The organism is Sulfurimonas gotlandica GD1 (genome assembly GCF_000242915.1).
Lineage (GTDB): Bacteria > Campylobacterota > Campylobacteria > Campylobacterales > Sulfurimonadaceae > Sulfurimonas > Sulfurimonas gotlandica.
In genome coordinates, this window is record NZ_AFRZ01000001.1 from 2,130,951 (window position 1) to 2,188,621 (window position 57,671).

A 57,671-nucleotide genomic window follows, 5' to 3' on the forward strand; every position below is an offset into this window, starting at 1 on the left:
AGTTCTTACTCTCCATCAAACGGTGAAGCAACTATGTTTATGAGTGTGCCGATGCTTAAACAGGGAAGTACTTTTGGTGTGATTATTGTTCAGATATCACCTAAGATGATTAATAAAATAATGCAAGAGCGCATTGGTATGGGTGGCACTGGAGAGACTTACTTAGTTGGACAAGACTACCTAATGCGTAGTGATAGTTTCATAAATGCAGATACTCACTCATTAAAAGCTTCATTTGCAAATAAAGATAAAGGCTCAGTTAAAACTGTAGCATCTAGCGGTGCAATAGCTGGTCAAATGGATACTGAGTTTATAACTGATTATAGAGGAATAAGAGTTCTCTCTTCTTATGCACCATTTGTTTATGATAATCTTCATTGGGCAATTATTGCTGAAATAGATGAAGATGAAATATTAGCTACTGTCTATGAGCTAAGAAACAATATTCTTATAATGGCTGCAGTGTTTTTAGTATTGATCCTTATTGCTGCATTAACTCTTGGTAGTTATATAAGCAAGCCAATTATTAAAGCAGTTAAGTCAATTATGGAGTCTAACAATCAGGTTGTTAGTGCATCTACCGAGATTACTGACTCATCTACAGCTCTTGCTCAAGGAGCAAGTGAGCAAGCGAGTGGAGTTGAAGAGGTTAGTGCAACAATAGAAGAGTCAACTGCTATTAACACGCAAAACAGTGCTAACCTGAATGAAGCAGACATTTTAGCTAAGAAATCAAAAGACTCAGCTCAAAATGGAAGTCACAAAGGTAAAGAGTTGATTAGTGCAATGATTGCCATCAATAGCTCTAGTGAGCGCATTTCTAAAATTATTAAAACAATTGATGAAATCGCAGCACAAACAAAACTTCTTGCTCTAAATGCAGCCGTTGAAGCAGCACGTGCAGGTGAACACGGTTTAGGTTTTGCAGTTGTTGCTGATGAGGTTAAGAGTCTCGCACAGCGTTCTTCAGAAGCGTCAAATGAAATCTCTACAATAATAGAAGAGTCTATATCTCAAACAAAAAATGGTACAGAGATAGCAAAAACAACATCTCAAGCTTTTGAAGAGATTTTAGAACGTATCGAGGGAACATCTGCCCTTATTACAGAGATAGCATTATCATCAAAAGAACAGAGTGATGGGATGAATCAAATTGCAATGGCAATGGGTGAGATAGATAATGTTACTCAACAAAATGCAGCAACGAGTGAAGAGGCAGCAGCATCTGCTGAAGAGTTAAATGCACAAGCCATTTCCATGAATGAGATGGTAAAAGTTATAGCTAAAATGGTTGGTGAAGTTGTTGCTGAGACAAGAACAACTTCATATAAACCAGTGTATCAGAGCCAAACGCCTAGAGAAAATAGAAAAAGAGGCTTTGTATCAAATGAGCCAAAGGACATTTTCCCTCTAGATGAAGAGGACCTCAAGGAATTTTAGATGACTATTGATGGTGACATACTCGAAATAGAACTTAGCACTGATATAAAAGGTGTTATAGAGCTGAAAAACTTTATAGCACCAAGGCTCGAATATATCGAGGAGATAAAGGTGATTCAAGATACATCAATTTTTGCATCTTCAGCTTTGTTTGGTCTGCTTCATAGTGTTAAAAAAACAAAACCTAGTATTGTTATAGAAATGATAGATAATGATGTGGAGTGTGATCAATACGGATTAATCCATTGGGTGAGACATGACTAAAGATAAAATACGCGAAATATTTATTGAAGAAGCTACCGAGATAATCGAGAAGCTTGATATAGATATCGTAGATTTTGAAGATACACCAGAAGATAAGAACTTAATAAATGAGTTGTTCCGTGGTGTTCACACTCTAAAGGGAAGTGCTAACTCTTTTGGATTTAACAGACTTGGTCAGTTTGTTCATAGTTTTGAAGATGTCCTTGATCATTATCGTAGTAGTGATGAAATAGTTACACATGAGAATATAGATATCTTTTTACAAGCTGTTTGCATTATTAAAGATGTTTTGTCCTTAGAGGTAAATGGTGAGGGTGGACTACCTGAGAACTTCGATGAAACTATAGATGCTATGAAAGAGATGATATCAAAAAAAGTTACAAAATCATCTCCTTCTAAAGTATCCGCTAAACCATTGGCAGATTTGTCGGTTGAATTTTCAGAACTTAATTTATCTAAATCTGTAAATGGCATCAAGTTTAGTGCTGATGAGATTATAAACTACAGTTCTAAGCTTGAAGATGGTGAAGAACTCTACCACATATCATTTAGCCTTGATGAAGATATATATTTTCGTGGGTTCGACCATGCGAAACTCTTTAAGCTGCTTAGCGAAGAGGGACATATATTAGAATCATGGTGGGATATGAGTGATATACCAGATCTTACTACTTTCGATCCACAAAAGAGCACTATAGGTAGAGTTGATCTTATCTTAGCCAGCAGAAGTCCATCTTCAGATATTCACGAACTTTTTGAGTATATTGAAGAACACGAATTTACTATGGAGTACATCAATAAAATCTTCGATAAAACTTTACAAGAAGAGATGCCATCTGTTGAGGATGATATAGAAGAAATAGTTGAAGAGAAAAATGAAGAAAGTGTAGGCAGAAGTATAAACAATAGGGAAGTACGTTCTTTTGTTAAAGTAAACACGAGTAAGTTAGATGAACTTTTCGCATCTATAGGTGAACTTGTTGTTGCGCAAAACTTTATAGCAGAAAATGAAGATATTAAGCGCATTAAGAGTGAACGTGTTACTCAGACAATGAGTCTGCTCTCAAAAATCACAAAGTTGATTCAGAGTAAGGTAATGTCTCTTAGAATGGTTGCTATTGGTGATACTTTTGACAAGATGAAACTCGTTGCAAGAGATGCGTCCAGAAAGATAAATAAAGAGATATCTCTTGAACTTCACGGTGTTGAAACTGAGATAGATAAGATAATGATTGATGAATTGTCAAATCCTCTTATCCATCTAATACGTAATGCTATAGATCATGGACTTGAAAGTAACCCTGAAGATAGAGCAAAACTTGGTAAACCGGCTGTTGGAAGAATATCTCTTAGAGCCTTTCACAAAGGCGGAAGTATAGCTATAGAAGTCTCTGATGATGGTAGAGGTATAAATAGAGATAAAATTTTTGCTAAAGCACTTGAAAAAGGTTTAGTAAAAAAAGATGACGAACTTAGTGATTCTCAAATATATGCCCTAATAATGGAACCAGGATTCTCTACTTTAGAGACTGTAACAGATCTATCAGGACGAGGAGTTGGATTAGATGTAGTAGTAGCATCTATAAATAAATTACACGGAAAAGTAGAGATTAAATCTCAGCTAGGTAAGGGAACAACTTTTACTATTATTCTTCCTTTAACGCTGGCTATTATAGACGGGATGTTAGTTAGTAGTGCAGGTAATACATTTATTATTCCTACGCTCTCAGTTATTGAATCATTTTTCCCAAGTAAAAATATGGTTCATACCATTAAACATAAGGGAGAATTTGTTGATCTAAGAGGGGAGATGCTTCCAGTAGTGAGGTTAAATCAGACATTAGAGTTGGATGATAAAGCACCGAATATATGGGAATCTACACTGATATGTGTAGATAGTGCTCATGGCAAGTATACTATTTTAATAGATGACCTCATAGGTAGACAGCAGGTCGTTATTAAATCTTTAGGACCTGTTCTCTCAAGACTAAAAGAGTTCTCAGGTAGCGCAATTATGGGTAGTGGAGAGATAGCACTTATTCTAAATGTAGAAGAGTTGATAAATTACGGAGAGTATAATTAGTGCCTTACGAAAAAGAACTTAGCCATGAGGTATTTGAAAAATTTCAAGAACTGATATATCATGAAATAGGCATCAATCTTTCAGAACACAAACGTACACTTGTACAAACACGTCTTAGAAAATGGCTTATAAAGTTTGAGCTCAATAGTTATAGTGAGCTATATGAGAAGATAGCTGATGACAAGAGCGATCAGATGCTAATAATGCTGGTAAATGCAATCACAACAAATGTTACTTCTTTTTTTCGTGAAGATAGTCAGTGGATATATCTTTTACAAAATATAGATACAATGTTTGACAGAGAGAATAAGCGTATTCGCATCTGGTCGGCGGCTTGTTCTAGCGGTGAAGAGCCATACAGTATTCTTATGTTTTTAAAAGAGCATTTGAATGATTTTCATAAGTGGGATATTAAGATCTTGGCAACAGATATTTCTGAGAATATGCTGCAACATGCACAAAATGGAATCTATGAAGAGAAAAATATGCAAAGTATTCCTAAACATATGAAATACAAGTATTTTATTCCGGCAATAGGCAAAAATGGCGGTAAGGCATTTGCTATAAAAGATGAGTTGAAAAAGTACATTATTTTTCGCTCTTTTAACCTTGTAACAGGTGATTACACGATATTTAAAAATAAGTTTGATGTGATTTTTTGCAGAAACGTTATGATCTATTTTGACCGTAAAACTCAAGACCAGTTATTATTTGAGTTCACAAACTTGCTTAGGAAAGGCTCTAGAGTCTTTGTTGGACACTCAGAGTCTATTCAAAATAAAAAACTAAACTATAAATTGGTCTCGCCATCAATTTATCAACTAAAATAAAGGGGACAGATATGGATATTTCAACAATTACAGACGACAAGTTACTTCAAGAGATTGGACGCAGGTTTCATGAGAAAAAATCTTCTATAGATGAGATGGAAGAGATGACAAAAAAGCTTCTTGTTTTAAATGAAAAAAACAAAAAATCTCAAGAGATAAAAAGTAAGTTCTTATCACTGGTGAAAAATGAGTTTAATAATCCTATGTCTTCTCTTTTAAACCTGGTAAATATGATGGTGAAAAAATCACAAGATCCGAAATTGGCAGAGTTGTCTTCTTTAATGAAGATGGAACTGTTAAAACTAGATTTTAGTCTAAAAAATATCTTTTGTGCATCTGAGATAGAAGCCGGTGAGATAGCAAACGACTACTCTATGGTGAAAATAAAAGATATTTATGATGAGGTGACAAACTATTTTAGTTTTCTTATAGAGGAGAAATCTTTAGAGATAAACTACAGTTCAGATGGTTCTGATGAGATCATAAGTGACTCTCAAAAAGTAAATATCATCCTTTTAAATTTAGTGTCAAATGCCTGTGAGTACTCTTACTCAAACTCTAAAATAGATGTATCATTTTCCAGTGATGATGATAACTATATCATAAGAGTTGAAGATATGGGTGAGGGAATCTTAGAAGGCAAAGAGCAAGATATCTACAGTAGTTTTTATCACTATGAATCAGGTAATACTCGCAGAACAGCAGGATTGGGTCTAGGGCTTAGTGTTGCTAGCGGACTCGTAGAGTCACTTGATGGAAGCATAGAAAATTTCAGACAAGAGAACAAGACAGTATTTACTGTGAAGATATCAAAAGTTGATGAGAAAGATGTAAGTCTCTCAAGAGGAATCGGTTCTAATGAGTTTATATTTGATGACTCAGAGGAAATGGTAGAGTTTTAAACAATGTATATACGAAAATTTATTCACGTTGGTGAGATTAATATTGGTGCCAGACCTACAGAAATAAGCACAATATTAGGCTCATGTATTGCTGTATGTTTGTATGATAGTGTTCATTGCATAGGTGGTATGAACCATTACCTTGTCCCACTTTGGAATGAACACGGTCTTCAAACTCCAAAATATGGAAATATTTCAATACCTAGGCTTATAGAGAGTATGTTAAATATTGGCTGTGAGATAGAAAATATGCAGGCAAAGATATTCGGCGGTGCTCATGTACTTGATATAACTGGTGAAGATATGATGGTTGGGCGTAAAAATATACTGATTGCTAAAGAGATTTTAAAAGAATATGGCATACCAATAACTGCCAGCGATGTTGGCGGGGATAAAGGTAGAAGAATTATGATGCGCAGTGATACTGGGAAAGTTCTTTTAAAGTACATCCAAAAAAGTGAGGTGTAGATCGTGAGATTTAAAGTTTTAGTTGTTGATGATAGTGCCACAGCAAGAGAAATTATTACTAGTATACTGAGCAGTGATCCAGATATAAAAGAGATAGTTACAGCTAACGATGCTTATGAAGCTCGAGATATAATTGTTGATTTTAAACCTGATGTTATATGTCTGGATATAGAGATGCCAAAAATGGACGGTATAACTTTTTTAAGAAAAATTATGAAGTACATGCCTACCCCGGTTGTAATGGTTTCAAAAATGACAAAAGCGGGAGCTAGTAAAACACTGGAATCTTTAGAGGCTGGAGCTGTTGATGTTGTCGAGAAGCCAACTATGAAAATGTTAAACGATTCAGACAAACACGCTCTGGAATTAATAGAAAAAGTTAAAAGTGCAGCCGGTGCAAATATCTTAAATAAAGCAAATCCCGCTTCTATTGTACATCTTACTTTTACTAAGCCATCTTCTCAAACAAGACAAAAAGTGATAGCCATTGGAGTATCTACAGGTGGTGTAGAAGCTTTGAAAAACTTTCTGCCGCAGTTTCCAAAAAGTTCACCAGGGATGCTTATAGTCCAGCACATGCCTGAGAACTTTACTAAACAGCTTGCAGATAGGTTAAATACATTTTGCGATATAGAAGTCAGAGAAGCTAAAAATGGAGACATTTTAACCGATGGAATCGCCTTGATAGCCCCAGGAGATCTGCATATGGTGCTGAGATATTCAAATAAACAGTATCACGTTGAACTTGGGACTGGTGAAAAAGTTTCAGGTCACCGTCCTTCTGTCGATGTACTATTTAACTCTGTAGCTAAAACAGCATCTAATGATGCAGTGGGTATCATTCTGACCGGAATGGGATCAGATGGAGCAAAAGGTCTGTTAAATATGCGCAAAAGTGGTGCTATGACTTTTGGTCAGGATAGTGTAAGTTCTGTTGTTTATGGAATGCCTAAAGTTGCTAATGATCTTGGTGCGGTTGTTAAACAAAATTCTCTTAAAGCGCTTCCAAGAGATATCTTAAAATATTTAGAAAAGGTTTAAATTTATGAAAAATATATTGATTGTAGATGATAGTAAATTTATCCGAACAGTTGTTAAAGAAGAAATCTCAAAAATAGTACAAGCCAATATGTTTATGGCTCAATCTTATGAGCAAGCGAAGCGTTTTATGGAAGAAAATGTCTTTGATATAGCAGTCTTAGATGTGCACCTTCCAGATGCAGACAATGGTGAAGTTATTGATCTTGCACTTAAATATGATATTCCAATAATTGTTTTAAGCAGCGGAATAAATGAGACTATTAAAAACATAGTTTTAGAAAAAAATATCGTAGAGTATGTTTCTAAAAGTGATCCTCAAAGTATAAGTTATATAGCTACATCTGTAAATAGAATACTTAAAAATTGTGATGAAACTGTTCTTATTGTTGATGATTCAGAAAGTACAAGAGAGTTACTAAAGACTTATTTACAAAAACTTCAAATTAATGTTTTAGAAGCTCATGATGCTGAAGAAGCAGTAGAAATATTAAAAGCAAATCACATATCTTTGGTCTTGATAGATTATAAACTCCCTACTATGAATGGTATGGATTTGACAATGCTATTGCGTCAAACTTATTCTAAAGATAGACTTGCAATAATCGCTATAAGTGCGCATAACAGCAAAGCAATAGCTACAAATTTTTTACGTCAAGGTGCGAATGATTTTCTTGCTAAACCGTTTACATATGAAGAGTTTAGTACAAGGGTAAATGTAAACATAGAACTCATAGACTTGTTTACAGAAAATAAAAACAAATCAAAAGAGGTAGAGGCTGCCTATAAGCTTTTCAACAATGGTAATATTATCGTTTTTAAATGGAAAAATACGACTGACTGGCCTGTTGAATATGTTTCTGAGAGTTTGGAAAATATCTTAGGATATAAACCAGAAGCATTTCTAAACTCCCATATCAAGTATAGTAAAATTATTCATGAAGATGATTTAGAGAGAGTTTTTATTGAAGTTCAAGAGAACTCGCAAAAGAGAGTTGCTTCATTTCAGCATGAAGACTACAGAATAAAACGTCATGATGGAAGTTATGCCTGGATACATGACACAACACAGATAGTTTATGACAGTAATAAAGACATAAGTCACTATATCGGATACATTGTTGACATAACAGAACAAAGAGAAAAAGAAGAAGAACTTCACGATTATATTGAGCGCTTTAACTTGGCAATTGAGAGTAGTCGTGATGGACTCTGGGACTGGAGCATCAAAAAAAATACAATGTTCTGTTCAACTGCACTTTTAACAATGCTTGGATATGAGAATGATGATGTTGAGTGTAGTTTTGAGTTCTTAAAAAGACTTGTTCATCCGGATGATGTAGGAGATGCTGAGAAAAAACTTCATGAGCATCTAAATGCCAACACGGAGTATTATGAAACTGAGTATAGAGTAATGACTAAGTCTGGTGAATATAAGTGGATTTTAAATCGTGCAAAAGTTCTTTTTGATAAAGAGTGGGCTCCAGATAGAGTTATCGGTTTTTACACTGATATAGACAGTAGAAAAGAGCTTGAACTTAGGTTAGAGCATCTAAGTATGACTGATAAATTAACTGGCCTGCTAAATCGTAATGGGTTAATTGAAAATTTTGAAATCTTCCAAAAAAGTGCTCAAAGATTTGACCGTAAAATGGGTTTGATGTTTATAGACCTTGATGGCTTTAAAAAAGTTAATGATACTCTTGGACATGCCGCAGGTGATGAAGTCCTTATTATCATAAGTGATAGACTTCAAAGTATGAGCAGAAGTAATGAGATTGCTGTTCGTATTGGTGGAGATGAGTTTGTAATTTTCATCCCTGAGTACGAAGATATTGATGAACTATCATCACTCTCTCAACGTATTTTAGATAGCTTTAGCATACCACTTAGCATAAAAGATGGTGAAGTCTCTATCGGCATGAGTATCGGTATAGCAACCGCAGATAATAGAGAAACTTTAGATGAGATCTTGTCTAGAGCTGATGAGGCGATGTATAAGGTTAAAAAAAGCGGTAAAGATGGCTACGCCTTTGCTGATATTTCTACTAAAGAGTAAAATTATTATATAAATATTTCACCCAAGTTCAAAATGCTATAATGAGGACATGAGTAAAACAACACTAATGGCCATTTTAGTAATTATGTTTGTTGCAGTGATAGTTGTTATAAAAGAGAGTAGAGAAGACTTGTCAAAAAATATTTTAGATAAAGATGCTGTAATACTGGCATTTGGAGATAGTTTAACACACGGTTTTGGTGCATCTATTAAGGATAGTTATCCTGCACAGCTAGAGAAAAAAACTGGACTAAAAGTCATTAATGCTGGGATAAACGGTGAGACTACTTCTGAGGGATTGCTTCGCCTTCCTAAGTTCTTAGAACAAAAACCAGACTTAGTTATTCTTTGTCATGGTGGTAATGACATCCTTCAAAAGCTATCACAAGAAAATCTAAAAAGTAATCTGCAAAAGATGGTAAGACTTATAAAGCAAAGTGGAGCGGAAGTTATTTTGGTCGCTGTACCTGATTTTCATATGTTTGGTTTTGGTACACTTTCACTATATGCTGAAGTTGCTGATGAAGTAGGAATATTACTAGAAGATGATGTACTGACTCATATAGAGCTAAATAGAGCTCTAAAGAGTGACTATGTACACCCAAATGAAAAAGGGTACGAGATGATGGCGAATGCCTTTGTGAAAATTCTTAAAGATTATAAATTTATTGCACCTTAACTGCAAATTTAGTTCCCCTAATAGCAACAGTTCCATCTGGAGTTTTTAAAATAAAATCTTCCGGTGAGAGTTCACCAATTTTTCCAGACTCAAAAGCGATAGAACCTTTTTCCAAAAATAGTTCAAACTCATACTCTTTTTCTGTTGGTTTAAAAAGAAACTTCTCTAGTTTAATCAGGCTGTTTGAACCTAAAACCAAGCTTGAACCATCTTTAAATATAATAGTTACAGAACTCTTCTCTTTAGTTATTAGAATCATTCCGCTATCTAGAGTGCTTCCACTCTTAATGTTAGAAGTATTGTCTCCACTCTTTACTGTTACATCACCTTTTACACTCTTAGCAAATGCTATCTCAACAGCATTGAGACTTGTAAGTAGTAATAGTATTGAAAGTATATATTTCATGTTAACTCCATTTAAAAATTTAATTTAACTATTGTCTGAATATGTTTCAGCAATATCTCTAAATCGTCCCTGTATTTCAAGAAACGCATCTACAAGAACAGGATCAAAATGTTTTCCTCTTCCATCTATAATAATCTCAATAGTTTTTGTATAAGCAAAAGGCTCTTTATATACACGTCTGCTGACTAGAGCATCATATACATCTGCTATAGCCATTAAACGGGCTTCTATTGGGATATTACTTCCTTTAAGACCCTCTGGATAACCACTGCCATCCCATTTTTCATGATGATACTGTGCAATATTCTTAGCCATAACAAAAAAGTCATTTTCTTTGTAGCTTAGTATAGCATTGTTTATGATCTGCCCACCAAGTCTTGAGTGTGTTTTCATAACTTCATATTCTGATGAAGTCAATTTACCTTTCTTTTTCAGTATAGAATCTGCAATTCCAACCTTGCCTAAATCATGCAAAGGAGCTGTTCTATACATCATCTCAATGGAATTTGGTGAGAGTAATTTAGTGTATATACCTTTTGAATATAGATGCTCAGCTAAAAGTTTTATATATTTTTTAGTTCTAATGATATGTGCTCCAGTTTCAATATCATGAACTTCAGCCACATGAACCATACTATCTAGTAGAGCTACATGAGAGCGATTTAACTCTTCACTGAATATGCGTCGCTCATAAGTGTCAATAATTATATATAAAACACTGATTACAAAAAAGTGAATAAGAAAAGGTGCCAGTAGATAACCAATAGATATATAAACACCATGATTAAAATTTACCATTGTTACGACTACTGAAGAAACTAATGTAATTACAAACAGAAATAAAATCAGGTTATTATGCTTTGTAACAAGTAGATAAAATAGTAAAATATTTATCAAAAGAGAGATAAAGGAGTTGATCTGCTGAAAGTATATAGGTTGTACTAAAAGCTCATCATGTAAAATGTTATCAATAGCTGTAACATGTACCTTGACACCAACTGTTTTATCTCCGCCGGTTACTACAACTTGGTCATGAAGTGCAGCTGCTGAAGAACCGATAAGAATAATTTTTCCGGTTAACATATCTTTTGGTAAATTGTCATTCAATACAGCAAGAGCAGATATTTTTTTATACCAAATACTATCATAAAAATTTAGCAGTACATTTGTATGTTTATCTGTTTTAATCTTATGACTTAATAGTTCAAAGTTATTATCATCAACTCTTTTAAAATCAGCATCTATATTTAGTAGTGTTGCTAGAGACAGAGCAGGGATTATAGTCTCATTATAGTTTCTAAGAAGCGGCATTCTGCGCAGTATTCCATCAGAGTCAATAGTAGTATTTATAAACCCGTAGTACTCAGAAGTAGTTTTTAGTTTTGACGTATTACATAAAAGATGTTGAGAGTTCTCTAGCTCCAATTGATTTACATCGGCATCTAGAGAGTGTATGTTTTCGCACTTATTGTTTGATATGTTATTTTTACTTAGATAAACACTCATTACGCTTTTACTCTTTTTCAAAATATCTGAGAGTATGATGTCGTTATCTTGAAGTTTTGTTGGTATTTCACTAAGTGATGTGTCTATATTAAAGAAGCTCTTATAAAAAGTTGATATCTCTATTGGTGATGTTCTGTCTTTTTCCGGAAAGATAATATCAATAGCTATTGTACTGGGATTCATATTATTTATTTTATCTATGAGTTTGGCTACAACGATTCTAGGCCATGGCCATTGACCCAGTGTATTTAAGCTTTTTTCATCTATATCAACAACTACTACATTAGACTCTCTATCTTTATAGTCATGCTTCTTTAGCAAGTTTGTAGTTATATCATAAACTATGTAGTCAAAACTTTTCGTTATATCACTCTTATAAGCGGCATAGTGATTGACAATTATAAATATACCTAAGAGAAGGTATAAAAAAACGATTCTTTTTTTTAATGTACGAATATTTCTACTCTCCTATTTAGTTGCTCAACAGTTTCATCTTCTGTTTTAATAGCTAAATTGGATTCAGAATAAGAGTCTACGTCTATTTTTGAGTAAGATATATCAGAGTTTTTTATCATTTCATAAACTGCTTTTGCTCTTTTTAGACCTAGTATTTTGTTTTTTTCTGAAGGACCGGCTGTGTCAGTATGTCCTATGATCTGCATATATGGCTTATCTCTTTGTGAAACTTCATCTATCATAGTTTGTAGAGAGATTTTTGATTCATCTGTGAGTTTAATCCCATTGAAGTAGAGTGTGTATGATAGTTGTTTCTCTGGTATTTCAGATATTACATCTGAAAAAAGTGCGTTTAAATCATCTTTACTCATATCTTTTGGCTCTGTTGGTGTATCATCCTTTGAAGTTATAGATACAAACTGATTTGGTTTGTCAACAACTACATTACCAGCCCCAGTCGCAACTACAATAGATGAGTTTTCTTTTTGGCCTTTAAGTAATACAATAAAGCTTTTTATTTTACAGCCATCAGCTCCGACCTTGACCCCTTTTGGTGTGTTTTGACACTTGTCAATATTAGAGAGAACGCCATCACCATCAATATCAGGTATGATGACTATCGGCGGTGCTTCTTCTACGGCTATCGGCTGTATGAGATAAAATTCGTCTTGTACCTTTATCTGTGTTTCTGAGGCGTTGAGTGTGAGGAGCAGAATTGTTGAGAATGTAAGTATTATATATTTCATAATTAATCCAAATAGAAAATTCACATATTATATATTAACATAATATGCAAAATTAATATCTGAATTGTAAAGTATTTTAAGCTTTAGCTAGCTTTTAGAGTTTGCTCTAGTATCTTGTACTCTTCTGTGTTTATAGCGCCTCTGTCAAGCTTACGAGTAAGCTCTTGAAGTGTTGCATCTTTTCCTAGTATCTTTATAGTTGAGACGTTTAAAAAAGTACTTACAAGTTTTTCTTTTTTTGCTGCGGCTTTTCTTATTTCTAAAGGGTTTTCATGTTCAAATTTATTTGCACTTTTTCTAGTTATAAAGAAAGCTACAATAAACATAGTTCCAAAAAGGGCAAAAAATAAAATAGCTTGATTATATACAGCGTCCATAGCATTTGCGTCCATAGTGTTTCCTTGATTTTGAATATAGTCGAATTTTGCCTAAATTCATTTAAATCAATAAAGTGATAAAAAGTTGATATTAAAATTTAAAGTTTATAAAAGAAATGTGAGAATTTAAATTGATGTTAAAATGTCGTTATGTTTTGCTATAATCACATCATAAATAACAAAATAAAGAGATACTATGCAAGAACTTGTATTAAAGAGTGATGATTTTCTGGTTTCGCAAACGGATGACAAGGGTATTATATTGTTTGCAAATGATGACTTTTGTAAGATAGCAGGATATACGATTGATGAGTTAGTTGGAAAGCCTCATAATATTGTAAGACACAGAGATATGCCAAAAGCTGCTTTTAAAGATCTGTGGGACACTGTAAAGAGTGGAAAAGTATGGGACGGTTATGTTAAAAATAAGACTAAAGACGGTGGTTATTACTGGGTTTATGCAACTGTTTATCCTATGAAAGACACCATTACTAACCAAACTCGCTATATGTCATGCAGAAGAAAACCTTCAAAACAAGAAATTGAAGCGGCTGAAACGCTATACAAAACATTAAGATAGGGAAATAGATGAATAATTTACAAAAAACAATAGTAGTTTCAACAGCCTTCGTAATTTTAATAGCTTCTTTGTTCTTAACTAGCTCAAGTGTCATCCAATCAGTTTTAGCAGTAGTTGTATTCGCAATTGTAGTAGGAGTAAACTCTATCAATAGTTCAGGAAATACCGGTGATTTAAACAAAAAAAGATTAGATCTTATTGAGATGATGGAGTTTAAAAGAAATAAAGTTGATATTGATCTTAACACAACAAATGAAGCAGAAATAAATTTTAATAAAATAGTGACTAGTTATCAAGAAGCAACATTGGACGATACCCGTGTTGCAGGCGAGATGGTACTTTTAGCAGATAAAGTCTCAAAAGGTCACTTTTCATGTAGAGTTAACGCAGACTCTAAAACACCATATGTTCACGTTCTTAGAAACAGTATGAACAATATGTTGACATCTTCTGAAAAAACTCTAGACAATGCTATAAGAACTTTACAGAGTTATGCTGATGGAAACTTCACTTCAAGAAGTGAAGTTAAAGTTGAAGCAAAAATGGCTGATTTATTAAAAAATATTAATCATTTAGGTCAATCTTTGCAAAATATGGAGCAGGAAAACAAAGATACACAAAGCCATATTTTAGAATCATCAAGTAAACTAAATAAGACAATCAGCGAAATAACTGATACTACTATTATAGAGCTAAAAGATATGATTCATACTACTGTTAAACGTATACATAGTGTATCTGAAAAAGAAAATGAGATGGTTCATAACCTCCAAAATTTGGTTGCTAATGCAAATGAAACCAAAGAAATTTTATCTACTATTGGTGATATTGCTGAACAGACTAACTTATTAGCACTAAATGCTGCAATAGAAGCGGCTCGTGCGGGTGAACATGGTCGTGGTTTTGCCGTAGTTGCTGATGAAGTAAGAAAACTTGCAGAGCGTACTCAAAAATCTTTAGCCGAGACATCAGCAACTACGAACGTACTTATTCAGTCTATTTCAGATAGTTCAGATGCACTTAATATAAATGCGAATGAAGTAAACAATATCTCAGATGAAGTAAGTCTTATCAGTGATAAGATGGATGATATCATAAGTATTTTACAAAAGCTTACTCACAAGTAAGAATCTTTACAACCTCTTCAAAATGACCCTCTTTTGCATAGTCTAATGCAGTTTTACCTTGAGGGTCTTTTATATTTACATCCGCACCATTTTCAATCAACAGTTGTACCAGTTCTTTAGAATTATGTTTAGAAGCTAATATGAGTGCAGTAGAACCTACCTTACTTTGAAAATTGATATTTGCACCATAATCTAGAAGCATTCTAACAAGCTTATAGTCCCCACAACAGCTACTTGGAAGAAGTAGGGTGTAACGATTTTCAAATATTTCATTTGGATCCATTCCATTTTCTAAAAAGTGCTTAACAGTCTGGTATTGCTCAGTTGTTGTTTTCCTGCAAGAGGTGGACTTTTTGTTGGCGAGTTTCATACCTATAGTAGCTAGTAGATGATTTTTGTCTTGTTCATCAAGTTCTTTTAGCGTAGATGCTATCCTTTGTTTATCTACAAATATAAAGTAATCTCCAAGAGCTAATAGATGAATGCTAATAGGCAGAAATATGATGATATACCAAAAAGATTTAATAGGATCAGCTATGATAAATATACAGACTAATGTTGTAATAAATAGTATGCCTAAACTTATGGGGATGTATTTAAAAGCAGACTCAACAGCAAATGGGATTTTTGGTAGATAGTTTCTTGATGATTCTTCATTTGAACGTCTATAGACTGTATACTCTGCATTTATAGAGAGTGCAGATGCTACTACCTCACCGATAATAAGTAGAATTACTACAGAGAGTTTAGTTAAATCCAAAGTCAGTGTGATGTTTGAGAGTTCATAAATAACGTAGACTATAGCAACAAATCCCATCATAAATGGAATAAATGCCTGCAGATAAGAGTTTTTAGAATTACGCACTTCTATGGCAAGTCGGATTGCAAAGTAAGTGTTTAAAAGAAGTAAAGCAAGCAGGGTATTTTCATAATTAAGAAGATAAGCATCAAAACTGATACTAAAGAAAATAGTAGTAGCTATAAATAGACTACAGATTACTAGCAGACTTCTCTCTTTATAAAATCCGTTTACAAGTTTTTTCAAGCTCAATTCCTTTTGAATTTATTATATCTAATCTTATAAGATAATGACTAATTGGTGTATAATATTCCATAATAATCAATAAGGGGTGGATATGTTTAATTTTATTCGAAAGCTTTTTAAGGCACTTAACTCTTCAGGTAAGTCATGGCAATTATCAGGAGCTATTGTTCTTGCAATGTTTGCAGGTTTTTTACCTACAAGTTCACTCATATTATTAGATATACTTTTTTTAGCACTTATATTTAATGTAAACTTTGGACTCTTTCTTCTCTTTACTGTTATATTTAGCGGAGTTGGTTATCTTTTTGACCCACTCTTTGAGTCTATAGGTTACTCAGTTTTAACTAATGATAGTCTAAATGGATTTTTCACAACTCTATATAATTCTGCACTCTTTAGATGGAGTTCGTTTAACTACACTCTTGTAACAGGTTCACTTATAGTATCTTCTGTTCTTGCAGTTCCGATGCTGCTTGTTTTAAATAGAGTTATTACTCTTTATAGAGATCAGATAGGAGCTAAGTTAAACGAGTGGAAAGTTACTCGTTGGATGAAACTTTTTAATGAAGAAGCAAAAACAAACTCACTGTTTCGTTGGTGGGGAGTAGGTGTATTTGGTGGTTTGGCTGCAGCAATCATCGTAATCTTTGTTTTTATGTTTGACCCACTGGCTCGTGTTGCTATAGAAAAATCACTTGCATACTCTCTGCAAACTCATGTAGATGTAAAAGATTTCAGTTCTAGTTTTTCAGACTTGCGTATGAAAATATCCGGAATCCAGATAGCAGACAAAGACAAACTAACTCATAACCTTGTTCAAGTAGCAGATGTTGAGTTTGACCTTGGTTTTTCTGCTCTTATCGAGAAAAAAGCGATGATAGAAAAGCTAAATGTAAATGCTTTGGCATTTAACGAAAAAAGAGCAACTGAGGCAAAGGCTTATGATGACTCTTATGTCCCACAAACTCAAGCTTCTAAAACAGCAGATGCAGGTGAAAAATCAGCATCTAGTGAGAGTAGTCCCTTCGCTCTACCAAACGTAGATGATATCTTGGCAAAAGAGGAACTAAAGTCAGTAAAAGAAGCTCAGAAACTAAAAGTAGATATAGAAAAGACTAAAGAGAAGTGGATGAAAATATCTTCTGAACTAAAGAGTAAAAATGAAGTAGATGAGATAAAAACAGATGCAGAAAAACTTCAAAAAAGCCTCCAAGGCGGAGATATAACAAAGCTGGCATCTGCTAAAGATGATATAGATAAATTAAAGTCTAAAATCAACTCTCTAAAAGGTAAGTATGCATCATTACAAAAAGATTTCAATGCAGATCAAGAACGTCTTAAAAAGCAGATATATGCTCTAAAAAACCTTCCTCAACAAGATATAGACCGTCTTAAAAAGAAGTACTCTCTAAGTGCTGGAGGTGGGGCTAACCTCATTGGAACACTAATGAGTAATGAGATAGGTGAGTATATGAAAATGGGGCTAAAATACTATGAGATGCTAGCTCCATACATTAGTAACGATGCTAAAAAAGAAGAAGTTCAAGATGTACCTCCTCCTCGCGGTCAGGGAAGATGGATAAAGTATGCGAACCTCTCAAAGATTCCAGACCTAGTGGTTAAAAACTCAAACATCAACATAAAACTAAAAGGCGATGTTTTAGATGTGAACATAAAAGATTTATCTAGCAACCAAAAACTCTACGGTAAACCTATGAAACTTCATGCAGATGCTAAAGGGACACAGTACAAGCAGATAGTAGCAGATGTAGTTGATGACAGACGTAGTGACAAAGCAAACACAAGCTTTGATATAACGGCTACAGGCTTCAAAACAGCAGCTCTGGATATGCAGGCACTAAGTATGAATGACATAGTTACAAACGCTACTCTAAAAGGTGCAGTCGAAGATGCAAATGTAAAAGCAATAAGTAAAGTAAATGTAACGAAGGTGAAGCTGCAGATGCCATCACAAAAACTGGTAAATGAACTTCTATCTGGCATCTCGAAGTTTAATGTAGACATATCTGTTGAGGGAAAACTTGAACAACCTGTGATTACAGTACAAAGTGATTTGGACAAACAGCTCTCTAGTGGTATGAGTGCAATGGTATCAAAAGCGACTAAAGGTTTTGAGAAAGATCTCAAAGCCGGTATTTTAGCAAAAGCAGGAGGTTCCAGTGAGGGTCTCTCGTCAAATCTGGGGGACACAAGTTCACTGCTTAACTCAAAACAAGATGCATTAGGTGGAATCAATACAAGTTTTTCTCCATCATCCGGCGGTACTGACTTTATGAAGAAGTTGTTTTAAAACAAGGTAGAGTTTTTCTCTACCATTGGAAGTTATTTTAGTGTAATTTCCACTCTTCTATTTCTTTTTTTAGCAACACCATCATCTGTTTCAATTATTGGATTTGCTTCGCCATAGTAGTCTAATGAAATGATTTTACTGTTCACACCATTATCTGTTAAAACCTTTATAACATTTTTCGCACGCTTCATAGAAAGCACTTTGTTATAAGCTGCTTTTCCTGCTCTGTCGGTATAACCGATAACATCAATCTGTAAGATGTTATTTGCTTCTATATCTTTAATTATTTTTTCTATTGTAGCTATTGATTCACTTGTCATATCAGAAGAATCAAATTTAAAATATAGACGGTAGTTCTTAGCTTCTTTTGGCATTTCATCAAGCAGAGTTTTATACTCATTTTGGACAGATTCTTTAGATAAAATTTCTTTTTTATCAAGATTACTGATTTCTACTTTTTGCCACGCTTTATCTAAGATAACTTCTTTACCATTATCGGTCACTATCAGTTTACCAACACTGCCATCAGCTTGAGGTAGCAAAATGATATCTACTTTGCTACTGCATCCACTGAAAAACACTAAAGTGATAAAGAGGGTAGTTATAAAAAACTGTTTCATATGTATGCCCCTCATTAATCAACCTTAACAATAAAATGCGTTCCACGTATTCCCATGGTTGCTGTTTTTACTTTGACTTTAAATGCTTTAGGATTAATCTTAGATATAAGTCCCGTTACACATGCAATACTGCCTCTTGATAAATTACTAACAAAAGCTTCTTGATTTTCATCTGGGTTAAAGAGGTACTGCTCAAGTAACAATTTACTGTTTGGTCCAACAGATATGCGTGTGTTGTCTTTAAAAATAAGGCTTACAGAACTTTTTGATTCTGTGATAATGGTATCTTTTTCAAAGAGTTTAGTCCCAACTTTTACAGAAAGCTCTTTACCTTCTCTTTCTATGCTGACACTTCCTTTAACTTTTTTTACTAAAGCAGCTTCATCTGCTAAAGTAAGAGAGAAAACACCTAATAAAATTATAAAGTATAAAATCTTCATGACTTACCCCCACTTTTTTGATGTTTTATTATTAAAGAAAAATATGATTAAGTATAGCATTATAGAATTAAAAGCTGTCAGAAATTGTCACAGATTGTTTAGAACAAAAATAGTATAAATAGAACAAGGTGCTGAACCTGGTGAAGCTTTTTGTTCGGCTTGTGGGTAGTAGGCTAGAGCAGAACTCTTAATTTATACATCTTATTGTATTTATTAAGAGTAACTCTCTATAAATGGAACTATCTATATTTTGTTACAAGTAGTAAGACCAATCGTATAGTAATCTTTTCCATTGTCTACACCAGAGGGTAATTCTTTCATAATAGAGTAAAAAGGAGATGATGTATTTGCATTGTCAACTGTTACTTCATTTCTACCATCAACGGTAACCCAACATGAATTTTGATTTTTAATAACTTTGATATTAAACTTTTCATTTTTTACAGTTTTACAACTGTACTGAATCTCAGTCTTCTGGTACCCTGGCGTTGCCGCCTTTGAAGCAGTAACCGGTTTAGAAGCTGTAGCAGCATTACAGCTAGTTGTTGTTATCGCAGCAAGTGCAATGCTAATAGCACCACGTTTTAGCATGTTGTGATGATTTTTACTCATATTATACCTCTTTAATTAGAATGGGTTAATAACAAAATTAGTCATGATTTTGTCACTATTAAAAGATGTTACATTTTGATTTATTAAGTAAAAATAAAAGTTTTATATTAGTTTTTATTATTAAGTATGTCTTCTTTTAATTTTAATAAGCTTAAATTATATATAATGAAATCTTATATCATTAATATGTGATGACTATATAATAAGTATGTGATGAAATAATTTGCAAGGCAATAAATAAGGGGATGCTACAACAAAAAATCTAAACTTTGTTTATGAAGTTTTCAGAGTTATAATTTTTATATTTTTACTATTATATAAAATATTTTTTTTTGTAAAATAAAAAAAAAGTTCAAATTGTAACATGTTAGCATATACTAAAATATTGACTCATATCAATTTATTTCTTTCATTATAACCTTCCTGTCTGACAAACACTTAACAAAAAAAGTGATGTTAGTAGTACGATTGCAGTAAAAAAGTTATAATCTCATCATAAGTATAAAAGGACAAAAATGGCGGTAGTAAGGATTGTTGATGGTTTAGATTGTTTTGCAGAGGATTTTAAAGGTATCTCTCTTCATGGCTCAAAGATTGAAAAGGCAGAGTTTGAATCATGCACGTTTGTCTCTTGCGACTTTAGTGAAACTTTCTTTTCCTCGTGTAGATTTATCGAGTGCCGCTTTGAAAACTGTAATCTAAGTCTCATGAAACTAACAGATACTAAAATGAGCGATGTTACTTTTGTATCTTGTAAGATGATCGGGGTTGACTGGACGATGTGTAACTGGAAAAGTTTGCTTAGTGCCGAGCCTTTGCGATTTATAGAGTCCATTTTAAATGATAGTAACTTTTGTGGTTTGGAAATAGAGGGTCTGGTCATGAAAGAGTGCCGCGCGAAAGAAGTCGATTTTCGACAATCTTCACTAAAAAAAGCTGATTTTACGGGTAGTGATTTTAAGGGAGCACTGTTTGAAAACACTCACTTGGAGTATGCTAACTTTACAGATGCACAAAATACCTACATAGACATACGCAAAAACCATCTAAAAAAAGCAATCTTCAGCCGATACGAGGCACTGTTTCTACTTGAAATAATGGAAATTACATTAGTGTAGATACAAAAAAAGTGTATTCTTTTTGTTCATGATTCTCACCAAATCCTATAACAGGCATAAGCGGATGCTTATCTGAGATCTTAACCACTACTTCGTACATCATAGCTTTCATATCTAAAGCGTTTACAGACTCTAAGAGCTCTTTTGTAGTTGCATCTCCATCTATGAAGCCTAAGAGTAACTTTTTAGTGTCATGGTCTATCTCTATGGACGTGATGATTTTTTGACCTGCATTTTGATAATTTTTATTTTCATCTTCTTTTAAAAGCATAGCTAAAATGATATAGTCATTAGAGTTTTGTATATTTTCCCGTATATCATCTATCATGTCTATGATGTATTTCATTTTTCACCTTTTAAATAGTAATCATTATTATATCTTAGTTAAAAAAGTAAAATATTTTAAATTGAGTATAATACTTATATAAATATCTAACAAAATTAAAATCAAAGGTTTTTTATGTCTCTTGGATTTAATAAGTTTTATAAATTTTGGCCATATATTACAATTCTTATTGGATTTTCAATCAGTATCTTCGTGGGGTTGTTTGTCCATCACTACTATGAGGAAAAAGAAAACTTACGTTTAGAATTGGCAAGTAATGAAATAGTTCTCCTAGTAAAAGACCGTATGACCGCGTATGAACAAGTTCTAAGAAGTGGCGTTGGTTTTTTTAATGCCTCCGAGGTTGTCTCCCGTAATGAATGGGCAATCTTTGTCAAAGAGCATAAACTCAATCAAAATTTCAAAGAATTCAGGGATTTGGTTATTCTGAAGTAGTTCTGCCACAAAATAAACAGATACATGAAGAGCATATAAGAAAAGAAGGCTTCGCTGATTTCAAAATTCATCCGGATGGGAAAAGAAAAATATATACTTCCATAATATATTTAGAACCGTTTAATGAGCGCAATATAAGAGCTTTTGGTTATGACATGTACTCTGAGGAAGTACGCGCAAGATGCTATGGCAAAAGCAATGCAAAGCGGTGAAGCAGCACTCTCTGGAAAAATCACACTTGTTCAAGAATATGACAAAGATATTCAGGCTGGGTTTTTGATGTATTTGCCGGTGTATAAGAAAGGTTCTAACCTAGATAATTCGCGAGATAGAGCATTATCAATTCAGGGCTTTGTATATGCAGCATTTCGTGCAAATGACCTTATGGATGGTATTTTGGGAACAATGTTTCCTGAAATAAATTTTGAAATTTACGATGGTGATTTTGTAAGCAAAGAAAACATCCTCTATGATTCCAGTATTAAACATCAGAATATAAATATATATAAAAAAACAAATATTACGATGAATGAGCACACTTGGACACTTGTATTTAAGACAAATAGCGTATTAGGAAGTGAAAATATTTATATTATTTTTCTTATTCCAAGCCTTGTTCTGATTCTGACTTTATTGTTATATTTATTGCTAAATTCATTGATTGAAACAAAAGAAAATGCGCTGAAAATCGCGAGTAAAGCTACTAAAAAATTACATACTTCAGAAGAGAGACTTAGATTTGCGCTAGAAGGTGCCGGAGATGGATTATGGGACTGGAACCTAAAGACAAATGAAATCTTTTTTTCAAAACGATGGAAAGAGATGTTAGGGTTTAAAGAAGATGAGCTAGACTCGAATTTGGATGAGTGGAATAAAATAGTACATCCGGAAGATCTTGAACAGGTAAATGCAGATATAGCAGCACATATTGAAGGTAAAAGTGATGTTTATAAAAATGAGCATAGAGTCAAGTGCAAAGATAATTCTTATAAATGGATACTCGACAGAGGTCTTATAGTAAGTCGCGATATTGATGGCAGTCCAATACGAATGGTTGGCTCACATAGTGATATTTCTGAGCGTAAGCAGTCTCAATTGAAAATAGAAGAATACATGCGAATTATTGACAAAAATGTAATATCTTCAACAACTGATTTGCATGGAAAGATAACTAAAGCTTCAACAGCATTTTGTGATATTTCAGGATATAGAAAGAATGAGCTTCTTGGTAAAAATCATAATATTGTAAGACATAAAGAAATTCCACAAACTCTTTATAAAGAACTTTGGGAAACTATAAAAGCTGGTAATGTATGGCAAGGTGAAATAAAAAATAGGCATAAAAATGGTTCGTCTTACTGGGTAGATGTTAGTATATCACCAGTCAAGAATGAAAAAGATGAAATCATTAGTTATACGGCTATTCGCCATGATATCACAGATAAAAAGCGCATTGAGGAACTTTCTATCACTGACAGACTGACTCAGCTTTATAATCGTCTAAAGTTAGACGAAATATTTGCAATGAAACTAGCTACAGCAGGAAGGTACAATACAAATTTTTCTGTAATTATTATTGATATTGATTACTTTAAGCTTGTAAACGATACGTGGGGACACCAAGCAGGTGATGATGTCTTAAGGGAGTTTGCAGAAATTATAAAAAACAATGCCAGAGAAACGGATATTGTTGGCAGATGGGGAGGTGAAGAATTTTTAATACTCTCCTCAGACACAGACCTTGATGGTGCTATTAAATTATCTGAAAAATTGAGAGAGATGGTGTCTTTGTTTAATTTTTCATTTGCAGGATACAAAACCGCAAGTTTCGGAGTGAGTTCATACCATCCTGGAGATGATGAAAAAACTATGGTTAAAAGAGCTGACGAAGCTTTGTACCGTGCGAAAGAGAATGGTAGAAATAGAGTAGAAGCAGAAAATTACTAAGTAAATTTTTGATTATTTTATATCTTCTTATGCCATTTATAGAGAGTTAATGAAGTTATGATTAATAAAGTCATCATAATTGATATTGCATAGTATGTGCCTGATGGGGCCTGTGTAAATGGAAGACTGCTTGTGTTCATCCCGAAAAATCCAACAACAAGATTTAATGGCAGAAAAATGGCTGATATGATGGTTAAAATATAAAGCATACGATTCATTTTTTCGTTTGATTTAGCGTTATAAAAACTATATAGGTAGTCAAGTTTAGAGAGTTGTAATGTAGCAGAACGCATTGTTCGTTCTAAATGTTCATGTATATCAACATAATGATTAATTGGAAATTCAGGTATATCTTTATTATGCTCCATAAAATCATCTATTACTCCTGCGGTTCTTAATAGTATACGCTCAATACGTAATATATCTAATTTAAGAGAAAGCCACTTGTTCATAAAGTCTTCTTTTATATTATTTTTATACAGCAACTCTTCCATATCAGCTATATTATCTTGATACTGAACAAATGATTTTAAAACTCTATCGGTAAGCTTATCTATAATCTTATATGGACCTTCAAATTTACCGATTAGCTCTTCGAATATTTTTGTATCTTTGTTGTATATATAACTATTTTGTTTTGTTAAAACAAAGCCTATTGACTTGGCATCAAGTACTTCTAAAATTACAGGTAAACGGACAATAAGCATATCGTAGTCTTCATTCTCATCAAATACTGAAGGATGTAATTCGTTTCGTAAATCCTCTAAATGCAAATTATCAATTAATTGTTCAATGTTTTCCATGCTATTTTCCATTTTCTATAGACTCAGATATGCTCTGTTTAATATATAAATCAAGTTGAGGGAAAGGAATTTTAATATTATTTGCCCTTAAGGCATTGTATATCAAAATTAAAAAATCAGACTTCATGGATACATTCTTTAATTGGCTATTCCACTCAATCCATACCAATAACTCAAAATCAACACTACTACTATTCATCATAGTCATTCTTATACGAGGCATTCTATCATCATCATTGTGAATAAAATATAAACTACTTTTATTTAAAGCATCAAATATCGCTTTTTCAACATCTTCTACTTCTGTGTCGTATGCTACTGAAAAAGGGATATGCAGTCGTTTTATTTTATCTTCCATAGTCCAGTTGACTACATTATTTTGAACAAAAGAAGAGTTTGGAACAATAACATCAATGTTGTCAAATGTTCTAATTGTTGTAGAGCGAATACGCATATCTGTTACAACACCATGTAGTGAGTCATTGATTTCTATAGCATCCCCAATTCTAATAGTTCGCTCAAACATTAAAATAATGCCTGCGATTAAGTTTGATACGACTGTTTGTAAACCAAAACCTATACCAATAGATAGTGCTCCAGCGATGAGTGATATAGAGCTCATATCTATCCCAAGGCTGCTAATGGCTATCATAAAAAATATTATTACTATAAGATAGTAACCTATGTTTGTAGCTAGCCTAACAGACATCATGCTAAGGTCACTCCATTTTCTTGAGAGACGAGCTATCCAACGCTTATAAAGCATTCCAATTGTAAATCCAAGAATAATTAAAGCAATAGCTTTAAACAAACTAAACAGACTTATCGGACGTTCATTAAATATAAATAATGGCGACATTAAATATTCATAAAATGACATAAATACTTTTTTACTCTCTTCTTGGGTAGCTCCAAAAAATTGTCTAGTGGATCCTAGCTTAATTTTAGACATATCTTTAACTATGTTGATTTGTTCTAAATATATTTCTTTGTCATTAGAATCAATTAAAGATACTGTTTCTTCAATCTCATTAAGATTCTTATAAAAATCTGTAGTCCTTTTATTTTGTAAACTACAAAGTGACTGTTGTATTTGCAGTTCTGCTTTTTTAAGGATGTTTTTTTGATAATTACTATTTGCTAGTTCCACTTTTTTATCAATTTTTTCAAGCCCAATATTTTCTTCAATAATTGCTTTTTCTTGTTGCAGTTGCTTTAAAATTTTTTCTTTATGCGTTGCTGCAATATTTTCATTAATAGCAATAATATTTTCATTAAAAGTTTTTATTGAATCACATTTCAAAGAAGGAAGAGCACGGACTAAGATATGAATCAACTCATTTTTATGTGTTTTTCTTAAAAGGGTTTTAGTGTCAATATTTTTTTGTTGCAACTTATAATAAGCAAACTGTAATTGATATGACAAAAGTTTTGGTTTTTCATCTACAGTAATACGCTCAATAAGCTGTCTTAAAACAAGTAGTTTATACTGCATATCACTAATACGTTTAATATTTTGTTCTTCTTTGTATTGCAATAAGCCAGCAGCTGCTATTGCACTATAATATTCCTGCATAGTAATGTTTTGTTTTTCTAGTTCTTTGATATTATATCTATCGATTTGAACTTTTTGTAATGCAGTATCTCGTAATCTAGCTAGATGTGCTATTTCGTCTTTAATAATATTCTCATCACGAATTTTTTGAATGGCATCTATGTTAATTTGCTTCTCAATATCTATGTAATAGCTTTCTTTATCCGCATTTTCATATAGTTTAACATCTATTTCTGCTGAAAAAACAGCAATCGCTAATACGAGTAAAAAAAATATTTTCATATTTAATCCCTTAGTTTACATAATTTTTATAATACAATTGTTCGATTTCTGCCATCATTTTTAGCTTTATATAGAGCTTTATCTAAACGTTTTAAAAAAGTTGAACTTCGTTCTTTTTCTTTTAATTCTGAGACACCAATACTTATAGTTAAGTTTCCTACTTTGTTAAAGTCATATGAAAATATTGTTTTTCTAATCTTCTCAGCCATTAGATTAGCTTCAAGAACATTTGTTTCTGGCAAAAGAAGTATAAATTCTTCTCCTCCCCAGCGTGCAAAATAATCTGTATCTCTAGTGTGTAACTGTATAATATTGGACATTTTTTTTAATACTTCATCACCTGTATCATGTCCGTATGTGTCATTCACATTTTTAAAATGGTCAATATCAAAAAAAAGTGCACTTAGTTTTCTTTTATATCTATGTACTCTTATAGTCTCTATTTTTAATATTTCGTCAAATTTTCTACGATTATATATGCCAGTTAAATTATCAAAGTAAGCCAATTTTGATAGTTTTTCATGATTACTTTTCTCCTTGCTTATGTCAGTTACAATAGTTAAAAAGTAAAATTTATCCTCTTTTTCAAGAATTTTTGTTTTTATCTTAACCCAAATTTCTTTATTTTTCTTGGTTAGTATTTTTGTTTCAACAGTAGTTCTTTTGATTTTTTTTGATTCTAACTTTTTATAAAAATCTAAAATATATAATTTTTCATTTTTAGCAAAAATATCAACAATATTTTTCCCCATCAGCTCTTTATTATTAAATCCACATAGCTTTTCAAAAGCTGGATTTGTATATTCAATTAGTTCTTTATTATGTACAACAATCCCCTCAGGAAGATTTTCACTTAATGTTTCAAATAGAATCTGTTTTTCAGATAATTTAGTCGCTAAAGCTATGCGTTTTGATATATTAAAAAAACTTAATAAATTATATTTTTTGGACTTTATTTCTATTTGTGATTTGATTATTTGATAAGTAATAGCCTTTTCATTTGTGGAAATCGTGTATTCTTTATTTACTGAATTGACGGCAGAAACAACTTTATCTATTATGATTTGGTCTGTTAATGTAATGTCATTAGTCAAAAATGCATCTTTATGTAATGAATAAAATTTTTTATTTCCCCATATAAATGTGTCAGAATTATCAGTGAAAATGATTGGATAAACTAATTTATTTAGTTGTATAAATATTGAATTATCAAGCAAAAAACCACCTCTATATTATATCTGTTGTGTATATTATATCTATATTAAGAGTAAAAGAATTATAATAGCATTATGATAGACAAAAGAATTTATGCGTTTTTATTTATAGCATTGTTAAGCTTTGTTTCTTTAAGTATGTTCCCATCTGCGAGTTTTATTGAAGTTGCATCAGAAAAAACCATAGAGTGTGTAGAACAAATAAATAATATTGAAAGTGAAATTAAAGAAGTTTCTTATTTATCATTTGATTTAAGTATTGATATATGTGAAGTCCAATCATATATTACATACAAAGATAAAATTTATACCATACAAATTAGCAACAATCTCCTCAAACCACCTATATTCTCATAATTTCTGTATTTAATAAATACCAATTACAACTATAAACAATTAATAAATAAAAATATGTAATTTAAAGGAAAAAGAAATGAAATTTATATCAATAGTAATGGGTTCTAAAAGTGATTATGAGGTAATGAAGTCGTGTTCTGAGACATTAGAGGCTTTTGGTGTTAGTTATGAGATGATTGTATCTTCTGCTCACCGTTCACCTGAGAGAACAGCTAGTTACATTCAAGAAGCTGAGAAAAAAGGTGCTCAATGTTTTATTGCTGCTGCTGGTATGGCTGCACACTTAGCCGGTGTACTTTCTTCTAAAACAGTTAAGCCTATCATCGGTGTTCCAATGTCAGCTTCTGCACTGGGTGGTATTGATGCACTTCTTTCAACTGTCCAGATGCCAGCAGGAATGCCAGTTGCCACTGTTGCAATCGGGAAAGCAGGAGCTATTAACTCGGCTTATTTAGCTATGCAGATATTAGCATTAAACAATGAAGAATTAGCTACTAAACTAAAAGAAGACAGAGTTTCTAAAGCTAAGAAAGTGGAAACTGACTCTTTAGAAATAGAGACGATAATAAGTGCATAAATATTATGCCTATAAATAAACTCATACATGATAATTGTAAAAATAGAGTTAAAGCTGTTTTATTAGTAGATATAAAAACAGAGGCTCTACTTGTATTTGCAAGAACAGCACTGGAGCGATACTTTACACAAATCGATGAAGTTAATTACAAAGCTACAGTCGGAACAGATAGTGATACAGTTTACGTTTACGATACTCTAAGAAAGTTGCTAGTCAACCTTCAAGAGTCTGTTGTAAATGTAGACTATTTTATGAAGTTGGTTCAGGAGAGTAAAAAGGCACCACAACTTAGAGAATTAGCTAAATATGAAGATCCCTTGATTAGTTATTATGATGTGATGGCTGAAACAGTGGCAAAGTTTTATGAAAATAAACCTGCATACTTACCAGAATTTTTAGTTATTTGTGTGTTGAGCCATTGGATACTTGAAGAAGAAAAATCAACTAATCTATATCCATATTTAAAAGATATAGATTTCTTAGAGCTGATTAGCAAGTTTGAAGACAATAGAAAAGATTTTGAAAAGAATGAAGAGTGTACAATTAATGAAATATATGACATATCTTCTATCATAATTGAGAAATTAAAAAACTATAAATATAAAGTAAATAAAACTAGAGTATCTAAAACAAGGAAGAAAAAATAATATGACACAGCATCTACACACAATAGAAAGATTTATAAAAGACGAATCGTTTAGTGGTGTCTTACTGTTTGTAGCGACAATAGCTGCTGTAATGGTAGCTAACTCTGCACTAAGTGAGAGCTATTTTGAACTATGGAATATGGCTTTAGGTGTGACATTGGGAGGTCATACTATTTCTATGAATCTGATGCACTGGATAAATGACGGTTTAATGGCTCTATTTTTTTTAATGGTCGGTTTAGAGATAAAGAGAGAACTTTTAATAGGTGAGTTGTCATCTGTAAAAAAAGCAACTTTCCCAATAGTAGCAGCTATAGGTGGGATGGTGATTCCTGCTTTGGTTTATATAGCTTTTAATACAACTGATCCAAAAGGTTTCGGTATCCCTATGGCTACAGATATTGCTTTTGCTTTGGGGATTTTGATGCTTTTTGGAAAAAAAGTAAATCCAGCCCTGAAACTATTTTTGGTTGCACTTGCCGTAGTTGATGATTTGGGTGCAGTTATAGTGGTTGCTACTGTTTATACGAGCGAAATCCATGCTGAGTATTTTATTCATGCCGGTTTGGTTTATGCTCTTATCTGGATACTAAATCTTAAAAAAGTAACAATGCTTATGCCATATCTTCTTTTAGGTATTGCACTGTGGATTTTTATACACTCAATAGGTGTTCATGCAACAATCGCCGGTGTGCTTTTAGCCTTTGCTATACCTATCAGTTCAAAAGTTGACGAGCAAGATTTTATAAAAAATACAAAAGAATCGGTAGATGAGTTTGAAAAACATATAGATACTATTCCTATTTTAAATCACCATCAGATAGATGCACTTGAAGATATTGCATATAACTATGATAAAGTACAAAATCCACTGGTAAAACTAGAGCATCAATTGCACGGGTTTTCTGCATTTTTTATTATGCCATTGTTTGCATTCTCAAACGCAGGAGTTATACTTGACTTCTCAGCGGTGTCACAGAACTTCTTTATTGTGGTAGGTGTAGTTCTTGGTCTTGTAGTCGGTAAACCTATAGGTATTGTAGGGTTTACATATTTGGCTCAAAAACTTCGTATTGTAAAAAAACCTGATGATTTAGGATGGGATGAAGTAATCGCAGTTGGTTTCTTAGGCGGGATAGGGTTTACAATGTCTATCTTCATAACTCAACTTGCATTCTTAGACCAAAGTGTGATAGATGCAGTTAAACTAGGTATTTTCTTTGCCTCATTTATAGCTGGTGCTATAGGTGTTATACTGATTTTAAAGGCATACTCAAAAAGAAATAAATTAATTTGATTGTTTATACTTAACTAAATGTAAGGAGAGTCTAAATATGGGTTACAAAGTTGTGAAATTATTATTATTAATATTATTAGTTAGCTTTGTGTTTGCTTTAATCAATAAAGCAAACAACCCTAATGATTATAGACATCCTCGTGATAGAAGTATTAAGTTATATTGAGAAAAAGTGAAAATTTGTATTAAAAAAAAGTAATAGAATGATTGAAAGCTCTGAAATATCTTGTTTTATGAAGTTTAATTGTTGTGTGGCTCCGGATACTGGATTCGAACCAGTGACCAAGTGATTAACAGTCACCTACTCTACCGCTGAGCTAATCCGGAATATTTAAAAGTGTTTCAATAAGTAATGGCTCCGGATACTGGATTCGAACCAGTGACCAAGTGATTAACAGTCACCTACTCTACCGCTGAGCTAATCCGGATTATTTATTGAGCCGAAATTATACTTTAGAGGAGCGCAAAAGTCAAGCTATTTGGGCTACTTTTTGCGTTTTCTTTTAACATTGGTACCTGGTAGCATAAACTCCAGATTTCCAACTGCTTTTTTCACTATTTTTTCTGATTTTATTAGATTTTCTAGTCTTATCTTACTTTGTTCATCAAAGAGCAGATTGATGTCATCCATAGTCAGTGGTCTTTTGTCTAAAGTATTTATTATATCTTCTTCACTGTACTTAGAGTTATTTGGTTCTGCATGAACTCTAGATGCTATATGTATAGGCACAGAGCTATCAAACATCAGTGAAGCTTCATGTAGCTCTTTATAGCTAATTCCCATCACAGGGTAGGCTGGTGGTCTGTCTATAGTTCCTAGGTCTACTCTAAAAGCATCTATGTCTAGAAGTGCTTCGTTTAGTTTTGCTATCTCTTCTTTTGTGTCATTAAGTGAGTGTACGAAAAGAATTTCTATGAAAAGCTTACCTTTGTATACTTTACTAAACTCTTGAACTCTTTTTACGACTTCATCTACTTTTATGTTTGCATGAGGTCTGTCTATCTTTTTAAAGACATCATCACTTATGGCATCTAAAGACAGTTTAACTTGGTCTAGTTTTAGAAGTGTGTTGAAAACTTCATCATCTACAAGTGTAGCACTGTTTGTAAGTATGAGAGTTTGAGTGTCGTTTTTTATCTTGTCTATCTCGTCTATAAGAAGGCTTAAATGCGGATAGAGAGTAGGCTCTCCGTTTGCAGTTATAGTTATGACATCTATTTTGTTACTCAAGTGTTCTTTTAAGTCGTTTATGATTTTCTCTACAGTTACTGTATTTGTCTGAGCATCTACGGTAGCAGTTGGTGCAAGTTCACAGTATAGGCAGTCGAAGTTACATTGTTTAAGGGCAGGGGAGAGGTCTATCCCCAGAGAAGAACCAAATCTTCTTGAGTTTATAGGACCGAAAATTGTTTGCATATATTGTTACTTTTTACTAACTCTTTGACACTCTTTTACGAAGTGTATAGCATTTTCCACTGGTACATCAGGAAGGATTCCATGACCAAGGTTGAAAATATGACGTTTTGTACCCATAATATCTTGGATAGCTTCAACACATGCAGTTGTTTCCTCTTTAGAGTAAAGACGACATGGTTCCATGTTTCCTTGAAGAATATACTTATCTCCAAGTTTTTCTTTTGCAAGCGCCATAGGAGTTGACCAGTCTACACCAAATACTTCAAAGTTTCCATAAACTTTGTCTAAGAATGCTGGAATCCCTTTAGGGAACATAATAATTGGAATATGTGGATACTTGCCTTTTAAGTAGTCAGCAATCTCAACCATATATTTCCAAGAAAATTCGTCATATTTTGACGGCTCAATAGCTGCTGCCCATGAGTCAAAGATTTGAACTACATCGATGCCGGCTTGGATTTGTTTTTCCATATATAGTTTTACAACTTCTGTAACTTTTGCAAGTATCTTGTGCAGAAGTGCAGGGTTTGAGTACATCATTTTTTTACATAGGTTGTAAGTTTTTGTACCTTCACCTTCAATCATATATGTAGCAAGTGTCCATGGAGCACCGGTAAAACCGATAAGTGCAATCTCACCACCTCTTTTATCTAAATCTTCTTTAATAAGTTTGATAGTATCAAAAACATAAGTAAGTTTAGAAGCAGCTTCGTCGCCACCGATAAGTCTGTCTATATCAGCTTCTGTTTTGATAGGATCGTTGAACTTTGGTCCAAAACCTTTGATAAATTCTAAGTCCATTCCCATTTCATCCGGTATAACAAGGATGTCACTAAATAAAATAGCAGCATCTACACCTACTATGTCGATTGGCTGAAGTGTAACTTCACAAGCTTTTTTAGGATCATGACAAAGGTTTAAAAAATTTCCAGCCTCAGCACGAACAGCCATGTATTCAGGTAAGTAACGACCCGCTTGTCTCATCATCCAAACTGGAGTGTACGGTGTCTGCTTACCAAAACATGCATCTACAAATATTTTACTCATCTAATACCTTCTATATGTTTTTATTTTTAATTATAATTAATGACTTTTTCCGACTTTTCCTAAAAAGAAAAGTCCAACTGCTACAGCAGTTATAGATAGCGCGAAGTATAGCATATCTAGCGCGCCATTATATTGCGTGTGACCAACTTTTTGAAAAAATCCTACAACAAGTACCATAACGATAACTTTTGAGATCTTGTCTTTAAGTTGATCAAGTGAATTAATTGTTAATATTTTATTTTCATTTCCTTCTTCACATTTAGCTACATCTATGTCTGAGATGAAAAGTTCATAAAGACCAAAAGAAAAAAGAAGCATAACTACACCAATAAGGTACAAATCAACTGCGCCAATAATCCCCCCGACTACATCTTCATGAAAGTTCGCAGGGTGTGCATGGTTTATGTATGTTGTCAAAACAAACTTTGCAGTATCATATATATCAAAAGAAGCAACTATGAAAAGAACTACCGCACCGATAAGACCAAAGACTACTGCAAGGATAATGATAAATCTTGAGCCCCATAAAGAGCTCTCAAATATTTTTTCCATTCTTACTCTTCTCCTTCCATTTCTACCCATTTTTGAGCGATACGCACAGCATTTGTAGCAGCACCAACTCTTAGGTTATCTGCAACGATAAACATATGAATCATGTTTTTAGCAAAGTTGTCATTTCTGATACGACCAACAAAAGTTTCATTCATATCTACACAAGTAGCAGGCATAGGGTAAAGACTCTCAGCTGGGTTATCAAGTATAACTATGTTTGGAGCTTTTGAGAGAATTTCTCTAACTTCATCAGCATCTACATCACAAGCAAAAGTTAGTGTTAGTGATTCTGCATGGCCACGAAGAGTAGGAACACGAACACAAGTTGCACTAAGAGGAATCTTTTTATGCATAATCTTAGTCGTCTCATTTACCATTTTCATCTCTTCTTTTGTGTACCCATTTTCCATAAAAACATCAATCTGAGGTATTACATTTAGAGCTATTTGATGAGGGAAAGCTTTGTGCTTAGAATCACTTAGTTTAAATGCAAAAAAGTCTTGCATCTGAGTAACTAACTCTTCCATAGCAACTTTTCCACCACCAGAAGTTGCTTGATATGTGCTTGCATCTACTCTTAGAAGGTTATATGCTTCATCAAGTGGTTTTAGTACTTGAACCATTTGAATAGTTGAACAGTTCGGATTAGCGATTATCCCTGTGTCTTTCCATTTAGCAATATCTTCAGGGTTGACTTCTGGAACTACTAGAGGAACATTTGCATCCATTCTAAAGTGAGAAGTGTTGTCAATAACAACTGCACCTGCTTTTACAGCGTCCGGAGCAAATTCTGCACTAACACTTCCGCCAGCTGAAAAAAGTGCTATATCTATCTCTTCATCTTTAAAAACATCGTTAGTCAACTCTTTGATAACAACTTCTCTACCATTAAATAGAACTGTGTTACCCGCACTTCTCTCACTTGCTAGTGGAACGAGTTTGTTAAGTGGAAAATCTATCTCTTGTAAAATTGTTAAAATCTCTTCTCCAACCGCTCCGTTTGCTCCAACTACTGCTACATTATATTTTCTAGACATATTTTCTCCTATTTAGTTTATTTTATTTTGTAAAAAAAGTTCTTCAGCGGTTATCTCTTGGCCTTCACTAAGGATAACTGCTCTCTCAACAACAGAGATAAGCTCTCTGATATTACCTGGCCAGTTGTATGCCAAAAGCTGCTCTTGTGCATCTTGGCTAAATGTTTTTAAATCAAAACCGTATTTCTTACAGTTTATCTCTGTCATAGCATCTGCTATTTGTAAAATCTCATCTTTTCTATCTTTTAAAGGAGGGATTCTAATAGGTATAGTATTTAAACGATAGTACAAATCCTCTCTAAACTCTCCATCTTTTATCTTGTCACCTAAGTTTGCATTTGTCGCAGATACAATACGAATATCTATCTTAATGCTTTTTGCTGAGCCAAGACGTCTTACTTCTTTTTCTTGAATAGCACGAAGAAGTTTCGCTTGAACACCATAAGGCATCTCAGCAATTTCATCCAAGAAAAGTGTCCCGCCGTTTGCTAGTTCAAACTGACCGGCTTTAGCTTCCCCAGCATCTGTGAAGGCACCTTTTTCAAATCCAAATAGTTCACTCTCTATGAGGTTCTCAGGAATCGCCGCCATGTTGATAGCAATGAATGGCTTTTTAGCTCTTGGAGAGTTATTGTGAATATAAGAAGCAAAAACTTCTTTACCTACACCACTCTGACCAAGTAAAAGAATACTAGCATCTGTTTTGCACGCTTTGTTTGCTATATTTATAACACCTTCAAGAGCTTTAGAAGTTCCTAAAAATCCATTTGTATTTGTGCTTGTTTTCGTCTTTGGAACAGACTTTTGCACTTTTTGTATCTGGTCTTCTCTTCTAATAGCAGCGACTAAAGTGTCAACATCAAAAGGCTTTAGCAAGAAGTCTTTCACCCCAAGTTGAATAGACTCTATAGCACGAGTAAGAGTAGCATTACCTGTCATGATAATAACTTCATACTTACCGTTTAACTCTTTTACAAACTCAATACCGTCCATTTTTGGCATATTGATATCTGTAATAATAAGGTCAAAAGAAGCATCTAGCTTTTTAAGAGCGTCTACTGCATTTTTGAATGTGATTATTTCAAACTCTTCATAATCGCTCATGGCGATTTCAAGAGATTTTCTCATATTGATATCGTCTTCAACTATTGCAATTTTCACTAAATGCGCCCTTATTTTAAAGGTGCAATTCTAGCAGAATTATCATTAAAATCGACTTTGAAGCATGTGGTCTTTAGTGTGAGGATAGTTATGGACCTGTTTTGATAATTTGTAGTGCTTTCATTATGCTCTACATGAAGTCCAAGTTTGTGTATATAGTCTATAAATTCTTGAGAGTTTTTTGATATTGTTTGTTTTAAATCATTATCACCGTAACTTGTAAGTATGATGGCTTTCTCTGGTTCTCCACTGCATTTTTTCATAGAGTTGGAGATGTGAAGTGTTTCGTTGTAGAGAGTGGCATCTTTTACCATGTACCGATAAGAGATAAGAAACTCTTTAGCATCCACAGATGCAAAAGAGCTAAGTATTATTAGTGAGCAAATTGCGCGTGTGATAGAACTATTTCCATCTCTACTTCGCATAGACCCTCTTTAAAAGTTGTCTCAACTACGTTTGCATTTCTTACCATTGCTTGTACAGAAGTGCGGACAGTTGATCTTTTAACCATCATATTTTTGATTAAGTCTTGACCGTCAATACGAACGCCTTTTACTTTCTCAGCTATAAGTCTGTAAGCATCTGCCGTTGCAGCTCTTTTAGCAAGTGCATAAGCTTGAGCAGGAGATGAAGTGTCCATAGGTGCTACACCTTGACCAGTAACACTAATAAGAACGTCTGAACCTTCGCTTAAAGTTTCTTCAGCTTCTTTGACAGGTTTCTTCGATGTTTTCATATTAGCCATATCTGACTCAATAGAAGCTAATTTTTCTTCAACTGAAGTTACTTTAGTGTCGATTCCTGATACTTGAGTCTCTACACTAGATACTTTTGTATCGATTCCTGACACCTGTGTCTCAAGAGAATTTATTTTATCAAAATTCCCTATTGTTTGAGGTGCTGAAGGTGTCTGAGCTACTAATGAAGAAGCACTTAAAAATGCCGCTAAAAGTAGAGAATATTTCATGGTGTATCCCTTTATTTAGGCACTGAAAAATGTGCCTTTGATTTAATGTGTATTAAAAAGCAAATACTATTCCACTTCTAGTATTGTAGGTGGAATCAGCTCATCATCTTCATCATCATCTATGGGTTGTTTAGGACAGCGAGATACATTTGCAACATCATCACCTTTTACAATATAAACACCAGAAGTATTTCTACTTGATTTTGAGATAGTCTGCATATCTACTCTAATCATTTTACCAGCTTTTGTAAGAGCCATCATATCCATAGATTCATCTACCATTAGACAACCAACAACATATTTACCAGTTTTAGAAGTCATCTTCATTGCGATAACACCAGAACCACCACGATTAGTTAAGCGGTATTCACCTGCATCTGTACGTTTTCCGATACCTTTTTCTGCAACTATAAGAATTTCTTGCTCATCATTTGCAATGATGTTAGCGTCAATTACTTCATCTTCAGGATGCTTAAATTTGATACCTCTAACACCACGAGTGCTACGACCTTGCTCACGAGTTTTTTCAATATCAAATTTAATACACTGTGCTAATTTAGTCATAATGAATAAGTATTTAATAGATTGATCAGCAATTTTTGCAGTAATTAGTGCATCATCCTCATCAAGTACAATCGCTCTTACGCCATTACTTCTAATGTTTGAGAATTCACTTAGATTAGTACGTTTTACAACACCTTTTTGTGTAAAGAATACTAAACCTTTATCTTCACTAAAGTCAGTAGTTGGAATGATTGAACGTATTCTCTCATCAGCCATAAGGTTTAGAAGGTTAACAACAGCCTTACCTTTAGCAATTCTGCTTCCTTCAGGAATTTTGTAAACTTTTAACCAGTGCAGTTGACCACGGTCAGTTACAAATAGAAGCGTATCGTGAGTATTACATGTAAAGAATCTTTCAATGAAGTCATCTTCGTAAGTAGTAACGGCAGTTTTGCCTTTACCACCACGTTTTTGCTTTTCATATAAAGTTAATGGAACTCTTTTTATGTAACCTCTATGTGTAATAGTAACAACCATTGGCTCATTAGGTATTAAATCTTCGATATCGATGTCATCATAGTCATCTTCTATCTCTGTTCTTCTCTCATTTGAACCATAAGTATCAAGTACTTCATCAAACTCTTCAGCAATGATAGAGTGTAAAACTTCTTCACTTCTTAGGATTGATTCTAAGTACTCGATAAGTGTCATTAATTCAAGTAATTCGTTCTCAATTTTCTCAATTTCTAAACCTGTTAATCTACCTAGTCTCATCGCAACAATGCTTGCTGCTTGAATATCTGAAAAATCAAATTCACTTACTAAGTTTTCTTTTGCAAGTTCCTCATTCTTTGAAGCTCTAATTACTCTAATTACATCTTCGATAATAGAGATAGCTTTCTTTAAACCTTCTAAGATATGCGCACGTGCTTTTGCTTTTTCAAGATCAAAAATAGTACGACGAATAATAATTGTTTTACGGTGATTTATGAAGTGCTTTAATATTGTTATGATTCCAAAAATTCTTGGTTCTTGGTTTAATATAGATAGCATGATAATACCAAATGTAGTTTGCATACTTGTTTGCTTGAAAAGATTGTTTAGAACGATTTCGCTCATAGCATCTCTTTTTAGCTCTATTACAACTCTCATACCATCACGGTCTGATTCATCACGAACTTCAGAAACACCTTCAATCATCTTGTCTTTAACTAGGTTAGCAATATTTTCAATAAGACGAGCTTTGTTTACTTGGTAAGGAAGTTCATCAATAACGATAACTTCTTTTTTAGATTTTTGTTCAATATGAGTTTTGGCACGAACCTTAATACGACCACGACCAGTCTCATAAGCATCCATAATCCCTTTTTTACCAAAAATGATACCACCAGTTGGGAAGTCAGGTGCTTTTATGAATTCCATTAGTTCTACTAAAGAGATATCTGGATTTGCTAGAAGTGCTTTTAGTCCAGTTAAAATCTCTCTAGGGTTATGCGGAGGAATATTTGTAGCCATACCAACCGCAATTCCTGAAGAGCCATTAATAAGAAGGTTTGGAACACGAGTAGGCATTACGTCCGGCTCTTTAGTTGTGCCGTCGTAGTTGTCAATCATATTTACTGTATTTTTTTCTAAATCTTTTAGCAGTTCACCTGCATACTTAGTCATACGAGCTTCTGTATATCTCATTGCCGCAGCAGAGTCACCATCAACAGAACCAAAGTTTCCTTGACCGTCAACAAGTTGCATACGCATAGAAAAATCTTGAGCCATACGAACAAGTGCATCATAAACAGCAGTATCACCGTGTGGGTGATACTGACCAATAACATCACCAACAATACGAGCAGACTTCTTAAACTTTGCTCCATGAGAAAGGTTTAGTTTATCCATTGCGTATAATATTCTTCTGTGAACCGGCTTTAGTCCATCACGAACATCTGGTAAGGCACGACCTACGATTACACTCATTGAGTAATCAAGGTAACTGTTTTGAAGTGTCTCTTCTATATTTATAGTTTGTATTTCGTCGTTGTTTAGCAAATCGCCCATATAAAACACCTAGCTTTGTAAAATAAAATTCATTTATAATAGCTGATTAACCCTTAATATATTTGGAAAAGTAATTTTTTTTTATAAGAATTTTCATATATGTGAATTTGTGAGACCCTATGAATTAACTGATTAAAAATTAATCAACAATTTGATTAATAGCTTATAGTTAAGATGTATAATTTTTGCATATAAACTATAAGGATAAATAATGAAGAGATTCTATCTTGCTCTATTAGCGTTACCGACATTGGTATTCGCAGAAGATACATTAAGCAGTGGTGATACTGCCTGGATGTTAGTTGCTACGGCTTTTGTAATGTTAATGACACCTGCAGGACTTGCGCTGTTTTACGGTGGACTAACACGAAGTAAAAATGTACTTAATACTATAGGTATGAGTTTAGGTGCTTACGCAGTAGGTACTTTAGTATGGGTTATAGTTGGCTACTCAATCGCGTTTGGTGATGGAGATATTATAGGTACTGGTAAGGTTATGTTATCTGGAATTACATCAAGTTCATTAACTGGTACTATCCCAGAACTTCTGTTTGTTGCATTTCAAGGAACTTTCGCTGCAATAGCTGTAGCAATTGCTAGTGGTTCTATGATAGAGAGAGTTAAATTTTCTACATTTATGATATTTGCAGCTTTATGGATTGTTGCTGTTTATGCACCTGTAACACACTGGGCATGGGGAGGTGGTACGACACTTAACTTTGGTGAGATGGACTTTGCCGGTGGTACAGTTGTTCACTTAAATGCTGGTGTTGCCGGTTTTGTTGTTGCAATGATTCTTGGACGTAGAAAAGATTACGGTAAAGCTGCAATCAAACCTTTTTCTCCTGTATTAGTAGTACTTGGTGCTGCTCTTCTATGGTTCGGTTGGTTCGGTTTCAATGCTGGTTCTGAAGTTGCTGCTGATGGTACTGCTGCATCTGCGTTTCTTGTAACAAATGTTGCTGCATCTCTTGGTGTTATCGGTTGGATAGCTGTTGAGTGGTTAGTATACAAAAAAGCTACTTTAGTTGGTGGTGCTTCTGGTGCTGTTGCAGGTCTTGTTGCTATTACTCCTGCGTCTGGTTCTGCTGGTGTTGAAGGTGCAATTATTATCGGTCTGATTGGTGGTGCTTTAGGTTTTTATGGTGTTGCTAAACTTAAAACAATGTTCAAAGTTGATGACTCTTTAGACGCATTTTGGATTCACGGACTTGTTGGTATATGGGGTTCAGTTGCAACTGCTATATTTATAGCTGACTATGCTATGCCTGAAAACTACAACATGGGTTCTCAGTTAGTATCTCAGTTTAGTGCAATTGGTCTTACAATTGTATATAGTGCTATTGTTACTGCGATTGTATTCTTTATTGCTTCTGCGATTACTGGTGGTGGCAGAGTTGATGAAGAGACTGAAAGCCGTGGTCTTGATGAAACAGTACATGGTGAAAAGGCTATAAACCTATAACACTAAATCTAACTCCCTTTGGGAGTAGAAATTTTTTTAGGTAGTTGCTTAAAACAATAAAAATAGCTAAAATGCTAAAATTAAATTGGAGAGATATTATGAAAAGAGTAGAAGCGGTTATTAAACCATTCAAATTAGAAGATGTTAAAGATGCACTTGCAGAAATCGGGATTACTGGTATGACTGTTAGTGAAGTTAAAGGTTATGGTCGTCAAAAAGGTCATAGTGAACTTTACCGTGGTGCTGAATATGTTGTAGACTTTTTACCAAAGATTAAAATGGAAATGGTAGTAACTGATGAAATGGTTGAACAGGTAACTAGTACTATAGTTGAAGCAGCAAGAACTGGAAAAATTGGTGATGGTAAGATTTTTGTTAGTGATATAGAACAAATTATTCGTATACGTACAGGTGAAACTGATAACGAAGCGGTTTAGTTCAAGCCAAACTGATTAAAATTTAATCAGTTTAAGAAAATACTGCACTTTTTTTAAGATATAATTGCCCCTTTTACTTTCCAAAGGGGTATATATATGTTAGAAGCTGATTTTAAATACATCATCGACACTTTCTTCGCACTGTTTGCAATGGTGCTTATAATCTTCATGGTTCCTGGTTTTGCTATGCTTGAAGCAGGCCTTGTCCGCACAAAAAATGTTACTTCCGTTTTAACTATCAATGTTATGATCTACGCAGTTGCATCTATTGCATTTTTACTTATTGGTTACTCATTGGCATTTGGCTCTTGGGAAAATAACAGTATGAGCATCTGGGCTGCATTTATGTTTCAAATGGCATTCGTAGGTAAAACTATCAATATAATGAGTGGTGGTGTTAGTGAGCGTGTTCGTATATTCCCTTTAGCAATTTTCGCTGTTATCATGGGTGCCTTTATATATCCGGCAATTGTAAATATAAGCTGGGGAGCTGATATGATAGCAGGTACATTCCTTGATATAGACATGCATGATCTTGCAGGTTCTACTGTTATTCACTCAACTGGTGGTTGGGCCCTTTTAGCTGCAATATTAATCATGGGCTCTCGTAAGGGTCGTTATGTAAATGGTAAAATTAGAGTAATCCCTGCTTCTAATATTCCTTTAGTAGTTTTAGGTGCGTTTTTACTATGGATAGGTTGGTTTGGTTTCAATGGTGGTTCTGTTGGCTCAATCTCTAGCATTGAGAATGCTAATCTTGTTGCTAAGACTATCATGAATACAAATACAGCTGGACTTGCTGGTGCACTTATCGCAGGAATACTTATGTATGTGAGATACAAATTATTTGATATCACTATGATCTTAAATGGTGCTTTAGGTGGGCTGGTTGCAGTTACTGCTGGACCTGATTTGTATAATATATATACACCTATTTTGATTGGTGCTATTGGTGGAGCATTAGTCGTCTTTGCAGTTCCTCTTTTTGATAAGCTAGAACTTGATGATCCTGTTGGTGCTCTTTCTGTTCACCTTGTAAATGGCATCTGGGGAACTTTAGCAGTTGGAATCTTTGTAGATAATGTTTCATTTATGGCACAACTTAAAGGTGTTGTAGTTGTTGCAGTATTTGCATTCAGTGTTTCATTTGTTGTATTGTTTCTTATCAACAAGATTACAAGATTTAGAGCAGAAGATGATGCTCAACAAGAAGGTATGGATGTTAACGAGTGTGGTGTTGAAGCATATCCAGAGTTCAAAAGAGCCATATAACCTATAATTTATACTAACTTTTCCAAGCCCAAACATGTTTGGGCTTTTTAATACTTATGTAACACATAATTAGTTATTATCATACCTATGATTAGACACAGCAGCTCATTTTTATTTTCTTTGATATTTCATGGAACTTTGGTACTAATACTATTTTTTACATGGAAAAATATTCCATCGATGAGTAAGGTTGATTGTGAAAATAAAATTTGTGTGCAACTATGTGATGTAATAGTTGAAAAACCAGCTGTAAAACCTGCTCCAAAACCTGCTCCAAAACCAAAACTAAAACCTATTCCTAAAGAACTTACAAAACCAAAATTTAAACCAAAACCAATTGTTAAAAAGATAGAAATAGTAAAAGAAGTGCCTGTAGTTATGCCAGAGCTAATAAAAGAAGAGTCTGTTGTAGAAGTAGTTAAAGAAGAGATAGCAGAAGAAAAGCCTGTTGAAGCAACTCAAATAGTACAAGAGCAAATAATAGAAGAGCAGATAGTTCAAGAAGAGAGTATTGTTGAAGGCTTAGAAGCTAAACAAGTACGACTTGAACAAGAATACATGCAAGAACATATTGCAAAGATAATTCAACTACTCCAAGATAATCTGTATTATCCAAGAAGAGCTAGAAAAAGAGGCACTGTAGGAGAGGTTATGGTTAAGTTTACACTATCTACAGATGCGGTAGCTCATTCTATAAAAGTAGTTTCTTCAAATAGTGAAATACTAAGTCGTGCTGCAATAAAAACTATCGAAGAGCTGTCTGGAAAGTTTCCAAAACCAAGTGAAGTCTTAATCCTTCACGTCCCAATAAACTATAGTCTAAAGATGTAGTTTTAATCTATAGGATTAAAATACTCTCTTGCTGATCCACATCCTGGACATACCCAGTTGTCCGGTAAATCTTCAAAGGCTGTTCCTGCAGGAATCCCTGCTTTTTCATCCCCAATAGCTGGATCATATACCCATCCGCAAAAAACACATTTATACTTTTTCATGTTTAATCCTTTGTAATATTTATTTAGTGTTTGGAATTTTTATTGTGACAGTTGTTTGAGAATTTTGTGATGTCACTTTTATGCTTGCATGCATAGATTCTTTTAGTATGTTAAATGCATTATACAGACCTAATCCTACAGCATTTTTTTCATCTTTTGTACTAACATATGGATCAAATATTCTGTTTATTAAATCTTTATCTATTCCACCTGCATTATCAACAGCTTCGATATATGTATAATCTTTATTTTGTTTTGTAGATATTTTAATAAACTTTTTTATTTCATGAGGTGTTTTTTTAAAAGCTTCAATAGAGTTAGTATAGATGCTAATAAGGATTTTTACTAACTCATTTGGAAAATATAATATGTCTTGCTGATGTTGCAAATCTGTTTCAAGATTAATATGATTTGACTCAAATCTATCTTCTATTAGTTTTATGCTTTTATTTACTGTGTCATTAATATTATTAAGAGAAGTTGACTCTTCAATGTTAGAGATTTGACGAAACTCATCCAGTGTTTTTGAGAGTTCTTGCACTGCATTGTTTATGTTGTTAAGTGATCTGTCTAAATGTTCAGCCGTTAACTCATCAAACTCATAGGCAACAGCTATGTCCATTGTTATAGTACTAATGATTGATAGCGGTTGTCTCCACTGATGAGCTAGCATCTGAACAGTCTCATTAACTGCCAGTAGTCTGTTTTGATTTAAAATAAGAGCGTCTTTGTGAGCATTCATAAACTGACTCTCTATTCTTACTTTTAAGTTGGTCATATTCACTGGTTTGTTTAAATAGTCATTAGCTCCTGCTTCGAAACTTTTACGCAGTGTTTCATCACTAATGTCAGCAGTTATCATTATGATTGGTATATGATTATAGTTTGGAGTTTGGCGAATGGTTCTACATGCTTCAATACCATCTATTTGTGGCATCATTACATCTAAAAGAATCATATCAATATTGTTTTTTTTGAGTATATCATAAGCTTGGAGTGCAGATGTTGCACTAAGGATAGATGTATACCCTTCATCTTCAAGCAGACCTTCTAGAACTAGTATATTAACTTTGTTGTCATCTACTATAAGAATGTTTTTTGAATAAAAATCCACTTGCATAACACTCACCTATTCAGAATTTTATGAACTCATTATACATAAAAAAAAGTTATTTCAAATTAAATATAAATAGTAGTAATAAATGAAATTTTTCATTAGTAACAAAAATGAGTTAAAGAAAAATAATAAGTATCTAAATAGACAGATTTAAAAGTGGTTTTTATTTGAAGTTTATAAGTGAAAGTTGGTGACCCCGAGGAGAATTGAACTCCTGTAACATGGATGAAAACCATGGATCCTAACCGCTAGACGACGGGGCCAACTATTTGTAAAATGGTGTCCTGTGATGGATTCGAACCATCGGCCACATCATTAAAAGTGACGTGCTCTACCAGCTGAGCTAACAAGACAAAAACAAACATCAATGTTTGTGGATGGGAATTATAGACAAATTGTTTTTTGATGTCAAGATATTTCACAAGGAATTATGAAATCTTTTTAAATTTGTAGTAATTACTCATAAAAATAACTTTTTTTGGTAGAATATACATAATGAATTATTATAGTTTTGAGTATCCGTATCTGATTTTTTTACTTATACCAATCATTTATTGTCTATATAAATGTAAAGAGTATATGAAACCTATATATTTTGTGCATCTTCATTTTTTGTCTGCTAAAAAGAATTTTTTAAAGCTAGAATGGATTGTAAAAGTCCTAATATTTATATCTCTTTGTATTGCACTTGCATCTCCGATAGTTGTAGATAAATTAAGCCCAAATAATAGACATGGTAAAGATATAGTACTAGCGATTGATGCAAGTGGTTCCATGAATTCATCAGGGTTTGACTTTGAAGATGAAGTAAGTGATGGTAAAAGACTTAGTCGGTTTGAGATAACAAAAATAATAGCGTCTGAGTTTATACAAAAAAGAATCAGTGATAATGTAGGAGTAGTCTTGTATGGAGACTTTGCTTTTATTGCCTCTCCTATTACATATGAGAAAGAGATAGTGACTCAGATGCTAGGATACTTGACTCAAGGTATGGCTGGACAAAATACGGCGATAGGCGAAGCTATAGCTATGGGTGTCCGCTCATTTAAACACTCTAAGGCAAAAACTAAAGTTATTGTCCTTCTTAGTGATGGTGAACACAACAGTGGAAGCGTCTCACCCAAAGAAGCTACAGAGCTTGCAAAAGAGCAGGGTATTAAAATATATACTATTGCTATGGGGAATAAGGGTGAAGCTGATGAGGCACTGTTAGAGACTATTGCCAAAGATTCAAACGGTGAGTTTTTCAGTGCCAGTTCTGCAAAAGAGTTAAAAAATATCTATGATGAGATTGATAAACTGGAATCTTCAAACATAAAAAGCAGAGAGTATGTCTTAAAAAACTATTTTTATCAGATATTTTTACTTCTTGCATCTGGACTGCTTCTATTTTTACTATACAGAGAGATAAAGAAATGAGTTTTTTATATCCTGAGTATTTTTGGCTTTTTCTATTTTTAGTAGCAGGGTTTATAAAGAAGGATTTTAGAGCTCTGCGTATTGTTGGTCTTGGATACATTGTTACTTTTGTTTTTATAGTTTTAGCTTTGACGCGTCCAGTAGTAGAGCAAGAACCGATAAAAAGTGAACAAGTGTTAAGTGATGTAGTAATAGCAGTTGATCTGTCTTACTCAATGCAAGCTATGGATGTTCCTCCTTCGAGACTTAAAAAAGCAAAAGAGATTTTAAAGAGTCTCATAAAGAGTGAACAAAAGAGTAGATTTGGGATACTTGGCTTTACTACAAATGCAATAATTCTCTCCCCAATGACAGAAGATAGTGAACTCTTGGAGCATCTCTTCAGCTCACTTGATGATAAGCTAATTATTACAAAGGGCAGTAGTATTATGCCGGCCTTAGAGTTAGCTAGAAAAATGTCTCAGTCAAAAAATCTAAGTATGGTCATATTAAGCGATGGAGCAGATGAGATTAGTTATGAAGATGAAGCAAAGTTTGCCAAAAAGAACTATCTTGTTGTAAATGTATTAATGCTTGCAACCAAGACTGGTGGAACTCTGATGCTCGAAAATGGTGAACTTTTAAAAGATGAGACTAACGATATAGTTGTAAGTAGAGAGAACTCTTCTATACAAGAAATCTCAGATGCTACAGGTGGAGTTTATACAAAAAGTTTTGATGACTTAGTAGATGCATTGCAAAATCAAAAGAGTGATGATAAAAAATCTGAGACTACTATCATTAGAAATCTAGAACTATTTTACTACCTTATACTCTTAGCAATAATCTCGTTTTTAGTAAGCATTACGACTCTAAAGAGACATGTAGTGGCTCTTTTACTTATGTTTGGAATTAGCTTAGAAGCAAGTTTGTTGGAGTATTTTGAAGATAAAAACAATCTTGAATTTAAAAAAGCCAGTTCTTACTACAAAAGTGGAGAGTATGAAAAAGCACTAAACTCTTATGAGAGAGTAAAGTCTGCAAATGCTGAGTTTAAATCTGTTGTATTCTATAATATGGGTAATTCACTAGTAAGACTAAAAGAGTTTAAAAAGGCTAGAGAAGCTTACCTAAAGTCACTCACACTTAGTTACTCTAAAGAAGCAGATGAGAACCTATACTACATTAAAGAAGTAAGTGAGCAGATGCAGATGAGTACAGGGCAACAAAAAAGCGATAAGAAATCTTCAATGGCCAAAAAAGAGAACTCTAACAAAAAGAAAAAAGAGGGTGGCAGTTCAAATATGAAAGTAAGTGCCAGTGCCAGCAGCGGTGCTGAAGATAGCGGTAAAAAAACTTCTTCAGAGTCAAAAGTTGATTTGAACTCTGGAAAAGCTAAACTAAGCTCAAAGCAGTATGAACTAATTAATAGAAGGGGAGTTAATGAGAAGCAACCTTGGTAGAATTTTTTTAATAATTTTAATCTTTTTAAGTCTGAATGCTTTTGCATCTACATACAAATGGAGTGTTAAATCAGATAAAGCAGAGGCTATGACAAACGAAGCAATATACTTAAAGTATGTCTGTGAGTATAGCGATGCAGCAGGACTTTATGTAATAGAATTTAACCCGGTAGTTGATAATGAAAAATACTCTATAGAATTGCTTAGCGAGAGTGAGAATATTACAGATGGCAAAAAAATAAATGTTTTTGAGTTTATTGCATTTGTCAAAGTACCTGGAGAGATGAGCTTCATATTTGATACAAGAATGAAAAAAACAAATAAAGACTCTATCCAAAATACTGTTTTAGGTCGTGATAATGCTGATTACGAAGAGTTTTCAACACGTTTTATAAGGCAAGAAGCTATAGTTGTAAATGTTAAACAAAGTAGTAGCGACCTTGTTGGAGAATTTGTTTTAAATGCAAAAAAAGACAAAGAGCAGTTAAAAGCCTTTGAGCCTTACCATCTTGAAATAAGCATAGCCGGAAGTGGAGATTTTAAACTTATAAAGCCTATCTTATTTGAGATAGATGGAGTTAAAATATTTTCTCAAAAAGTGATTCAAGATGTAAAGCTGACAAAAAATGGATATCAAGGTTCATGGAGTCAAAAGTTTGCTTTTGTAGGTGAAAAAGATTTCACAATACCAAAGTTAAGCATAGAATACTTTGATATAAAAGAGAAAAAAGCTAAAGAATTGATAGTAGAAGAGACACAAATAAAAATTACAAAGGCTTACAAAAAAGAAGAACTCTTAGATGTAGAGCAAAAGAGCTTTGAATTCAGTTATAACTTTATTTATTACATCTTAACTTTTATAGCAGGGTTTCTTTTTGCAAAGATAAATTTTAAAAGAGTAAAAAAACTAAACTTCGCAGATTCATCATTTCTTGCAAAAGTTGATAATGCAAAATCTTTTGATGAGTTGATGATAATTTTGGCTTTAAAAGATGCAAGAAAATATGAAAGCTTTATAAGAAAAGTAGAAACAAAAGAGATAAAATCTTTAAAAGAGGCAAAAAAAGCACTGATTAATGAGTAGTTAAATTGTAATTAACTAAAATGGTTTTCAACTAAAAAAGGAAATGTAATGAAAAAGTTAATTCTGTTTTTGATTATCTCTGGAATAGTGCTCTTTTTAGCAGGTTGTGGTGCAGGTGGACCAAAAATAGTAATCCCATCATATACAGCTCCAAAAGAAGCTGCAAAGCTATCTAAAATAGAGACAAAAGATGAGTTTATATCTGATGGTGCATATTTGGCTGTATGGTTAAATCCAGATGTGAAAGATGCAAAAAAGACAAATGCCAAATTAGAGCAGATGCTAATCGACAGTGTGAAAGCAAAGTTTACAGAGACTAACTTTGTGACAATAGACCCACTTGGTGATGAAAAGGGTGTATCACTTAGTATGAGCATCTCTAACTATGATTACAAGAGTAGCGGGTCAAAGATATCGCTAGCACTTGAAGTGACATTTATACTCTCTCGCGGTACTGATGAGTTTTTAGTGAAAAAGTATAGTGATAGAAAAAATCGTCAATCAAGTGACTCTACAAAACTCCCAACTGAAAATGAACTTGCATCTCAGGCAGTTAGTAAGGTTGTGAAATACTTTATCTCAGATATATCTCCTCTTAAAACTAATCAACTCCGCGAGTTCAAATCTCTACCTCAGGAATTAAGTCCAGTAATCGAATATGCGCAGAGAAAAAACTACAAGGGCGCCATAAAACTTATGAATAACTATAAGGGTAAAAAAGATATGAATTATCACTATGACTTAGCTATTCTTTATGAAGCCCAAGCTAGTGTAACCGAAGATCTTAAACTTTTAAAATATGCAGAGTCAAATTATGAAGAAGCTATGGCACTGGGTGGGATTAATGATAAGTTAGTTGTAAGTGCAAAAGCTAGGTTTGATAATTTTTATGAACTGTTAGGAAAAACAAAAAAACAGGATTTTGCAAACCAAGCTCTAAGAAATGACAGAGATTCTATGGCTGGCAGTTCCGATAGTGAGTATAAATAAGTAAAAATATTTAAAAAGGTGGAATGTTGTGGGGAAAATAAATAGTTTAGCTGTAAATGCAGTAGCAGTTGGTCTTTTAGGTTTTAGTATGAGTGGATGCAGTGCTGTGATGGAAGGGGTTCAATCACAGATGGAAGTACCAACACTTGAAAAGCAAGCTAATCGGGTAGCAATTGGTATGACAATAGTACGTGAAAATAATATCATTGCTTTTAAGATGCCAATATCTTCGGATGCAGCTTGGCCAGAACAGGTGGCAGCGGATATTAGTGAAGAAGAAGATAAAATTATTATTGATTTACTAATGCAAGATCCTTATTTCGCCACTATTGAACATACAGATAGAATTCAAAGAGATATGTTAGGCAGCAGTTCTAGTATGAATCAACTTGGTGATTTTGGAGGTTTTGCAGCTGGTATGTTAAACCAAAGAGTGAAGCCTTTAACAAAAAAAGCTATACAAAAACTTATAATTTTATATGGTAAAGATCAAACAAACTGGCCAAATATATTTAGTTTTGACAGTTCACTTTCAAACTTTTTAGCCTTTAAAGATGGAAAAATGAAAGATATTGAAGCTCCTAGAGGTGATGTCTATGCAAGCATAGGTGAAGCTGTTATATCTCTAACTCCGACAAACATGCAAAAAGATTTAAGCGTAGCAAGAATTGAGATGCTTGATAGTTTTGAAAGTGTTGCTTCTATCAAGTCTGAAAAAGGTGAGTTGCAGAGTAAACTAAAATTAGATGAAGCAGATGCAAAGAAAAAAGAAGATGATGAAAAATTTGAATATACTCCATTGAGTGATGAGCAAAAACTTGAGATAGAAAAAGAGATAGCTGTGATTGATACAAGAGAATCAGAGGCAGAGTTAGTTGCAAATGAAAAAGAGGCGATTTATTTTGAGCTCCTTGATCAATCTATTGTTGCTTTAGAAAGTGATATAAACATAGATGATGAGAACTACGTAAAACTTGCAAGAAATATCAATATAGTATCAAATGAAATTCAAACAGGTGCAACTCAGGCTTACACAGCTTTTGGCCTAGCTGCGGCTAACATAGCGTCTAGTGATATATTGCTTAATTTTCCAAAAGAGCTTGAGAGTTTAGCAGTTTGTAAAGCTACCATACCTGCAAAATTAGACGTGAAGTTTAATGAGAGGATTGCAAGACTTGGTAAAAATTCAATATATATATTGCCAAATATATTAATAGGAACTTACTATGCCTATAAACAGTCTAGTCTGGCACAAAAATATGAAGACGTAACAAACATAATTTTACTAGCTCATAAAGCTAAAGTTGAACAAGAGGCTGCTGCTAAAAAAGATGCTGAGGAAGCAGCAGTAAAAGCCAAAAAATCTAAATAAAGGAATAAAGATGAATATCAAAAGAGTTTTAATTTTTTTAACTTTGAGTATTTTAACTACCTGTGCTGCTACTATCTCTTTACCATCAGATACAAACAAATACTTTTACGCAATTGGATATGGTGAAACACTTCGAGATGCCAAGACTGATGCTCTTGCAACTATCAGTGCTAAAATATCTGTAAATGTAGCATCTAACTTTTCTAACTCTGTTACTGCGAATAGACAGAGTGGAAATGAAGATGTTTTATCTACTACAAAAAGTGAAGTAGTAAGTAAAAGTAAAAATATTGAGTATACGGATGTAAAAGTTCAAGAGAGTTTAAATGATGGTAAACAGTGGATAGTGTTGGTTGAAGTTGATAGAGCTATACTGACTGCAACTTACGTGAGAAAGCTTAATGTGGTAGATGCTAAGTTAAAAGCAGAATGGGAAATATACAAAGAAGCTGGTTACTTCGAGAAACTGAAAATTTCTGCTGGTATAAACAAGTACCTAAAAGAAACAGATAGTTTCTTTCCTCTGCTTCATGCGCTAGATTCTGACTATGATGATTCTAAATATAGTTCTAGATATATGAACTATACAAAAGAGATGAGAAAAGCAAAGAGTGAGTTGGTATTTAAGATAATATCAGATAAAAACTCTGAACCTTTGGCTTCACTTATTCGCTCTCAACTAAGCCTAGAGAATGCTACTTTTCATAACAAAAATTATAATGTACTGATCAAGATTACAACAACAGCAAAAACAAGAAAGTATAGATCAACAAATGACAAGTTTGCTAAACTAACTTTTGCACTTAGAGACACTACAATCAAAGCAACAGATAAAGTTGGAAATGTAGTGTCAAATGTTCTTTATAAAACAAAATCAGGTTCATCTGAAGGTTTTGAAGATGCAATTGCAAGAACAGCTAAATATGAAGAGATGATAGCTAAAGAAGGGATTATTTCTTTTATAACCGGTAATTGATTTGATTGAAAAAACAAGCATACTTATTTTGACACATTTAGTCACTATGTAAAACAAATATAATAAAAAGTCATTAGATTAAAGTTAAGTTAAATACTTTTTAACTAAACTAGGTTAAATTTTTTTAAGGGAAGATAAATGAAATTATCACTAAAGCTGTTACTAACAGCATCTGCTGTTGCACTACTGATGAGCGGTTGTGCTCAAAAGGTTAGAATCAAAGCACTAAATCCGGCTGAGGTTGGAGAGATGGCTACAAAGAAAAAAGTTGCGATTAGCGGTTTTAGAAATGATAAACATGGTTTATCTGGTAAAATTGAATCTGAAATATCTAAGCATGAGTTAGATAAAAAAAGATATTTTACTGTTGTTAGCAGAAAAGATTTAGACAAAATTATGGCGGAACAAAAACTTCAGTCATCAGAGTTAATGAATGAAGCTACTGCTACTAAAGTCGGTAAACTAATCGGTGCTCAAGCTGTTATAAATGGAGAGATTGCTTCTGCTACTGCTAGTTCTGGCAGATATACAGAAAATAGAGAAAAATGTCTTAAATATACTAAACAGGGGTGTGCACAATACAGATACTATACTGTTACGTGTAAAACAGTTCAAGCAGAAGTCTCTGCTAATCTTAACATTGTGAATGTAGAGACTGGTTCAATCATCTATGGAGATACTATCAATAAAGAATATAATGGTGATTCTTGTAAAAACAATATTCTTTCTGAAGGTCAAGCTTTAAACAGACTAACATCAGCTATCGCTAACGAGTTTGTATATAAGTTAACTCCTCACTATGTATATTTTAATGTTGCATTACTTGATAAGATAGAATTAAAAGAAGTAACTAAAGAGCAGGAAAAAACTTTTGAAAATTCATTGGCATATATCAAAGCTGGCCGTATGGATAAGGCAGAGACTATGCTTCAGGGACTTCTTGATCAAGTTGATGGAAAATCTTACGTAGTTGCATATGCTTATGGTGTTGTAAATGAAGCACAGGGTAAATTCGATGAAGCTAAAAAGATATACGCTATGGCTGATGGATTGACAGTTGAGCCTGTTGATGAGATAAATTTAGCAGTAACAAGAATTGACAACATGATTGCTAAAAGAGAAGAAGCTAAGAAGCAAATGAATGCTAAGTAAAAATAAACTGTTTAAAAGTTTTTTATTATTAACATCTACAGCTCTAATCTTTAGTGGTTGTGGCGGCAGCAGTTCTGCTGCTACCCCTGCTGCTAAACCAATTCCAAAAGTTATGCCAGCGTGGATAAATGCTCCACTTCCTAATGATAATGAACAATTTATGTATGGAATGAGTATAGCATCTGACAGAGATTCTGCTATAAAAGCGGCACTTAGCGATATGATTGCAAAACTTGGGACTACTATAGAATCTTCTTATGAGAGCAACGAAAAAGTTCAAGGTGCTTATGTAGATTCTACAATCAAAAATCAAATAAAATCTGATGTTTCTAAGATAAAGATAAATAACTATAAAGTTATTCAATCACATAAAGTTAGTTACAGAGAATTTGCTGTTATGATTGAAACAGATAAGCGAAATCTTGTTAAGGGATTAAAAGAAAACCTTGAAGCTGAGAAAAAAAGCATATCTCAAGAGTATGATTCACTTAAAGACAGAGATTCTCTAACTAGGTACAATACTAAAAAAGAGTTGTCTGAGAGAGCAAGCAAGTTATTGTCTGAAGTTCTTATGATCTCAGAGCTAGACAAGAGTTTTAACAAAAAAGAAAACTTAGACTATATAGCTAAAAAACAAAAAGAATTTTTGGCAGAGTCTAAAGAATTAAAGTTTTTTGTTGGTGGTAATGAAAAATCAGCTAAGTTCGCTGATAGTATAAAAAACTACCTTGCGCAAAATGGTTATAACGTTACAAACACTAACAAGAATGCAGTAGAGATAAAAGTTAAGACTACAGATAATATTAATTATGGTAATTCTATGAGTATAGCTGTTTTAACAATAAATGTCAGTGTATTTGACAAGCAACAACGCATTGGCGGTAAGTCAGTTGTAGTTAAAGAGAGATATAACGGCTCAATAGATAGTGTATATAAAAATGCTTCTATTCACTTAGAACAAGATATCAAGTCTCAGGGTATTAACGAAGTTATAGGCATTAATCTTAAAATAGATTAATTGCTCTATACTTCTATTCATGTATAAACAACCTCAAATATATTATATAACTCACGAAAAACTTCAAGATAAAATCTACTTTAAAGAAGCTATATGCTCTGATATGGAGAATAGCTACTATTGGAGTGATGACTGGTCTTTGGAGTTTTACATAGAGTTAGCTCAAGCTGGCTTTATTAGTACTACATACGAGACAAAAGGTGGATTAGTCCTTCTTCCAGAGCTTCAGTATGATTATGCTGTATTAGATTTTAAAGATATACATATTTCAAAAAAAGTAAAAAAATTACTAAAAGAAGATAGTTTCAGTTTTTCTATCAACAGTAGATTTCACGAAGTACTAGAAAATATCTCTACTCAGCATAAATACAACTGGCTAAAAGAAGAGTATTTAGAATTAATCAAAAGCTTATATAATGCAAATAATAAGAAAAAAAACTTTGAAATAATATCTGCAGAAGTAGTTTGCAAAGAAACAGATGAGTTGATAGCCGGTGAAGTGGGTTATATCATAGGAAGTACATATACTAGTTTGAGTGGTTTTAGTTTAAAAGAGAAAAAGTATAATAATTATGGAAATTTGCAACTCGTTTTACTTGCAAAGTATTTAGAAAAATGCAGATTTTCATTTTGGAACTTGGGACACTCTCATATGGAGTATAAGCAAAAGCTAGGATGCAAGACTTATGAGAGAAATGAGTTTTTAAAAAGATGGAATGTAGATAGTAATTCAGCAATCATTAACCACGCTTAGATATACTTACATCAGATTAAATATAAGGTCATTTGCGTATGATTTCTAAGATACAAACGATTAAAAAAGAAGTTTCTAAAGTAGTTGTGGGGCAAGATAGAATGATTGACGGTCTTCTTATTGCACTTTTGTGTGAAGGTCACATCCTTATAGAAGGTGTTCCGGGACTAGCAAAGACTACAACAGTTAATGCACTTGCAAAATCATTAGGGCTAAACTTTAAAAGAGCTCAGTTTACTCCTGACTTATTACCATCAGACATACTTGGTGCAGAGATTTATGATCCTCAAAACAATAGTTTCAAAATAAAAAAAGGTCCTATCTTTACAAACCTTCTTTTAGCAGATGAGATTAACCGTGCTCCAGCAAAGGTACAATCAGCTCTACTTGAAGTTATGCAAGAGCAGCAAGTTACTTTAGGAGACGCAACATTTAAACTTGACCCTCCATTTTTTGTTATGGCAACTCAAAACCCAGTTGAGCAAGAAGGTGTTTATCAGCTTCCAGAAGCTCAACTAGACAGATTTATGCTAAAGATTGTAGTTGATTACAATACAAAAGATGAAGAGCTTGAGATCGCAAGACGCATCTCTAGTGGAAAATTTGAGACTATAGAACCGGTTATAACTCATGAAGATTTAGAAGAGTTAAAAAAAGCTATAAAAGATGTTCATATAGATTCTGAAGTTGAAGAGTACATCATTGAGCTTGTAAATGCAACGAGAAATCCTAGTGACTATGGACTTGAAGAGCTAAAAGACTTTATTCAGTTTGGTGCTTCTCCTCGTGTAAGTATTGATATGTTTAAAGCTGTAAAGGCTATGGCATTTCTCAGAGGCAAAGATTTTGTAACCCCAGTAGATGTTGCATATATTGCAAAAGAGATTATGCGCCACCGCATAGTCTTAACTTATGAAGCTGAGGCTGAAGGTATTACAACTGATGAAATTATTCAAAAAGTTTTAGAAACTGTAGCTATCCCCTAATAGTTGAAAGCCTTTTGTTTCTAAAGGCTTTCAACCCTATTTCTCCCCATCCTTTTTGCTCTATACAAAGCGTCATCTACTCTTTTTAGCAGATTTTCACCTGTGTCTTTTTCATTTATCTCAGATATTCCAAAACTACAAGTTATGTTAAGATTATTCGTAAAATGATATTCCTGAATATATTCTCTAATGTGCTCAGCAAATGAGATAGCAGATTGTAGATCTGTATTTGGCAATAATATAACAAACTCCTCACCACCCCATCTGGCAAATAAGTCAACATCTCTAATATTTGAGCTTATTAAGTTAGACAGAGAAGATAGAATAATGTCTCCAACTTGATGTCCATATGTATCATTTATACTTTTAAAGTAATCAATATCAAGCATAACCAGAGATAAATTTTCTTTATATCTTTTGAATTTTTTTATTTCAATATCTAATATTTGATTGAACTTTGCACGATTGGCAATATTTGTTAACTCATCAATAAATGCTTTTTTCTCTAGTTCCTCTTTCTCTTTAACCATAGTAGTTATTTCAGTAAAAGTACATATTTTATGTCCAGATGCTTGGATTGTTTTTGTTTTTATAAGAAATGATTTAGGAGACATATCCCTGTGATCAATAATTGAAACAATACGTTTTTTGTCATTGTAGTGAGCTATCTCAAGTAACCAGTGGTTGATGCCATGGTTATTTCTAAAGTAAAAATCATTATGTTGAATAAATGCACTCTCTATACATCCGTATCTTTTTATAAACTCTTCTATATTCTTTATTGCAAAAAAATCAAGAAACATTTTGTTTGCAAAAATCATCTCGTATAACTCATCATATACGATTATTATGTTATTTTGAAGATTTGCTATCTCTTCCATTAGATTTTTATTCTTTTGGAACTCTTTTTTTATTTGCAGATTTTTTACTATCTCAACTATTTTGTTTTTTAGTAAGATTTTATCTACAGGTTTTAAAATATATCCACTTAGTTGTAACTCAATAGCCTCCATAAAGTAAGTACTCTCACTATGTGCTGTAGTAATGATAATCGCCTGTTCAGGATTGATTTCTTTAATAGCTTTTGACATATCTATACCTGTCATATTAGGCATCTTAATATCAGTTATAACTATGTCTGGATTACACTCCTTATATAGAGCTAAACCTTCTTCTCCATCTTTTGCCACAAATAATTCTTTTGCATATCTTTCTAAAGCTTTAGAAGTCTCTTTCCTAATACCTTCTTCATCTTCTACATAAAGGATTGTGGAGAAATTGAAATAATTATCCATTGTTAAATCCTAAAATAAATTTTGCACCACTATTGTAGTTTTGAACATTTACAGTGCCTCCAATATTATCTTCAATAATCATCTTAGACATATACAATCCAATTCCCGTACCTTTACCTTGATCTTTAGTTGTAAAGTATGGTTCAAATATTCTGTTAATTACATCCTTTGAAATGCCACCACCATTATCTGAAATTTCTACATATCTATCTCTTAGAACAATATCTATTTTTCCATCTTTGATATTTTTAGATATTATTGCATCTTTAGCATTGTTGATTATATTTAAGATGACTTGTTGAAACTCACTTCTAAAGCCATCAATCTCAAAATCTTTACCGCTTAATGTTATGTTTATATTGTGAGAGTTTAGTTGTGTTGATTGAATAGAGATAGTTGAATTTATAGCTTCTTTTGTGCTGAATCTATCTTTTACTTTATCTATTCTAAAAAAGTTTCTAAAGTCATCTATTGTGTTGCTCATAAATTTTATAGTGTTTTTGTTTTTGCCAATAAATTTATCAATAAATTCTTTATCTATTAAACCATCGCTATAATCATCATCAAGATTTTGTATGCTCATATTTATCTCA

General features: G+C 33.3%; 58 protein-coding genes and 4 tRNA genes (2 of these 62 cut by a window edge). 34 read left to right on the plus strand and 28 right to left on the minus strand.

The features are described from left to right. The 9 genes in view from SMGD1_RS10495 to SMGD1_RS10535 are tightly spaced (at most 49 nt apart) and all read left to right on the plus strand, a layout consistent with a single transcriptional unit that may run on beyond the window. Positions 1–1,440, plus strand: partial view of a methyl-accepting chemotaxis protein gene (locus tag SMGD1_RS10495; RefSeq protein WP_008336583.1) — the 3' portion only. 540 nt of this gene lie to the left of the window's left edge; 1,440 of the gene's 1,980 nt are visible here — the last part of the coding sequence; its start codon lies beyond the left edge, outside the window; its stop codon occupies positions 1,438–1,440. Continuing rightward, the gene (locus SMGD1_RS10500; RefSeq protein WP_008341322.1) at positions 1,441–1,704 is read left to right on the plus strand and encodes a hypothetical protein; all 264 of its coding nucleotides are present in this window, start codon (positions 1,441–1,443) and stop codon (positions 1,702–1,704) included. It begins immediately after the preceding gene. After that, on the plus strand, positions 1,697–3,787 hold the full coding sequence (locus SMGD1_RS10505; protein WP_008334936.1) for a chemotaxis protein CheA: 2,091 nt from the start codon (positions 1,697–1,699) through the stop codon (positions 3,785–3,787). Before SMGD1_RS10500 ends, SMGD1_RS10505 begins: the two co-directional genes overlap by 8 nt. After that, a complete protein-coding gene (locus tag SMGD1_RS10510; protein ID WP_008336868.1) occupies positions 3,787–4,617 on the plus strand; it encodes a CheR family methyltransferase in 831 nt (276 codons plus the stop codon). Before SMGD1_RS10505 ends, SMGD1_RS10510 begins: the two co-directional genes overlap by 1 nt. An 11-nt stretch (positions 4,618–4,628) precedes the next feature. Then, positions 4,629–5,519: a sensor histidine kinase gene (locus SMGD1_RS10515; protein ID WP_008335813.1), complete on the plus strand. Its 891-nt coding sequence runs from the start codon at positions 4,629–4,631 to the stop codon at positions 5,517–5,519. Positions 5,520–5,522: 3 nt separating this feature from the next. Beyond that, positions 5,523–5,987 (plus strand): chemotaxis protein CheD, encoded by a 465-nt coding sequence (locus tag SMGD1_RS10520; protein ID WP_008335388.1) that lies wholly within the window; start codon positions 5,523–5,525, stop codon positions 5,985–5,987. A 3-nt stretch (positions 5,988–5,990) separates the two neighbouring features. Then, entirely contained in the window at positions 5,991–7,028 is a 1,038-nt protein-coding gene (locus SMGD1_RS10525) for a protein-glutamate methylesterase/protein-glutamine glutaminase (RefSeq protein ID WP_008335197.1), read from the plus strand. 4 nt (positions 7,029–7,032) lie between these two features. Next, entirely contained in the window at positions 7,033–9,084 is a 2,052-nt protein-coding gene (locus SMGD1_RS10530) for a diguanylate cyclase domain-containing protein (RefSeq protein ID WP_008335833.1), read from the plus strand. A 49-nt stretch (positions 9,085–9,133) separates the two neighbouring features. Beyond that, positions 9,134–9,763: a GDSL-type esterase/lipase family protein gene (locus SMGD1_RS10535; RefSeq protein WP_198407974.1), complete on the plus strand. Its 630-nt coding sequence runs from the start codon at positions 9,134–9,136 to the stop codon at positions 9,761–9,763. Here the strand turns inward: SMGD1_RS10535 and SMGD1_RS10540 are convergent. From SMGD1_RS10540 to SMGD1_RS10555, 4 genes are all read right to left on the minus strand, one after another. Continuing rightward, entirely contained in the window at positions 9,750–10,169 is a 420-nt protein-coding gene (locus tag SMGD1_RS10540; RefSeq protein ID WP_008336163.1) for a FecR family protein, read from the minus strand. The genes SMGD1_RS10535 and SMGD1_RS10540 overlap by 14 nt on opposite strands. A gap of 24 nt (positions 10,170–10,193) precedes the next feature. Next, positions 10,194–12,131, minus strand: coding sequence for a CHASE2 domain-containing protein (locus SMGD1_RS10545; RefSeq protein WP_316680463.1), 1,938 nt, complete (start codon positions 12,129–12,131; stop codon positions 10,194–10,196). Beyond that, positions 12,119–12,877, minus strand: a complete 759-nt coding sequence (locus tag SMGD1_RS10550; protein ID WP_008336305.1) for an OmpA family protein — start codon at positions 12,875–12,877, stop codon at positions 12,119–12,121. The genes SMGD1_RS10545 and SMGD1_RS10550 overlap by 13 nt, the downstream gene beginning before the upstream one ends. Positions 12,878–12,960: 83 nt before the next feature. After that, complete coding sequence (locus SMGD1_RS10555; RefSeq protein WP_008336665.1) at positions 12,961–13,269, minus strand: hypothetical protein; 309 nt, start codon at positions 13,267–13,269, stop codon at positions 12,961–12,963. A 181-nt stretch (positions 13,270–13,450) separates the two neighbouring features. Here SMGD1_RS10555 and SMGD1_RS10560 point away from each other — a divergent pair, with 181 nt between their 5' ends. Both SMGD1_RS10560 and SMGD1_RS15050 read left to right on the plus strand, forming a co-directional pair. Beyond that, positions 13,451–13,834, plus strand: coding sequence for a PAS domain-containing protein (locus tag SMGD1_RS10560; RefSeq protein WP_008336752.1), 384 nt, complete (start codon positions 13,451–13,453; stop codon positions 13,832–13,834). An 8-nt stretch (positions 13,835–13,842) separates the two neighbouring features. After that, positions 13,843–14,961 carry a methyl-accepting chemotaxis protein gene (locus tag SMGD1_RS15050; protein WP_008334975.1) on the plus strand — a complete coding sequence of 373 codons (1,119 nt, stop codon included), beginning with the start codon at positions 13,843–13,845 and terminating at the stop codon, positions 14,959–14,961. Here the strand turns inward: SMGD1_RS15050 and SMGD1_RS10570 are convergent. Continuing rightward, entirely contained in the window at positions 14,948–16,006 is a 1,059-nt protein-coding gene (locus SMGD1_RS10570) for an ankyrin repeat domain-containing protein (protein WP_008336886.1), read from the minus strand. The two genes, SMGD1_RS15050 and SMGD1_RS10570, sit on opposite strands and share 14 nt — an antisense overlap. A 91-nt stretch (positions 16,007–16,097) precedes the next feature. Between SMGD1_RS10570 and SMGD1_RS10575 the strand changes: the two genes are divergently transcribed. Beyond that, the gene (locus SMGD1_RS10575) at positions 16,098–18,317 is read left to right on the plus strand and encodes a TIGR03545 family protein (protein ID WP_008337026.1); all 2,220 of its coding nucleotides are present in this window, start codon (positions 16,098–16,100) and stop codon (positions 18,315–18,317) included. A gap of 32 nt (positions 18,318–18,349) precedes the next feature. Here the strand turns inward: SMGD1_RS10575 and SMGD1_RS10580 are convergent, their stop codons facing one another. From SMGD1_RS10580 to SMGD1_RS10590, 3 genes are all read right to left on the minus strand, one after another. Continuing rightward, a complete protein-coding gene (locus SMGD1_RS10580; RefSeq protein WP_008335822.1) occupies positions 18,350–18,937 on the minus strand; it encodes an OmpA family protein in 588 nt (195 codons plus the stop codon). 14 nt (positions 18,938–18,951) lie between these two features. After that, positions 18,952–19,377 carry a FecR family protein gene (locus tag SMGD1_RS10585; RefSeq protein WP_008336862.1) on the minus strand — a complete coding sequence of 142 codons (426 nt, stop codon included), beginning with the start codon at positions 19,375–19,377 and terminating at the stop codon, positions 18,952–18,954. Between the two features lie 243 nt (positions 19,378–19,620). Then, entirely contained in the window at positions 19,621–19,989 is a 369-nt protein-coding gene (locus SMGD1_RS10590) for a hypothetical protein (RefSeq protein ID WP_008335697.1), read from the minus strand. A gap of 515 nt (positions 19,990–20,504) precedes the next feature. On the opposite strand from SMGD1_RS10590, the gene SMGD1_RS10595 reads away from it, so the two are divergent. Next, entirely contained in the window at positions 20,505–21,107 is a 603-nt protein-coding gene (locus tag SMGD1_RS10595; protein ID WP_008335001.1) for a pentapeptide repeat-containing protein, read from the plus strand. On the opposite strand, the gene SMGD1_RS10600 is transcribed toward SMGD1_RS10595, so the two are convergent. Continuing rightward, a complete protein-coding gene (locus tag SMGD1_RS10600; RefSeq protein ID WP_008341330.1) occupies positions 21,094–21,453 on the minus strand; it encodes a hypothetical protein in 360 nt (119 codons plus the stop codon). The genes SMGD1_RS10595 and SMGD1_RS10600 overlap by 14 nt on opposite strands. A 114-nt stretch (positions 21,454–21,567) precedes the next feature. Between SMGD1_RS10600 and SMGD1_RS10605 the strand changes: the two genes are divergently transcribed. The 3 genes from SMGD1_RS10605 to SMGD1_RS15060 are packed head-to-tail and all read left to right on the plus strand — an operon-like array spanning position 21,568 to position 23,835. After that, on the plus strand, positions 21,568–21,888 hold the full coding sequence (locus SMGD1_RS10605) for a hypothetical protein (protein WP_039919963.1): 321 nt from the start codon (positions 21,568–21,570) through the stop codon (positions 21,886–21,888). Between the two features lie 2 nt (positions 21,889–21,890). Continuing rightward, positions 21,891–22,100: a CHASE domain-containing protein gene (locus SMGD1_RS15055; RefSeq protein ID WP_316680464.1), complete on the plus strand. Its 210-nt coding sequence runs from the start codon at positions 21,891–21,893 to the stop codon at positions 22,098–22,100. Then, positions 22,039–23,835 carry a diguanylate cyclase gene (locus SMGD1_RS15060; protein WP_008335552.1) on the plus strand — a complete coding sequence of 599 codons (1,797 nt, stop codon included), beginning with the start codon at positions 22,039–22,041 and terminating at the stop codon, positions 23,833–23,835. The genes SMGD1_RS15055 and SMGD1_RS15060 overlap by 62 nt, the downstream gene beginning before the upstream one ends. 17 nt (positions 23,836–23,852) lie before the next feature. Here the strand turns inward: SMGD1_RS15060 and SMGD1_RS10615 are convergent, their stop codons facing one another. From SMGD1_RS10615 to SMGD1_RS10625, 3 genes are read right to left on the minus strand one after another with little or no spacing between them, the layout of a single operon-like run. Further along, complete coding sequence (locus SMGD1_RS10615; protein ID WP_008335597.1) at positions 23,853–24,638, minus strand: CorA family divalent cation transporter; 786 nt, start codon at positions 24,636–24,638, stop codon at positions 23,853–23,855. A 1-nt stretch (position 24,639) separates the two neighbouring features. Beyond that, positions 24,640–26,475: a mechanosensitive ion channel domain-containing protein gene (locus SMGD1_RS10620; RefSeq protein ID WP_008335069.1), complete on the minus strand. Its 1,836-nt coding sequence runs from the start codon at positions 26,473–26,475 to the stop codon at positions 24,640–24,642. 26 nt (positions 26,476–26,501) lie between these two features. Beyond that, positions 26,502–27,692 (minus strand): sensor domain-containing diguanylate cyclase, encoded by a 1,191-nt coding sequence (locus SMGD1_RS10625; RefSeq protein WP_008336661.1) that lies wholly within the window; start codon positions 27,690–27,692, stop codon positions 26,502–26,504. Between the two features lie 72 nt (positions 27,693–27,764). Here SMGD1_RS10625 and SMGD1_RS10630 point away from each other — a divergent pair, with 72 nt between their 5' ends. The 4 genes from SMGD1_RS10630 (at position 27,765) to nhaA (ending at position 30,567) form a co-directional block, all read left to right on the plus strand. Beyond that, positions 27,765–28,046, plus strand: a complete 282-nt coding sequence (locus SMGD1_RS10630; RefSeq protein WP_241761475.1) for a hypothetical protein — start codon at positions 27,765–27,767, stop codon at positions 28,044–28,046. Positions 28,047–28,122: 76 nt separating this feature from the next. After that, a complete protein-coding gene (purE, locus tag SMGD1_RS10635) occupies positions 28,123–28,623 on the plus strand; it encodes a 5-(carboxyamino)imidazole ribonucleotide mutase (protein ID WP_008335802.1) in 501 nt (166 codons plus the stop codon). Positions 28,624–28,628: 5 nt separating this feature from the next. Continuing rightward, complete coding sequence (locus SMGD1_RS10640) at positions 28,629–29,270, plus strand: hypothetical protein (protein ID WP_008336105.1); 642 nt, start codon at positions 28,629–28,631, stop codon at positions 29,268–29,270. 1 nt (position 29,271) lies between these two features. Further along, a complete protein-coding gene (nhaA, locus tag SMGD1_RS10645) occupies positions 29,272–30,567 on the plus strand; it encodes a Na+/H+ antiporter NhaA (protein WP_008336677.1) in 1,296 nt (431 codons plus the stop codon). 252 nt (positions 30,568–30,819) lie between these two features. Here nhaA and SMGD1_RS10650 read toward each other — a convergent pair. From SMGD1_RS10650 to gyrA, 10 genes are all read right to left on the minus strand, one after another. Then, positions 30,820–30,894: transfer RNA gene (locus SMGD1_RS10650), tRNA-Asn, on the minus strand. A 26-nt stretch (positions 30,895–30,920) separates the two neighbouring features. After that, positions 30,921–30,995: transfer RNA gene (locus SMGD1_RS10655), tRNA-Asn, on the minus strand. A 56-nt stretch (positions 30,996–31,051) separates the two neighbouring features. After that, the gene (locus tag SMGD1_RS10660; protein WP_008336588.1) at positions 31,052–31,984 is read right to left on the minus strand and encodes a radical SAM protein; all 933 of its coding nucleotides are present in this window, start codon (positions 31,982–31,984) and stop codon (positions 31,052–31,054) included. Positions 31,985–31,990: 6 nt separating this feature from the next. Continuing rightward, positions 31,991–33,031 carry a uroporphyrinogen decarboxylase gene (gene hemE / locus SMGD1_RS10665; RefSeq protein WP_008336514.1) on the minus strand — a complete coding sequence of 347 codons (1,041 nt, stop codon included), beginning with the start codon at positions 33,029–33,031 and terminating at the stop codon, positions 31,991–31,993. 36 nt (positions 33,032–33,067) lie between these two features. Further along, positions 33,068–33,583 (minus strand): YqhA family protein, encoded by a 516-nt coding sequence (locus SMGD1_RS10670; protein WP_008335406.1) that lies wholly within the window; start codon positions 33,581–33,583, stop codon positions 33,068–33,070. 2 nt (positions 33,584–33,585) lie between these two features. Then, on the minus strand, positions 33,586–34,620 hold the full coding sequence (locus tag SMGD1_RS10675) for an aspartate-semialdehyde dehydrogenase (protein WP_008336428.1): 1,035 nt from the start codon (positions 34,618–34,620) through the stop codon (positions 33,586–33,588). Positions 34,621–34,632: 12 nt separating this feature from the next. Further along, on the minus strand, positions 34,633–35,781 hold the full coding sequence (locus SMGD1_RS10680) for a sigma-54-dependent transcriptional regulator (protein ID WP_008335461.1): 1,149 nt from the start codon (positions 35,779–35,781) through the stop codon (positions 34,633–34,635). An 11-nt stretch (positions 35,782–35,792) separates the two neighbouring features. Continuing rightward, positions 35,793–36,206, minus strand: a complete 414-nt coding sequence (locus SMGD1_RS10685) for a hypothetical protein (RefSeq protein WP_241761476.1) — start codon at positions 36,204–36,206, stop codon at positions 35,793–35,795. Beyond that, complete coding sequence (locus SMGD1_RS10690; RefSeq protein WP_008336442.1) at positions 36,155–36,748, minus strand: LPP20 family lipoprotein; 594 nt, start codon at positions 36,746–36,748, stop codon at positions 36,155–36,157. The genes SMGD1_RS10685 and SMGD1_RS10690 overlap by 52 nt, the downstream gene beginning before the upstream one ends. Positions 36,749–36,814: 66 nt before the next feature. Further along, entirely contained in the window at positions 36,815–39,304 is a 2,490-nt protein-coding gene (gene gyrA / locus SMGD1_RS10695) for a DNA gyrase subunit A (protein ID WP_008336785.1), read from the minus strand. A 211-nt stretch (positions 39,305–39,515) separates the two neighbouring features. Here gyrA and SMGD1_RS10700 point away from each other — a divergent pair, with 211 nt between their 5' ends. The 4 genes from SMGD1_RS10700 (at position 39,516) to SMGD1_RS10715 (ending at position 43,309) form a co-directional block, all read left to right on the plus strand. Then, complete coding sequence (locus SMGD1_RS10700; protein ID WP_008335657.1) at positions 39,516–40,769, plus strand: ammonium transporter; 1,254 nt, start codon at positions 39,516–39,518, stop codon at positions 40,767–40,769. Positions 40,770–40,867: 98 nt separating this feature from the next. Further along, positions 40,868–41,206: a P-II family nitrogen regulator gene (locus tag SMGD1_RS10705; protein WP_008341336.1), complete on the plus strand. Its 339-nt coding sequence runs from the start codon at positions 40,868–40,870 to the stop codon at positions 41,204–41,206. Between the two features lie 96 nt (positions 41,207–41,302). Further along, positions 41,303–42,478, plus strand: coding sequence for an ammonium transporter (locus SMGD1_RS10710; protein WP_008341337.1), 1,176 nt, complete (start codon positions 41,303–41,305; stop codon positions 42,476–42,478). Positions 42,479–42,565: 87 nt separating this feature from the next. Continuing rightward, positions 42,566–43,309 carry an energy transducer TonB gene (locus tag SMGD1_RS10715; protein ID WP_241761477.1) on the plus strand — a complete coding sequence of 248 codons (744 nt, stop codon included), beginning with the start codon at positions 42,566–42,568 and terminating at the stop codon, positions 43,307–43,309. Between the two features lie 2 nt (positions 43,310–43,311). On the opposite strand, the gene SMGD1_RS10720 is transcribed toward SMGD1_RS10715, so the two are convergent. From SMGD1_RS10720 to SMGD1_RS10735, 4 genes are all read right to left on the minus strand, one after another. Then, positions 43,312–43,473, minus strand: a complete 162-nt coding sequence (locus SMGD1_RS10720) for a rubredoxin (protein WP_008339388.1) — start codon at positions 43,471–43,473, stop codon at positions 43,312–43,314. Between the two features lie 19 nt (positions 43,474–43,492). Next, positions 43,493–44,593, minus strand: a complete 1,101-nt coding sequence (locus SMGD1_RS10725) for a hybrid sensor histidine kinase/response regulator (protein WP_008339439.1) — start codon at positions 44,591–44,593, stop codon at positions 43,493–43,495. Positions 44,594–44,778: 185 nt separating this feature from the next. Then, positions 44,779–44,853: transfer RNA gene (locus SMGD1_RS10730), tRNA-Glu, on the minus strand. A 14-nt stretch (positions 44,854–44,867) separates the two neighbouring features. Beyond that, positions 44,868–44,943: transfer RNA gene (locus SMGD1_RS10735), tRNA-Lys, on the minus strand. 226 nt (positions 44,944–45,169) lie between these two features. On the opposite strand from SMGD1_RS10735, the gene SMGD1_RS10740 reads away from it, so the two are divergent. The 10 genes from SMGD1_RS10740 to SMGD1_RS10785 all read left to right on the plus strand — a co-directional run bounded on the left by SMGD1_RS10740 (position 45,170) and on the right by SMGD1_RS10785 (position 55,783). Further along, positions 45,170–46,009 carry a VWA domain-containing protein gene (locus SMGD1_RS10740; protein WP_008339504.1) on the plus strand — a complete coding sequence of 280 codons (840 nt, stop codon included), beginning with the start codon at positions 45,170–45,172 and terminating at the stop codon, positions 46,007–46,009. Next, a complete protein-coding gene (locus tag SMGD1_RS10745; RefSeq protein ID WP_008339269.1) occupies positions 46,006–47,451 on the plus strand; it encodes a VWA domain-containing protein in 1,446 nt (481 codons plus the stop codon). Before SMGD1_RS10740 ends, SMGD1_RS10745 begins: the two co-directional genes overlap by 4 nt. Further along, entirely contained in the window at positions 47,432–48,535 is a 1,104-nt protein-coding gene (locus SMGD1_RS10750) for a BatD family protein (RefSeq protein ID WP_008339426.1), read from the plus strand. The genes SMGD1_RS10745 and SMGD1_RS10750 overlap by 20 nt, the downstream gene beginning before the upstream one ends. A 48-nt stretch (positions 48,536–48,583) precedes the next feature. After that, positions 48,584–49,525 (plus strand): LptM family lipoprotein, encoded by a 942-nt coding sequence (locus tag SMGD1_RS10755; protein WP_008339252.1) that lies wholly within the window; start codon positions 48,584–48,586, stop codon positions 49,523–49,525. Between the two features lie 28 nt (positions 49,526–49,553). Then, entirely contained in the window at positions 49,554–50,897 is a 1,344-nt protein-coding gene (locus tag SMGD1_RS10760; RefSeq protein ID WP_008339410.1) for a hypothetical protein, read from the plus strand. 10 nt (positions 50,898–50,907) lie between these two features. Further along, complete coding sequence (locus SMGD1_RS10765) at positions 50,908–51,873, plus strand: LPP20 family lipoprotein (protein ID WP_008339271.1); 966 nt, start codon at positions 50,908–50,910, stop codon at positions 51,871–51,873. A gap of 138 nt (positions 51,874–52,011) precedes the next feature. After that, the gene (locus SMGD1_RS10770) at positions 52,012–53,025 is read left to right on the plus strand and encodes a CsgG/HfaB family protein (protein ID WP_008341341.1); all 1,014 of its coding nucleotides are present in this window, start codon (positions 52,012–52,014) and stop codon (positions 53,023–53,025) included. After that, positions 53,015–54,043 (plus strand): LPP20 family lipoprotein, encoded by a 1,029-nt coding sequence (locus tag SMGD1_RS10775; RefSeq protein WP_008339382.1) that lies wholly within the window; start codon positions 53,015–53,017, stop codon positions 54,041–54,043. The genes SMGD1_RS10770 and SMGD1_RS10775 overlap by 11 nt, the downstream gene beginning before the upstream one ends. 19 nt (positions 54,044–54,062) lie before the next feature. Further along, a complete protein-coding gene (locus tag SMGD1_RS10780; RefSeq protein WP_008339475.1) occupies positions 54,063–54,797 on the plus strand; it encodes a GNAT family protein in 735 nt (244 codons plus the stop codon). Between the two features lie 38 nt (positions 54,798–54,835). Beyond that, the gene (locus SMGD1_RS10785) at positions 54,836–55,783 is read left to right on the plus strand and encodes an AAA family ATPase (RefSeq protein WP_008339428.1); all 948 of its coding nucleotides are present in this window, start codon (positions 54,836–54,838) and stop codon (positions 55,781–55,783) included. 20 nt (positions 55,784–55,803) lie between these two features. Here SMGD1_RS10785 and SMGD1_RS10790 read toward each other — a convergent pair whose 3' ends face one another. Then, positions 55,804–57,078, minus strand: coding sequence for a diguanylate cyclase (locus SMGD1_RS10790; RefSeq protein WP_008339265.1), 1,275 nt, complete (start codon positions 57,076–57,078; stop codon positions 55,804–55,806). Continuing rightward, positions 57,071–57,671, minus strand: the 3' portion of a protein-coding gene (locus tag SMGD1_RS10795) for an ATP-binding protein (protein ID WP_008339433.1). It continues 1,187 nt past the right edge of the window; the window shows 601 of its 1,788 coding nt (coding positions 1,188–1,788); its start codon lies beyond the right edge, outside the window; it ends in the stop codon at positions 57,071–57,073. The genes SMGD1_RS10790 and SMGD1_RS10795 overlap by 8 nt, the downstream gene beginning before the upstream one ends.

Coding starts and splice junctions, on each gene's coding strand:
- nhaA (WP_008336677.1), top strand. CDS start 29,272: ATGACACAGCATCTACACACAATAGAAAGATTTATAAAAGACGAATCG.
- hemE (WP_008336514.1), bottom strand. CDS start 33,031: ATGAGTAAAATATTTGTAGATGCATGTTTTGGTAAGCAGACACCGTAC.
- SMGD1_RS10750 (WP_008339426.1), top strand. CDS start 47,432: ATGAGAAGCAACCTTGGTAGAATTTTTTTAATAATTTTAATCTTTTTA.
- SMGD1_RS10505 (WP_008334936.1), top strand. CDS start 1,697: ATGACTAAAGATAAAATACGCGAAATATTTATTGAAGAAGCTACCGAG.
- SMGD1_RS10690 (WP_008336442.1), bottom strand. CDS start 36,748: ATGAAATATTCTCTACTTTTAGCGGCATTTTTAAGTGCTTCTTCATTA.
- SMGD1_RS10670 (WP_008335406.1), bottom strand. CDS start 33,583: ATGGAAAAAATATTTGAGAGCTCTTTATGGGGCTCAAGATTTATCATT.
- SMGD1_RS10710 (WP_008341337.1), top strand. CDS start 41,303: ATGTTAGAAGCTGATTTTAAATACATCATCGACACTTTCTTCGCACTG.
- SMGD1_RS10605 (WP_039919963.1), top strand. CDS start 21,568: ATGTCTCTTGGATTTAATAAGTTTTATAAATTTTGGCCATATATTACA.
- SMGD1_RS10600 (WP_008341330.1), bottom strand. CDS start 21,453: ATGAAATACATCATAGACATGATAGATGATATACGGGAAAATATACAA.
- SMGD1_RS10715 (WP_241761477.1), top strand. CDS start 42,566: ATGATTAGACACAGCAGCTCATTTTTATTTTCTTTGATATTTCATGGA.
- SMGD1_RS10745 (WP_008339269.1), top strand. CDS start 46,006: ATGAGTTTTTTATATCCTGAGTATTTTTGGCTTTTTCTATTTTTAGTA.
- SMGD1_RS10675 (WP_008336428.1), bottom strand. CDS start 34,620: ATGTCTAGAAAATATAATGTAGCAGTAGTTGGAGCAAACGGAGCGGTT.
- SMGD1_RS10530 (WP_008335833.1), top strand. CDS start 7,033: ATGAAAAATATATTGATTGTAGATGATAGTAAATTTATCCGAACAGTT.
- SMGD1_RS10725 (WP_008339439.1), bottom strand. CDS start 44,593: ATGCAAGTGGATTTTTATTCAAAAAACATTCTTATAGTAGATGACAAC.
- SMGD1_RS10775 (WP_008339382.1), top strand. CDS start 53,015: ATGCTAAGTAAAAATAAACTGTTTAAAAGTTTTTTATTATTAACATCT.
- SMGD1_RS10700 (WP_008335657.1), top strand. CDS start 39,516: ATGAAGAGATTCTATCTTGCTCTATTAGCGTTACCGACATTGGTATTC.
- SMGD1_RS10770 (WP_008341341.1), top strand. CDS start 52,012: ATGAAATTATCACTAAAGCTGTTACTAACAGCATCTGCTGTTGCACTA.
- SMGD1_RS10740 (WP_008339504.1), top strand. CDS start 45,170: ATGAAACCTATATATTTTGTGCATCTTCATTTTTTGTCTGCTAAAAAG.
- SMGD1_RS10550 (WP_008336305.1), bottom strand. CDS start 12,877: ATGAAATATATAATACTTACATTCTCAACAATTCTGCTCCTCACACTC.
- SMGD1_RS10755 (WP_008339252.1), top strand. CDS start 48,584: ATGAAAAAGTTAATTCTGTTTTTGATTATCTCTGGAATAGTGCTCTTT.
- purE (WP_008335802.1), top strand. CDS start 28,123: ATGAAATTTATATCAATAGTAATGGGTTCTAAAAGTGATTATGAGGTA.
- SMGD1_RS10580 (WP_008335822.1), bottom strand. CDS start 18,937: ATGAAACAGTTTTTTATAACTACCCTCTTTATCACTTTAGTGTTTTTC.
- SMGD1_RS10520 (WP_008335388.1), top strand. CDS start 5,523: ATGTATATACGAAAATTTATTCACGTTGGTGAGATTAATATTGGTGCC.
- SMGD1_RS10705 (WP_008341336.1), top strand. CDS start 40,868: ATGAAAAGAGTAGAAGCGGTTATTAAACCATTCAAATTAGAAGATGTT.
- SMGD1_RS10515 (WP_008335813.1), top strand. CDS start 4,629: ATGGATATTTCAACAATTACAGACGACAAGTTACTTCAAGAGATTGGA.
- SMGD1_RS10765 (WP_008339271.1), top strand. CDS start 50,908: ATGAATATCAAAAGAGTTTTAATTTTTTTAACTTTGAGTATTTTAACT.
- SMGD1_RS10585 (WP_008336862.1), bottom strand. CDS start 19,377: ATGAAGATTTTATACTTTATAATTTTATTAGGTGTTTTCTCTCTTACT.
- SMGD1_RS10790 (WP_008339265.1), bottom strand. CDS start 57,078: ATGGATAATTATTTCAATTTCTCCACAATCCTTTATGTAGAAGATGAA.
- SMGD1_RS10630 (WP_241761475.1), top strand. CDS start 27,765: ATGATAGACAAAAGAATTTATGCGTTTTTATTTATAGCATTGTTAAGC.
- SMGD1_RS10595 (WP_008335001.1), top strand. CDS start 20,505: ATGGCGGTAGTAAGGATTGTTGATGGTTTAGATTGTTTTGCAGAGGAT.
- SMGD1_RS10780 (WP_008339475.1), top strand. CDS start 54,063: ATGTATAAACAACCTCAAATATATTATATAACTCACGAAAAACTTCAA.
- SMGD1_RS10540 (WP_008336163.1), bottom strand. CDS start 10,169: ATGAAATATATACTTTCAATACTATTACTACTTACAAGTCTCAATGCT.
- SMGD1_RS10575 (WP_008337026.1), top strand. CDS start 16,098: ATGTTTAATTTTATTCGAAAGCTTTTTAAGGCACTTAACTCTTCAGGT.
- SMGD1_RS10785 (WP_008339428.1), top strand. CDS start 54,836: ATGATTTCTAAGATACAAACGATTAAAAAAGAAGTTTCTAAAGTAGTT.
- SMGD1_RS10660 (WP_008336588.1), bottom strand. CDS start 31,984: ATGCAAACAATTTTCGGTCCTATAAACTCAAGAAGATTTGGTTCTTCT.
- SMGD1_RS15050 (WP_008334975.1), top strand. CDS start 13,843: ATGAATAATTTACAAAAAACAATAGTAGTTTCAACAGCCTTCGTAATT.
- SMGD1_RS10685 (WP_241761476.1), bottom strand. CDS start 36,206: ATGCGAAGTAGAGATGGAAATAGTTCTATCACACGCGCAATTTGCTCA.
- SMGD1_RS10535 (WP_198407974.1), top strand. CDS start 9,134: ATGAGTAAAACAACACTAATGGCCATTTTAGTAATTATGTTTGTTGCA.
- SMGD1_RS10560 (WP_008336752.1), top strand. CDS start 13,451: ATGCAAGAACTTGTATTAAAGAGTGATGATTTTCTGGTTTCGCAAACG.
- SMGD1_RS10640 (WP_008336105.1), top strand. CDS start 28,629: ATGCCTATAAATAAACTCATACATGATAATTGTAAAAATAGAGTTAAA.
- SMGD1_RS10615 (WP_008335597.1), bottom strand. CDS start 24,638: ATGGAAAACATTGAACAATTAATTGATAATTTGCATTTAGAGGATTTA.
- SMGD1_RS10720 (WP_008339388.1), bottom strand. CDS start 43,473: ATGAAAAAGTATAAATGTGTTTTTTGCGGATGGGTATATGATCCAGCT.
- SMGD1_RS10590 (WP_008335697.1), bottom strand. CDS start 19,989: ATGAGTAAAAATCATCACAACATGCTAAAACGTGGTGCTATTAGCATT.
- SMGD1_RS10620 (WP_008335069.1), bottom strand. CDS start 26,475: ATGAAAATATTTTTTTTACTCGTATTAGCGATTGCTGTTTTTTCAGCA.
- SMGD1_RS10555 (WP_008336665.1), bottom strand. CDS start 13,269: ATGGACGCAAATGCTATGGACGCTGTATATAATCAAGCTATTTTATTT.
- gyrA (WP_008336785.1), bottom strand. CDS start 39,304: ATGGGCGATTTGCTAAACAACGACGAAATACAAACTATAAATATAGAA.
- SMGD1_RS10500 (WP_008341322.1), top strand. CDS start 1,441: ATGACTATTGATGGTGACATACTCGAAATAGAACTTAGCACTGATATA.
- SMGD1_RS15060 (WP_008335552.1), top strand. CDS start 22,039: ATGACATGTACTCTGAGGAAGTACGCGCAAGATGCTATGGCAAAAGCA.